This window comes from Stenotrophomonas sp. 115C5 (assembly GCF_056861055.1).
The window spans coordinates 268,579-323,607 of sequence record NZ_JBSPUQ010000003.1 but is presented as its reverse complement, the minus strand read 5'-3'; the positions used below and the strand labels follow the sequence as shown (position 1 = coordinate 323,607).

Annotated in this window: 59 protein-coding genes (2 of these 59 cut by a window edge); 11 read left to right on the top strand and 48 right to left on the bottom strand. The window is 66.4% G+C overall.

What is annotated here, in order from left to right:
* From AC13FN_RS06805 to hisS, 15 genes are all read right to left on the bottom strand, one after another.
* Positions 1–642, bottom strand: the 5' portion of a protein-coding gene (locus AC13FN_RS06805) for a glycosylasparaginase (RefSeq protein ID WP_329759230.1). 357 nt of this gene lie to the left of the window's left edge; only the first 642 of its 999 coding nucleotides appear in the window; it begins with the start codon at positions 640–642; the stop codon falls past the left edge of the window.
* A gap of 51 nt (positions 643–693) precedes the next feature.
* Positions 694–1,716 carry a glucokinase gene (locus tag AC13FN_RS06800; RefSeq protein WP_482984764.1) on the bottom strand — a complete coding sequence of 341 codons (1,023 nt, stop codon included), beginning with the start codon at positions 1,714–1,716 and terminating at the stop codon, positions 694–696.
* Positions 1,717–1,800: 84 nt separating this feature from the next.
* Positions 1,801–2,085, bottom strand: a complete 285-nt coding sequence (locus tag AC13FN_RS06795; RefSeq protein ID WP_054171611.1) for a hypothetical protein — start codon at positions 2,083–2,085, stop codon at positions 1,801–1,803.
* Positions 2,086–2,119: 34 nt separating this feature from the next.
* Positions 2,120–3,709: a calcineurin-like phosphoesterase C-terminal domain-containing protein gene (locus AC13FN_RS06790; protein ID WP_460132295.1), complete on the bottom strand. Its 1,590-nt coding sequence runs from the start codon at positions 3,707–3,709 to the stop codon at positions 2,120–2,122.
* 98 nt (positions 3,710–3,807) lie between these two features.
* Positions 3,808–4,428: a bifunctional phosphoribosyl-AMP cyclohydrolase/phosphoribosyl-ATP diphosphatase HisIE gene (gene hisIE, locus AC13FN_RS06785; protein ID WP_049436248.1), complete on the bottom strand. Its 621-nt coding sequence runs from the start codon at positions 4,426–4,428 to the stop codon at positions 3,808–3,810.
* Positions 4,418–5,194, bottom strand: a complete 777-nt coding sequence (hisF, locus tag AC13FN_RS06780; RefSeq protein WP_197646382.1) for an imidazole glycerol phosphate synthase subunit HisF — start codon at positions 5,192–5,194, stop codon at positions 4,418–4,420. The genes hisIE and hisF overlap by 11 nt, the downstream gene beginning before the upstream one ends.
* Entirely contained in the window at positions 5,188–5,922 is a 735-nt protein-coding gene (gene hisA / locus AC13FN_RS06775; protein ID WP_054171607.1) for a 1-(5-phosphoribosyl)-5-[(5-phosphoribosylamino)methylideneamino]imidazole-4-carboxamide isomerase, read from the bottom strand. Before hisA ends, hisF begins: the two co-directional genes overlap by 7 nt.
* Positions 5,919–6,521, bottom strand: a complete 603-nt coding sequence (gene hisH / locus AC13FN_RS06770) for an imidazole glycerol phosphate synthase subunit HisH (RefSeq protein ID WP_049436250.1) — start codon at positions 6,519–6,521, stop codon at positions 5,919–5,921. The genes hisA and hisH overlap by 4 nt, the downstream gene beginning before the upstream one ends.
* A complete protein-coding gene (hisB, locus tag AC13FN_RS06765; RefSeq protein WP_159360073.1) occupies positions 6,518–7,591 on the bottom strand; it encodes a bifunctional histidinol-phosphatase/imidazoleglycerol-phosphate dehydratase HisB in 1,074 nt (357 codons plus the stop codon). Before hisB ends, hisH begins: the two co-directional genes overlap by 4 nt.
* The gene (hisC, locus tag AC13FN_RS06760; RefSeq protein WP_482984765.1) at positions 7,588–8,682 is read right to left on the bottom strand and encodes a histidinol-phosphate transaminase; all 1,095 of its coding nucleotides are present in this window, start codon (positions 8,680–8,682) and stop codon (positions 7,588–7,590) included. Before hisC ends, hisB begins: the two co-directional genes overlap by 4 nt.
* Positions 8,679–9,974 (bottom strand): histidinol dehydrogenase, encoded by a 1,296-nt coding sequence (hisD, locus tag AC13FN_RS06755; RefSeq protein WP_478416007.1) that lies wholly within the window; start codon positions 9,972–9,974, stop codon positions 8,679–8,681. The genes hisC and hisD overlap by 4 nt, the downstream gene beginning before the upstream one ends.
* Positions 9,971–10,882, bottom strand: coding sequence for an ATP phosphoribosyltransferase (gene hisG, locus AC13FN_RS06750; RefSeq protein WP_053442918.1), 912 nt, complete (start codon positions 10,880–10,882; stop codon positions 9,971–9,973). Before hisG ends, hisD begins: the two co-directional genes overlap by 4 nt.
* A 34-nt stretch (positions 10,883–10,916) precedes the next feature.
* Positions 10,917–11,225 (bottom strand): YerC/YecD family TrpR-related protein, encoded by a 309-nt coding sequence (locus tag AC13FN_RS06745; protein ID WP_162838414.1) that lies wholly within the window; start codon positions 11,223–11,225, stop codon positions 10,917–10,919.
* Between the two features lie 296 nt (positions 11,226–11,521).
* Positions 11,522–11,815, bottom strand: coding sequence for a hypothetical protein (locus AC13FN_RS06740; protein WP_049436257.1), 294 nt, complete (start codon positions 11,813–11,815; stop codon positions 11,522–11,524).
* Positions 11,815–13,212, bottom strand: a complete 1,398-nt coding sequence (gene hisS / locus AC13FN_RS06735; protein WP_049436258.1) for a histidine--tRNA ligase — start codon at positions 13,210–13,212, stop codon at positions 11,815–11,817. The genes AC13FN_RS06740 and hisS overlap by 1 nt, the downstream gene beginning before the upstream one ends.
* 127 nt (positions 13,213–13,339) lie before the next feature.
* Here hisS and AC13FN_RS06730 point away from each other — a divergent pair, with 127 nt between their 5' ends.
* A complete protein-coding gene (locus AC13FN_RS06730; RefSeq protein WP_482984766.1) occupies positions 13,340–14,086 on the top strand; it encodes a Crp/Fnr family transcriptional regulator in 747 nt (248 codons plus the stop codon).
* Between the two features lie 134 nt (positions 14,087–14,220).
* Here the strand turns inward: AC13FN_RS06730 and thrC are convergent, their stop codons facing one another.
* The 3 genes from thrC to thrA are packed head-to-tail and all read right to left on the bottom strand — an operon-like array spanning position 14,221 to position 18,955.
* Complete coding sequence (thrC, locus tag AC13FN_RS06725; RefSeq protein WP_482984767.1) at positions 14,221–15,510, bottom strand: threonine synthase; 1,290 nt, start codon at positions 15,508–15,510, stop codon at positions 14,221–14,223.
* A gap of 29 nt (positions 15,511–15,539) precedes the next feature.
* On the bottom strand, positions 15,540–16,454 hold the full coding sequence (locus AC13FN_RS06720) for a homoserine kinase (protein ID WP_217015718.1): 915 nt from the start codon (positions 16,452–16,454) through the stop codon (positions 15,540–15,542).
* Positions 16,451–18,955 carry a bifunctional aspartate kinase/homoserine dehydrogenase I gene (gene thrA, locus AC13FN_RS06715; RefSeq protein WP_482984768.1) on the bottom strand — a complete coding sequence of 835 codons (2,505 nt, stop codon included), beginning with the start codon at positions 18,953–18,955 and terminating at the stop codon, positions 16,451–16,453. Before thrA ends, AC13FN_RS06720 begins: the two co-directional genes overlap by 4 nt.
* 27 nt (positions 18,956–18,982) lie before the next feature.
* Here thrA and AC13FN_RS06710 point away from each other — a divergent pair, with 27 nt between their 5' ends.
* Positions 18,983–19,303 (top strand): hypothetical protein, encoded by a 321-nt coding sequence (locus tag AC13FN_RS06710; RefSeq protein WP_162531803.1) that lies wholly within the window; start codon positions 18,983–18,985, stop codon positions 19,301–19,303.
* Positions 19,304–19,312: 9 nt separating this feature from the next.
* Here the strand turns inward: AC13FN_RS06710 and AC13FN_RS06705 are convergent, their stop codons facing one another.
* Together AC13FN_RS06705 and AC13FN_RS06700 are read right to left on the bottom strand one after the other, a co-directional pair.
* On the bottom strand, positions 19,313–20,263 hold the full coding sequence (locus AC13FN_RS06705; RefSeq protein WP_478413606.1) for a DMT family transporter: 951 nt from the start codon (positions 20,261–20,263) through the stop codon (positions 19,313–19,315).
* A gap of 166 nt (positions 20,264–20,429) precedes the next feature.
* Positions 20,430–21,125, bottom strand: coding sequence for a helix-turn-helix transcriptional regulator (locus AC13FN_RS06700; RefSeq protein WP_049436267.1), 696 nt, complete (start codon positions 21,123–21,125; stop codon positions 20,430–20,432).
* Between the two features lie 81 nt (positions 21,126–21,206).
* Between AC13FN_RS06700 and AC13FN_RS06695 the strand changes: the two genes are divergently transcribed.
* A complete protein-coding gene (locus tag AC13FN_RS06695) occupies positions 21,207–21,986 on the top strand; it encodes a DUF6491 family protein (RefSeq protein WP_482984769.1) in 780 nt (259 codons plus the stop codon).
* Here the strand turns inward: AC13FN_RS06695 and AC13FN_RS06690 are convergent.
* From AC13FN_RS06690 to AC13FN_RS06680, 3 genes are all read right to left on the bottom strand, one after another.
* Positions 21,983–23,035, bottom strand: a complete 1,053-nt coding sequence (locus tag AC13FN_RS06690) for a linear amide C-N hydrolase (protein ID WP_197646282.1) — start codon at positions 23,033–23,035, stop codon at positions 21,983–21,985. The two genes, AC13FN_RS06695 and AC13FN_RS06690, sit on opposite strands and share 4 nt — an antisense overlap.
* Positions 23,036–23,102: 67 nt before the next feature.
* Positions 23,103–23,516 carry a DUF6691 family protein gene (locus tag AC13FN_RS06685; protein WP_312392310.1) on the bottom strand — a complete coding sequence of 138 codons (414 nt, stop codon included), beginning with the start codon at positions 23,514–23,516 and terminating at the stop codon, positions 23,103–23,105.
* Positions 23,513–23,950 (bottom strand): YeeE/YedE family protein, encoded by a 438-nt coding sequence (locus AC13FN_RS06680; RefSeq protein ID WP_482984770.1) that lies wholly within the window; start codon positions 23,948–23,950, stop codon positions 23,513–23,515. Before AC13FN_RS06680 ends, AC13FN_RS06685 begins: the two co-directional genes overlap by 4 nt.
* Before the next feature lie 86 nt (positions 23,951–24,036).
* On the opposite strand from AC13FN_RS06680, the gene AC13FN_RS06675 reads away from it, so the two are divergent.
* Complete coding sequence (locus AC13FN_RS06675) at positions 24,037–24,357, top strand: ArsR/SmtB family transcription factor (RefSeq protein WP_482984771.1); 321 nt, start codon at positions 24,037–24,039, stop codon at positions 24,355–24,357.
* A gap of 3 nt (positions 24,358–24,360) precedes the next feature.
* Here AC13FN_RS06675 and AC13FN_RS06670 read toward each other — a convergent pair whose 3' ends face one another.
* From AC13FN_RS06670 to AC13FN_RS06650, 5 genes are all read right to left on the bottom strand, one after another.
* Complete coding sequence (locus AC13FN_RS06670) at positions 24,361–24,789, bottom strand: BLUF domain-containing protein (protein WP_010482608.1); 429 nt, start codon at positions 24,787–24,789, stop codon at positions 24,361–24,363.
* A gap of 83 nt (positions 24,790–24,872) precedes the next feature.
* Positions 24,873–26,006, bottom strand: coding sequence for a hybrid sensor histidine kinase/response regulator (locus AC13FN_RS06665; RefSeq protein ID WP_482984772.1), 1,134 nt, complete (start codon positions 26,004–26,006; stop codon positions 24,873–24,875).
* Positions 26,003–26,578: a chemotaxis protein CheB gene (locus AC13FN_RS06660; protein WP_049436272.1), complete on the bottom strand. Its 576-nt coding sequence runs from the start codon at positions 26,576–26,578 to the stop codon at positions 26,003–26,005. The genes AC13FN_RS06665 and AC13FN_RS06660 overlap by 4 nt, the downstream gene beginning before the upstream one ends.
* On the bottom strand, positions 26,578–27,402 hold the full coding sequence (locus tag AC13FN_RS06655; protein ID WP_032127427.1) for a CheR family methyltransferase: 825 nt from the start codon (positions 27,400–27,402) through the stop codon (positions 26,578–26,580). Before AC13FN_RS06655 ends, AC13FN_RS06660 begins: the two co-directional genes overlap by 1 nt.
* The gene (locus AC13FN_RS06650) at positions 27,399–30,500 is read right to left on the bottom strand and encodes a response regulator (protein ID WP_054171580.1); all 3,102 of its coding nucleotides are present in this window, start codon (positions 30,498–30,500) and stop codon (positions 27,399–27,401) included. Before AC13FN_RS06650 ends, AC13FN_RS06655 begins: the two co-directional genes overlap by 4 nt.
* A 151-nt stretch (positions 30,501–30,651) precedes the next feature.
* Between AC13FN_RS06650 and AC13FN_RS06645 the strand changes: the two genes are divergently transcribed.
* Both AC13FN_RS06645 and AC13FN_RS06640 read left to right on the top strand, forming a co-directional pair.
* Complete coding sequence (locus AC13FN_RS06645) at positions 30,652–31,815, top strand: two-component system sensor histidine kinase NtrB (protein ID WP_478410920.1); 1,164 nt, start codon at positions 30,652–30,654, stop codon at positions 31,813–31,815.
* Positions 31,805–32,164 carry a response regulator gene (locus AC13FN_RS06640; protein ID WP_010482617.1) on the top strand — a complete coding sequence of 120 codons (360 nt, stop codon included), beginning with the start codon at positions 31,805–31,807 and terminating at the stop codon, positions 32,162–32,164. The genes AC13FN_RS06645 and AC13FN_RS06640 overlap by 11 nt, the downstream gene beginning before the upstream one ends.
* Positions 32,165–32,195: 31 nt before the next feature.
* Here the strand turns inward: AC13FN_RS06640 and AC13FN_RS06635 are convergent, their stop codons facing one another.
* On the bottom strand, positions 32,196–32,762 hold the full coding sequence (locus tag AC13FN_RS06635; protein ID WP_482984773.1) for a TetR/AcrR family transcriptional regulator: 567 nt from the start codon (positions 32,760–32,762) through the stop codon (positions 32,196–32,198).
* Positions 32,763–32,933: 171 nt separating this feature from the next.
* Here AC13FN_RS06635 and AC13FN_RS06630 point away from each other — a divergent pair, with 171 nt between their 5' ends.
* Positions 32,934–33,764 carry a universal stress protein gene (locus AC13FN_RS06630; protein ID WP_197578785.1) on the top strand — a complete coding sequence of 277 codons (831 nt, stop codon included), beginning with the start codon at positions 32,934–32,936 and terminating at the stop codon, positions 33,762–33,764.
* Here AC13FN_RS06630 and AC13FN_RS06625 read toward each other — a convergent pair.
* Positions 33,712–34,605 carry a helix-turn-helix domain-containing protein gene (locus AC13FN_RS06625; RefSeq protein ID WP_049436275.1) on the bottom strand — a complete coding sequence of 298 codons (894 nt, stop codon included), beginning with the start codon at positions 34,603–34,605 and terminating at the stop codon, positions 33,712–33,714. The two genes, AC13FN_RS06630 and AC13FN_RS06625, sit on opposite strands and share 53 nt — an antisense overlap.
* A 144-nt stretch (positions 34,606–34,749) precedes the next feature.
* On the opposite strand from AC13FN_RS06625, the gene AC13FN_RS06620 reads away from it, so the two are divergent.
* Positions 34,750–35,307, top strand: a complete 558-nt coding sequence (locus tag AC13FN_RS06620; protein ID WP_049436276.1) for a GNAT family N-acetyltransferase — start codon at positions 34,750–34,752, stop codon at positions 35,305–35,307.
* A 7-nt stretch (positions 35,308–35,314) separates the two neighbouring features.
* On the opposite strand, the gene AC13FN_RS06615 is transcribed toward AC13FN_RS06620, so the two are convergent.
* A complete protein-coding gene (locus AC13FN_RS06615) occupies positions 35,315–35,785 on the bottom strand; it encodes a GNAT family N-acetyltransferase (protein WP_478411034.1) in 471 nt (156 codons plus the stop codon).
* 147 nt (positions 35,786–35,932) lie between these two features.
* Between AC13FN_RS06615 and AC13FN_RS06610 the strand changes: the two genes are divergently transcribed.
* Positions 35,933–36,823 carry a dihydrodipicolinate synthase family protein gene (locus AC13FN_RS06610; RefSeq protein ID WP_482984774.1) on the top strand — a complete coding sequence of 297 codons (891 nt, stop codon included), beginning with the start codon at positions 35,933–35,935 and terminating at the stop codon, positions 36,821–36,823.
* 128 nt (positions 36,824–36,951) lie between these two features.
* Here AC13FN_RS06610 and AC13FN_RS06605 read toward each other — a convergent pair whose 3' ends face one another.
* Positions 36,952–37,416: a hypothetical protein gene (locus tag AC13FN_RS06605; protein ID WP_152906243.1), complete on the bottom strand. Its 465-nt coding sequence runs from the start codon at positions 37,414–37,416 to the stop codon at positions 36,952–36,954.
* A 1,970-nt stretch (positions 37,417–39,386) separates the two neighbouring features.
* The gene (locus AC13FN_RS06600; RefSeq protein ID WP_482984775.1) at positions 39,387–39,896 is read right to left on the bottom strand and encodes a hypothetical protein; all 510 of its coding nucleotides are present in this window, start codon (positions 39,894–39,896) and stop codon (positions 39,387–39,389) included.
* Between the two features lie 244 nt (positions 39,897–40,140).
* Between AC13FN_RS06600 and AC13FN_RS06595 the strand changes: the two genes are divergently transcribed.
* Positions 40,141–40,806 (top strand): SOS response-associated peptidase, encoded by a 666-nt coding sequence (locus AC13FN_RS06595; RefSeq protein ID WP_482984776.1) that lies wholly within the window; start codon positions 40,141–40,143, stop codon positions 40,804–40,806.
* Positions 40,807–40,845: 39 nt separating this feature from the next.
* Here the strand turns inward: AC13FN_RS06595 and AC13FN_RS06590 are convergent, their stop codons facing one another.
* From AC13FN_RS06590 to AC13FN_RS06555, 8 genes are read right to left on the bottom strand one after another with little or no spacing between them, the layout of a single operon-like run.
* The gene (locus AC13FN_RS06590; protein WP_482984777.1) at positions 40,846–41,592 is read right to left on the bottom strand and encodes a LamG-like jellyroll fold domain-containing protein; all 747 of its coding nucleotides are present in this window, start codon (positions 41,590–41,592) and stop codon (positions 40,846–40,848) included.
* Positions 41,589–43,751, bottom strand: a complete 2,163-nt coding sequence (locus AC13FN_RS06585; RefSeq protein WP_482984778.1) for a hypothetical protein — start codon at positions 43,749–43,751, stop codon at positions 41,589–41,591. The genes AC13FN_RS06590 and AC13FN_RS06585 overlap by 4 nt, the downstream gene beginning before the upstream one ends.
* Positions 43,752–43,760: 9 nt before the next feature.
* Positions 43,761–44,795 carry a hypothetical protein gene (locus AC13FN_RS06580; protein ID WP_482984779.1) on the bottom strand — a complete coding sequence of 345 codons (1,035 nt, stop codon included), beginning with the start codon at positions 44,793–44,795 and terminating at the stop codon, positions 43,761–43,763.
* Positions 44,792–45,067, bottom strand: a complete 276-nt coding sequence (gene lysC, locus AC13FN_RS06575) for an Rz1-like lysis system protein LysC (RefSeq protein ID WP_482984780.1) — start codon at positions 45,065–45,067, stop codon at positions 44,792–44,794. The genes AC13FN_RS06580 and lysC overlap by 4 nt, the downstream gene beginning before the upstream one ends.
* A complete protein-coding gene (locus AC13FN_RS06570; RefSeq protein WP_482984781.1) occupies positions 45,043–45,477 on the bottom strand; it encodes a hypothetical protein in 435 nt (144 codons plus the stop codon). Before AC13FN_RS06570 ends, lysC begins: the two co-directional genes overlap by 25 nt.
* A complete protein-coding gene (locus AC13FN_RS06565) occupies positions 45,464–45,706 on the bottom strand; it encodes a hypothetical protein (protein WP_458242423.1) in 243 nt (80 codons plus the stop codon). The genes AC13FN_RS06570 and AC13FN_RS06565 overlap by 14 nt, the downstream gene beginning before the upstream one ends.
* Positions 45,703–46,020 (bottom strand): hypothetical protein, encoded by a 318-nt coding sequence (locus AC13FN_RS06560; protein WP_100446478.1) that lies wholly within the window; start codon positions 46,018–46,020, stop codon positions 45,703–45,705. Before AC13FN_RS06560 ends, AC13FN_RS06565 begins: the two co-directional genes overlap by 4 nt.
* The gene (locus AC13FN_RS06555; RefSeq protein WP_482984782.1) at positions 46,017–46,508 is read right to left on the bottom strand and encodes a glycoside hydrolase family 24 protein; all 492 of its coding nucleotides are present in this window, start codon (positions 46,506–46,508) and stop codon (positions 46,017–46,019) included. Before AC13FN_RS06555 ends, AC13FN_RS06560 begins: the two co-directional genes overlap by 4 nt.
* A 119-nt stretch (positions 46,509–46,627) precedes the next feature.
* Here AC13FN_RS06555 and AC13FN_RS06550 point away from each other — a divergent pair, with 119 nt between their 5' ends.
* A complete protein-coding gene (locus AC13FN_RS06550; RefSeq protein ID WP_482984783.1) occupies positions 46,628–47,086 on the top strand; it encodes a hypothetical protein in 459 nt (152 codons plus the stop codon).
* 642 nt (positions 47,087–47,728) lie between these two features.
* Here the strand turns inward: AC13FN_RS06550 and AC13FN_RS06545 are convergent.
* The 7 genes in view from AC13FN_RS06545 to AC13FN_RS06515 are tightly spaced (at most 37 nt apart) and all read right to left on the bottom strand, a layout consistent with a single transcriptional unit that may run on beyond the window.
* The gene (locus AC13FN_RS06545; protein WP_482995103.1) at positions 47,729–49,846 is read right to left on the bottom strand and encodes a hypothetical protein; all 2,118 of its coding nucleotides are present in this window, start codon (positions 49,844–49,846) and stop codon (positions 47,729–47,731) included.
* Between the two features lie 11 nt (positions 49,847–49,857).
* Complete coding sequence (locus tag AC13FN_RS06540) at positions 49,858–51,021, bottom strand: hypothetical protein (protein WP_482984785.1); 1,164 nt, start codon at positions 51,019–51,021, stop codon at positions 49,858–49,860.
* Between the two features lies 1 nt (position 51,022).
* Positions 51,023–51,679, bottom strand: a complete 657-nt coding sequence (locus AC13FN_RS06535; RefSeq protein ID WP_482984786.1) for a hypothetical protein — start codon at positions 51,677–51,679, stop codon at positions 51,023–51,025.
* The gene (locus AC13FN_RS06530; protein ID WP_482984787.1) at positions 51,676–52,113 is read right to left on the bottom strand and encodes a hypothetical protein; all 438 of its coding nucleotides are present in this window, start codon (positions 52,111–52,113) and stop codon (positions 51,676–51,678) included. Before AC13FN_RS06530 ends, AC13FN_RS06535 begins: the two co-directional genes overlap by 4 nt.
* Complete coding sequence (locus AC13FN_RS06525) at positions 52,110–52,724, bottom strand: hypothetical protein (RefSeq protein WP_482984788.1); 615 nt, start codon at positions 52,722–52,724, stop codon at positions 52,110–52,112. Before AC13FN_RS06525 ends, AC13FN_RS06530 begins: the two co-directional genes overlap by 4 nt.
* Entirely contained in the window at positions 52,724–53,233 is a 510-nt protein-coding gene (locus AC13FN_RS06520; RefSeq protein WP_482995102.1) for a hypothetical protein, read from the bottom strand. Before AC13FN_RS06520 ends, AC13FN_RS06525 begins: the two co-directional genes overlap by 1 nt.
* A 37-nt stretch (positions 53,234–53,270) precedes the next feature.
* Positions 53,271–55,029 carry the 3' portion of a hypothetical protein gene (locus AC13FN_RS06515; RefSeq protein ID WP_482984790.1) on the bottom strand. Its footprint extends 722 nt past the window's final position, so the window shows 1,759 of its 2,481 coding nt (coding positions 723–2,481); its start codon lies beyond the right edge, outside the window — the gene reads right to left on this strand; it ends in the stop codon at positions 53,271–53,273.

The window sequence follows — 55,029 nt, the reverse complement described above, 5'->3', positions numbered from 1 at the left end:
GCCGTGCAGCTTCCAGGCCATACCGCTGGTGGTGCAGGCACCTGCCAGATGGCCCTTGGCATCCAGCGCCAGCATGCCGATGGTGTCGTGGTTGTCGCTATTGCCGGGAATACCACGGCGCTCGGCATTGATCTGTGGCTGGTACTTCTCGGTCTTCAGCCAATCGCGCCAGGCCGCTTCGGCCTGCGGCGTCAGCAGGTGCTTGCGCTCGAAACCCTGCTGCACCGCGAACTGCTGCGCGCCCTCGCCCACCAGCAAAACATGCGGGCTGTTTTCCATCACTTTGCGGGCTACCGACACCGGATGCAGGATGTCGACCAGCGCAGCCACCGCACCACAACGGCCATCGCCATCCATGATGCTCGCGTCCAAGCTCAGCACGCCGTCGCGATCCGGGTTGCCGCAGTGGCCAACGGTCGGGTTGCACAGCTCGCTCTCGGCCCAGCGTGCGCCCGCTTCCACCGCATCCAGTGCGCTGCCGCCCTGCGCCAGCACCTTCCATGCGGCCTGGTTGGCCGGCACGCCGAAGTCCCAGGTCGAAACCACCTTGGCCCCACCCTGCGTGCGCGCCTGCACGCCCGGCAAAGCCGCCATGCCTGCGGCCAGTGCGCCGGCCTGCAGGAACTGCCTGCGATCCACCATCTTCCCCTCCCAGTCTGCAATGCACGGCCGGCCCGATGCCGGCCGTGCCGATCAGTCGTGCGTGGGCTGTCGTGCGGCGTGCCAGACCGCTGCACCGAGTACCCCCAGCTGGCCATGCTCCACGCGCCATACCGGCACCTGGCGCAGCACCTCGGTCAGCACGCCCTTGTTGAGGAAGCGCTCACGGAAACGGCCATCGGCCAGGAAATCCTGCACGTGCGCGGAAATGCCGCCGGCCAGGTACACCGAACGTGCGCCGACGGCGATCGCCGCGTCGCCGGCCAAGCTGCCCAGCCAGGCGCAGAACACCTGCAGCGTCTCCACCGCCAGCGCATCCTCGCCGCCGCGGGCGGCGCCGATCAGCGCCTCGGTGCTGGTCCACACCGGGGTGACGCCGCGCAGCTCGCACAGGCACGGGTACAGGTTCATCAGGCCACTGCCGGACAGCACGCGCTCGTTGTCCACGTGCGCCCAGCGCTGCAGCAGCTTGCCCAGCACCTGAAGTTCCAGCGCGTTGCCGGCGCCGAGCGCGGCATGGCCGATCTCGCTGGCCAGCACCGGGCGCTCGCCATCGGCGAAACGCAGCGCGGCGCCCAGGCCGGTGCCCGCGCCCAGCACCAGCGCCGGGAACGCCTGTGCCGGATCAGCGTCGCCGTTCAGTGGCACCAGGGTTTCCGGCTGCAGGTACGGGATGGCCAGCGCCACCGCTTCGAAATCATTGATCAGCTGCAGCTCATGCAGCCCGGACTGCGCGCGGGTGGCCGACAGCGAGACCGTCCACGGCAGGTTGGAATTGATCAGTACATCGCCATCGAGCAGGCCGGCGATGGCCACCACCGCGGTCTGCACCGGCTGGCCAAGGCCTGCGGTGAAATCGGCCAGGATCGCGGCTAGGCTGGGGTGCTCGGCGCAGGCATAGGTGCGATGGCTGCCCAGCAGCGGCGCCTGGCCGGGTTGGGTTTCAGCCAGCGCAAGGCGGGCGAAGGTGCCGCCGACATCGGCGACCACCAGACAGCGCGGAGGACCGCCGCGGGCGGAGTCGGAGGAAACCGGGGACGCTGCTGCGATGGTCACGCTGGCCTGCTTGGATCGATTGAATCGCCCCGATTCTCAGGCATCGGGGCGGCTTTGCCTAGCACGCCGATGATTCAGGTTGGCCTACATGCCTTCCTGTTCGGCCACCTGCACACCATCCACCAGCACGCGCAGCCGCTGCGGGCGGAAGCCGGCAAACAGCAGCGGCCGGGTGCGCTCGACCAGCACTTCATGGCCGGCGATGTGGCGCAGCCACGACTGTACCAGCGAGAACGAGAAGTGGGTGCCCGGATGCAGCGGGTGCTGCACCCAAACCGTCTCGGAGGCGCTCTGCAGCTGCATCGCGCCGGTGAACCAATGGCGGCTGAGGGTCACCGGCGTGGTGCCGGCCATGAAGCGGATATCCATGCGGGGTCCTTTCGCTGGGGCCGTGATGCGGAGGTCAGGGCTGGGCAGTCTGCAGGCTGTAGCTGGTGCTGGCGGTGAACACCGCACCGTCGGGCTGGGTGGAGCGCACCTCGACCTTGTGGCTGCCCACGGCCAGATCGGTCGGCAGCGCGCCACGCCACAGGTGCGGCGATGCGGTGGCCTCCGGCGAGCGGTCGTAGCCACGCAGGCTGTCAGCCAGATCGTCGGCCACGTTCTCCACCATCAGGCGCGGATCGGGCTGGCTGACCTGCTTCATCGGCTGCCAGGCGCCGCCATCGACGCGGTACTCGACCACGCTGGCATCCTCACCCATGTAGACGTTGGCATAGATGCCCCACGCCGGGTAGGCCCCCTGGCGCAGCACCTTCGGTGCGTGCAGGCCGATCTGCTCGCTGGCCGGTTTGCCGGCCACGCGGTACTGCAGTTTGTAGCTGCCATTGCCGGCCACGTCGAGCAATGCATAGCCCTTCGGCGTGCCATCGCTCATGGTGCTGTCCGGCACGCCGGCGGCATTCTTTACGCCCGACCAGAACGCGCCGCAGTTGGCACCCACGTTGTATTCGTGCAGCGGCTTGTCGCCGTTCCAGCCCTCGGCCTTGCCGTGGTAGACGTGCTGCTGGGTGTGGCTGTGGCCGCTCAGCACCAGCACGTTGCGGAAATCCTTCAACAGGTCGAACAGGCGCTGGCGGTCAGCATGGCGGAAGGTCTCGCGACCCGGTGCGGCGTCGAAAAGCGGGATGTGCATGCCCAGCACCAGCAGGCGGTCCTTGTGCAGGCCCTTCAGGTAGCTGGCGAGGAAGGCGAACTGGTCTTCGCGCAGGCCGCCGATGTACTTCGGCTTGGCCTTGGGGTCGTACACCACGTCGTCCAGGAACACGAAACTGGCGCCACCCTCCTCCACCGCGTAGGTATCCGGGCCGTAGATGTTGCGCCAGCTGTCCAGCGAGTGCTCATCGCTGGCGGCATCGAAGTCGAGGTCGTGGTTGCCCGGCACATGGAACCACGGCACGCCAAGTTCGGTGGTGACCTTGTTGATCGCCGGATACAGGGTCAGGTCATCGTTGACGATGTCACCCAGGGTGGTGCCCATGCGCGCCTTGGTCTGACCGACCAGCGGCGCCACGATCGACTGCTGGTAGTAGCCGATGTCCTTCAGGCTGGCGGTCTGCGAATCGGTGAACACCAGCATCTGGAAACCACGGCGGCTGTCATGGCGATCCGACTGCAGGGCGAAATCCCAGTTGCGGGTGGCGTCGCTGGTGGCGGCGATGCCGCCGTACTTCAGCGCCGGCGAACCGTTCGGACGGTAGTGGCGCCAGAACGAGGGCAGGCCATCGGCCGCCTTCGGGAAGGAATACGCATCGGGCTTGATCACGAACACGGTCTGGCCATCACGCACCGGCAGGCTGTAGCTGCCGTCGGCGGCGGTCTTGACGAGGGTCTCGCCGTTGGAGACCTGCACCCCGGCCAGGCCCGGATCGGTCGCACCGCGACCCGGCCGGCCGTCGCGTTCCAGATAGACCTTGCCGGTGACCACAGTGTCCGCGGCCCAGGCCGGCGAGGTCAGCAACAGGCAGCACAGCCAGGCGGCAGGCAGTTTCATGGGCGGTCCGGGAAAGAAGAAGACCCTCTATTGTAGAGCCGAGCCAAGCTCAGCTGCATTGCAAAGGTGGGTGCGGACCGCTGGTCCGCACGCCTTCCTCAACGATGGCGCTTTTCCAGCACCGCCCGCGCATCCTCCAGCGACAAACCACGCGCGCGCAGCAGCACCAGCAGGTGGTACAGCAGGTCCGATGCCTCGCCCAGCAGCGCTTCATCGTCCTGCGCCACCGCCGCCAGGGCGGTCTCCACGCCCTCCTCGCCCACCTTCTGCGCGATGCGGCGGATGCCGCCCTCGAACAGGCTGGTGGTGTAGCTGCCCGGTGGCCGCTGCGCCTCGCGCATCGCCACCAGCTGGCCCAGCCCGCCCAGGAAGTCCTTCGGCGCCTGGTCGAAACAGCTCTCGGCGCCGGTATGGCAGGTCGGCCCGGCGGGACGTGCCATCACCAGCAACGTATCGGCATCGCAGTCGACGCTGATCGACTGCACCACCAGCACGTTGCCGGACTGCTCACCCTTGGTCCACAACCGTTGCTTGCTGCGGCTGAAGAAAGTCATGTGGCCGATGGCCAACGTGGCCGCCAGCGACTCTGCGCTGACATAGCCCAGCATCAGCACCTGCAGGGTATCGGCATCCTGCACCACCGCCGGCAACAGGCCGTCGCCCTTGCCCCAGTCCAGCGCCTGCAACGCGTCCAAGGACGGCCTGATTTCAATAGACATCCCGCACCTCGATCTGCTGTCCACGCAGGTAGCGCTTCAATTCTGGAATGGCGATGGCGCCGCTGTGGAACACGCTGGCAGCCAGCGCGCCGTCTACGTCCGCCTGGTCGAAGGCTTCGGCGAAGTGCTCCATCGCACCGGCACCGCCAGAGGCGATCAACGGTACCTGGCACAGTGTCCGCGCCTGCTGCAGTTGCACGACATCGTAGCCACGGCGCACGCCGTCGCTGTCCATGCAGTTCAGCACGATCTCACCGGCGCCCCGCCGTTGCGCCTCGACAATCCAGTCCAGGGTGCGCAGTGGCACCGCCTGGGTCTTGTCCGGGTCTCCGCTGAAACGGCGCACCCGCCACTGGCCATCCGCTTCGCGCACCGAATCGACACCGACCACCACGCATTGCACGCCGAACTCGTCGGCCAGTTCTGTGATCAGTTCGGGACGGCCCAGCGCAGGCGAGTTGATCGACACCTTGTCGGCGCCGGCGAACAACACGCGACGCGCAGTTTCCACGCTGTCGATGCCACCGGCCACGCAGAACGGAATGTCGATCAGCCGCGCGATGCGCTCGATCCAGGCCACGTCCACTGAACGCGCCTCGGGACTGGCGCCGATGTCATAGAACACCAGCTCGTCCGCCCCCTGGTCACGGTAGCGCTGTGCCAACTCAGCGATGTCGCCCATGTCGACGTGGTCGCGGAAGCGCACACCCTTGACCACGCGGCCATCGCGCACGTCCAGGCAGGGAATGATACGGCGGCTCAACATGCCAGCGCCTCCGCCAGGTCCATGCGCTGCTCCAGCAGTGCCTTGCCGAGGATGGCACCACCGCAGCCGGCGGCACGGGCCTCGGCCACATCGGCCACGTCGCGGATGCCACCGGAGGCCTGCACCGCCACACCCGGCAGCAAGCCCGACAGGTGCTGGTAGAGGCCGATGTTGGGCCCGGCCAGCATGCCGTCGCGGGCGATGTCGGTGCACAGCAGGTGGCGCATGCCGGCGCGCGCGTAGCGCTGCGCCAGCTCATCCAGGGTCACCCCGGCGTTCTCGGTCCAGCCGTGCACCGGCAGCTGCCACTGGCCCTGCGCATCCTGACGAGCGTCCAGCGCAATGGTGATGCGCTCGGTACCGAACTCTTCCAGCCAGCCGACCACTTCATCGGGATGACGCACGGCCAGCGAACCTACCACCACGCGGGCGGCGCCGGCATCGAGGATGCGCGCTACATCGGCGCGGCCGCGCACGCCACCACCGGTCTGCACCTGCAGCGGCGTCTGCGCGCGGATCGACGACAGCAGCGGTGCCAGCGTGTAGCCACCGGCGCGTGCAGCGTCCAGGTCGACCAGATGCATCCACTGCGCACCTCGCGCGGCGAAGGCCTGCGCGCGTGGCAATGGATCGTCGCCATAGGTGGTTTCCTGCGCGTAGTCGCCCTGGCGCAGCCGCACCACGCGGCCATCGCGGATATCCAGCGCGGGGTAGACGATGAAACTCATGCAGCGGTGCCCTCGAGGAAATTGCGCAGCATCAGCGAGCCGGTCTCGCCGGAGCGCTCGGGGTGGAACTGTGCGCCGTAGTAACGCCCCTGCTCCACCACGGCAGTGAACAGGCCGCCGTGGTCGCAAGCGGCGACGGTGTGGGTATTGAGCGGCGCCGCATAGCTGTGCACGAAGTAGGCGCTGGCGCGCTCCGGTACACCGCGCAGCAGCAGCGATTCGCGCAGCGGCAGCAGCCGGTTCCAGCCCATGTGCGGCACGCGGATGCCGCAGGCCGGCACCAGCTTGCGCACCACGCCGGGAATCAGCCCCAGTGTCTCCACGCCCGCTTCCTCGGAGCGCTCGAACAGCAGCTGCATTCCGAGGCAGATGCCCATCAGCGGTACCTCCAGTCGCTGCAGCGGCTCGACCAGGCCTTGCGCGTGCAGGCGCTGCATGCCTGGACCAGCCGCACCGACGCCGGGCAGGATCACCCGCTGCGCGCCGGCCAGCCCATCGGCATCGCGCACCAGCCGAACGCTTGCGCCGAGGCGTTCAAGCGCATAGCGCACCGAACCAAGATTGGCACCACCCGCGTCGATCAGCGCGACGTCGCTCACAACGCCCCCTTGGTGGAAGGCAGCGCGGTGCCCTGCCGGGCCAACGCTGGACGCAGCGCACGCGCCAGCGCCTTGAAGCAGGCCTCGACCTTGTGGTGATCGTTGTCACCGCGCACCTGCAGGTTGAGGTTCAGGCCGCTGGCATCGCACAGCGAACGGAAGAAGTGCGGCACCAGCTCGGTCGGCATGTCGCCCACCCGCTCGCGCTTAAACTCACCCTCGAACACGAAGTACGGCCGGCCGCTGAAATCCAGTGCCGCGCTGGCCAGGGTCTCGTCCATCGGCAGGGTGAAACCGTAGCGACCAATGCCGCGCTTGTCGCCCAGCGCCTCGCGCAGGGCCTGGCCCAATGCGAGCCCGGTGTCTTCGATGGTGTGGTGCTCGTCGATGTGCAGGTCACCCTCGGCCTGGATGTCCAGCGCGAAGCCACCGTGCTTGCCGATCTGTTCCAGCATGTGGTCGAAGAACGGCAGGCCGGTGGAGATGCGTGCATCGCCCGCACGATCCAGGTCCAGCTCAACGCGGATCTTCGTTTCCTTGGTATTGCGCTGGACTACTGCGGTGCGTGGCGCGTCGGCCAGCGCGTGGGCGATGCCCGGCCAGTCCCACTCGCCACCGAACTGCTCGGTGCGCAGCTGGAAACCGCGGATGTTGAGGTTGTCGGCAAACTGCAGATCGGTGATGCGGTCACCCACCATGCCGGAGCGTGCCCAGTCGATGCTGCGATCCTGCAGGTAGGCGGTCATCAGGCCGATGCCCGGCTTGCGGGTCGGCGCGTTGTCCTGCGGCCAGCTGCAATCGATCAGCACGTCACGGAAGGTAATGCCCTGGCTCTCGAAGATCTGCAGCATCAGCTCGTTGGGGCCATCGAAGCTGGCACGTGGGTAGCTGTCGCTGCCCAGGCCATCCTGGTTGGTGACGATCACGAACTGGTAGCCGGCATCCCGCAGCTTCAGCAGCGCCGGGATCACCTGCGGCACGAAGCGCAGCTTCTCGTAGGCGTCGATCTGGAAATCGGACGGCTCCTCGATGAGGGTGCCGTCGCGGTCGATGAACAGGATCGGGGTCATGCTGCGGCCCTCCGCGCCGACAGGGCCGCAAGCACGCGGTCGTTCTCTTCGGGGCTGCCGATGCTGATGCGCAGGGCATCGCCCAGTTGCGGCGCGGCGCGCTGATCGCGCACCACCACGCCAGCAGCCAGCAGCGTATCGAACGCGGCCTGGGCATCGGCGAAGCGCACCAGCAGATAGTTGCCGGACGAGGCATGCACGCGGCGCACGCCGGGCAGGCCAGGCAGCGACGCGAACAGGCGTTCGCGCTCGGCGATGACCGTGGCCACGCGCTCAGCAGTGCGTGCCAGCGCGGCCGGCTGCAGTGCCTGCACGGCCAGGTCCGCGCATGGGGTCGGCACGGGGTACGGTGCTTGGCAGCGGCGCAGCACGGCAATCAGCTCCGGTGCGGCGATAAGGGTGCCGATTCGGGCCGCGGCCAGCGCGTGCGTCTTCGACAGCGTACGCAGCACGGCGACGTTGGCATGCGCGGTCAGCAGCGTGGTTGCCGACGGGCGTTGTGCGTACTCAACATAGGCCTCGTCGACCACTACCAGCGCCTGCCCGCGCAGAGCAGTGGCCACCCGCTCGATCTCGTCCAGGCCGATATCGCTGCCGGCCGGGTTGGACGGTGCGCACAGGAAGACCAGCTTGGCGTTGCGCGACTTGGCCGTATCGATCACCGCATCCAGATCCGCACGCAAACCGTCTTCGGTATCCACCAGCGGCACTTCAAGCAGTGCGGCGCCCTGCAGGCGTGCACAGACCGCGTACATGCCGAACACCGGCGGTGTGACCAGCACGCCATCGCGGCCCGGCACGCACAGCGCGCGCACCAGCAGATCAATGGCTTCGTCGCTGCCGCGACCGATCAGCAGCTGCTGTGGCGTCACGCCGTACAGCGCCGCCAGTCCCTCGCGCAATGCCAACGGCTGCGGTTCGGGATAGCGCCGGCTGCTGCCTGCGGCATCAGCGGGATTGGCCCAGGCCGACTCATTGGCGTTCAACCAGACCTCGCCCTGCACCGCCGCACTGCGCGCCGAGCTGTAGCCGGCGAAGGCCTGCAGATCCGGGCGCACCAGTGCCAGCACGTCATCAATGGCGGCGCTCATGCGGCGGCCTCCATGCGCAGGGCAACCGCACGTTCGTGCGCGTCCAGGCCTTCAGCGCTGGCGATGATGCGTGCGCAGCCGCCGATTGCCGCCAGGCCGGCGGCGCTGGCGCTCTGCACGCTGATCAGGTTCTGGAAGCTGGCCACGCTGACACCACTGTAAGCACGCGCGGCACCGGACGTGGGTAGCACGTGGTTGGTGCCGCTGCAGTAGTCGCCCAGTGCTTCGGGGGTGTAATCCCCCAGGAACACCGAGCCGGCCGCCTGCACCTTGTCCAGCCACGCGCGCGGGTCGCGCAGGGCCAGGATCAGGTGTTCGGGCGCATAGCGGTTGCTGATCGCGAAGGCTTCGTCCAGCGAATCGACCTGGATCAGGCGCGAGGCCGACAACGCCTGGCGTGCGATCTGCTGGCGCGGCAGCAGGGCCACCTGGCGCTCCACTTCGGCCTCGACCGCCGCCAGCATCGCGGCATCGTCGGTCAGCAGCAGCACCTGCGAATCCGGGCCGTGCTCGGCCTGAGACAGCAGGTCGGCGGCCACGAAGGCTGGATTGGCGCCGGCATCGGCAATCACCAGCACCTCCGAAGGACCCGCCGGCATGTCGATGGCGGCGGCGCCGTCCTGTGCCACCTGCTGTTTGGCTTCGGTCACGAAGCTGTTGCCGGGCCCGAACAGCTTGTCGCAGGCCGGAATGCTGGCCGTGCCGTAAGCCATGGCCGCGACGGCCTGCGCGCCGCCCAGCTTGAATACACGCTGCACGCCGGTCAGGCGCGCGGCCACCAGCACCGCCGGATCCGCGCTGCCATCGGCGCGCGGCGGCGTGCACAAGACCACCTGCGGGCAACCAGCCAACCGTGCCGGCACACCCAGCATCAGCGCGGTGGACGGCAGCGGCGCACTGCCGGCCGGTACGTACAGGCCGACCCGGCCGATCGGCCGCAGCATGCGTTCGCAGACCACGCCCGGTGCGGTCTCCACGGCATAGCCCTTGCCCATGCCAGCCTCATGGAAGCGCGTGATGCGCTCGGCAGCTTCGACCATCGCCTGGCGCAGTTCGGCCGGCACCGCCGCTTCGGCGGCCGCGAACTCGGCTTCGGACACTTCAAAGGAGACCAGCTCGACACCATCGAAACGTGCGGTGATCGCACGCAGCGCGTCGTCGCCCTGCCCGCGCACTTGGGCGATCAGCGTAGCCACCGCGTCACGGGTCTGTTGCGCCACGGTCTGCACCGGGCGGGTCAATGCCGCGCTGCGCGCGGCCTCATCAAGTTGCGACCAGATCAGACGGTTCATGCCAGCGACCGCTCCACGCTCAGTACCATCAGGCCTTGCGCACCCGCGCGCTCAAGTTCCTCCATGCGCTGCCAGCTCAACGGGCCGGGGCACATGGTCTGCAAGCGCAGCGCGCCGCCATCGGCCGGCAGCCGCACCAGCGGCTCGGCATCGGCCAGCAACTGCGACAGCGCATCGACGCGATCCTCGCTGGCGCGGAACATCAGCAGCTTGCGGTCCTGGCGCTGCACCACGCCGTCGAGACGGCGCAGCAGCATCGCGCGCAGCGACGCGCGAGCGTCATCCGGCACGCGCACCGCGCCAGCCAGCACCGCCTCGCTGTCGAGCAGGTTGTGCACCGGGGTCAACTGGTTGGCGCGCAGCGTGGCGCCGCTGGAGACCAGGTCGCAGATCAAGTCGGCGGTACCCAGGCGCGGCGCGATTTCCACCGACCCGGACAGCTCGACCACCTGCGCATCCACGCCCTGCTCATCCAGCCACTGCTTGAGGATGGCCGGGTAACTGGTGGCGATGCGGGTGCCGGCCAGCTGCGCCGGGCCCTGCCACTGCCATTCCTCGGGCACCGCCAGCATCAGCCGGCACTGGCCGAAGCCCAGCCCGCGCAGCGCCTGATAAGCATCCGGCAGGCCGATCTGGCGACGCGCCGCGGCCTGCTCATCCAGTTCATTGCGGCCAACGATGCCGAGGTCGCAGACGCCGTCGGCGATCAGGCCGGGAATATCGTCGTCGCGCACCAGCAACAGATCCACCGGCAGCGATTCGCCGTAGCAGAACAGCTTGTCGCGGCTCTCGCGCCAGCTCAGGCCACAGGCGCTGAGCAGGTTGCGGGCGGGCTCGGCCAGCCGGCCACTCTTCTGGATGGCGATACGCAACCGGTCTCGTGCCGGCGCTGCCTGGGTTGCACTCATGGGGGAGGTCTCGAAGTTCGGAACGGGGCGCGGATCAGCGCGAAGCAAGGCGGTCGATGGCAGCGGCATAGCCTCGATGGCCATGCTCGAGCGTGCGTGCCACTCGCCCGGTGGTGGTCACGCTGACGCCGGTGCGCTCGTGGATCTCGCGATACGGCACGCCCTGCTGCAGCAGCGGCACCACCTTCCAGCGGTCGGCCATGGCTTCCAGCTCGGCCGGCGTGCACAGGTCGCGCAGGAACGCTTCCACCTGCTCCGGCTCGCGCAGGGCAGCAAAGGCCTGGGCCAGGGCTTGCAGGTCGGCCTTCGGGTCTTTGGCGGCAATGTCGGGGCGGGCTTTCACGGGGTCGTTTCCATGCATCAATGTAATAGCGCGTTAGTACATTAACGCATTCTTTCGCACTGCGTCAAATCGAGGGTTGAGGGGGCGGCAGGGCTGCTGCCCTGCACCCGCCAAGAGCGAGAGCAAAAGCAAATGCTGATGTCCTGAGCGTTGGCCGCGATCTGTCAGAACAGCGTGGATCGGATCGGAACCGGCTTTTGTAGAGTCGAGCCATGCTCGACTGCGCTTCGTCCGGAAACGCAGAACGCCCACCAAAGGGCGGGCGTTCTGCTTTCAAATCAACAATCTGGCCCAACTCAAGGCAGGCAACGCAGCTCGGCCTGCAGCGCACCGCGCCGCAGGCATTCGCCGAACAGGCTGCCCTTCCGGCTTGGCAGGGACTGGATGTTCTCCAACGCCCCTGCGCCCGCCGGGCACTTCCGCAAAGCCAGGGCCTGCAGGTCATCCTCCAGCTGCGCGCGGTCGATCACGTGGCAGCGATCAACCTGCAGCCGGTAGTGCGCTGGACCGATCCGCGCACTGTGCAGCGCCGGGTCGCTCTGACAGCCCGCCAACAGGAGCACGCTCAGCGCCCCTGCGGCGGCCCGCATCACGCCATCGCCCTGGACTGCTCCAGCTCCACCTGCAGGGTGCTGGCCAGCTCGTCACGGGAAACTTCGAACTGCTGCTCGCGCAGCAGGTCCTTCACCGCCACCACGCCGCGCGCCAGTTCGTCCTCACCGGCCAGCACCACGAAGCGGATGCCCGCCTTGGCCGCGTACTGGAACTGCTTGCCGATCTTCTTCGGCTCCATCTGCACTTCGGTGTTGATGCCACCGGCGCGCAGGCGGCGCGCGATGTCCAGCGACTGCGGCATGCCCTGCTCGTCCATCAGTGCTACCAGCGCCTGCACGCTGCTGCCTTCGATGCCCTCGATCAGGCCAGCTTCGCGCAGCTGCCAGAACAGGCGCGACAGGCCAATGGAGATGCCCACGCCCGGCAGCTTCGACTTGCTGTAGTGGCTGGCCAGGTCTTCGTAGCGGCCGCCCGAGCAGATCGAGCCGATCTGCGGGTGATCGGTCAGCGTGGTCTCGTAGACGGTGCCGGTGTAGTAGTCCAGGCCGCGCGCAATAGAGAAGTTCAGGCAGTACGCGGTTTCCGGCACGCCCAGCGCCTGCACCAGCTGCAGTACTTCGCGCAGTTCGGCAACACCGGTACGCAGGATCTCCGAAGAACCGGCGTCGGCTTCAAGCGTGGCCAGCTGCGCCAGCGCATCGGCATGACCCTGCGAACGCACGGCCACGAATGCCAGGATCTTCTCGACCTGCTCGGCCGGAATCTCGAAGCCCTCGCCCACCAGCGTCTCGCGCACGTAATCGGCACCGCGCTTGTCCAGCTTGTCCACTTCGCGCAGTACCGCCAGCTGGCGCTCGCCTTCGGCCACGCCCAGGCTTTCGAAGAAACCGCGCATCAGCTTGCGGTTGTTCAGCTGGATGCTGAAATCACCAATGCGCAGCTCCGAGAACACCGCGTGGATGACCGCCAGCACTTCGGCGTCGTAACGTACGCTCAGGCTGTCCTTGCCGATCACGTCGATGTCGCACTGGTAGAACTCGCGGAAACGACCGCGCTGGGCACGCTCGCCGCGGTACACGCGCTGCATTTGGTAGCGGCGGAACGGGAAGGTCAGTTCGTGTTCGTGCTCGGCCACGTAGCGTGCCAGCGGCACGGTCAGGTCGAAGCGCAGCGCCATTTCCGGCAGCGAACGGTCACCCGATTCGGCGGCATTGGCCAACGCACCGGTGGACTGCACGAAGTACACCTGGCGCTCAGTCTCGCCGCCGGACTTGGTCAGCAGCACGTCGGACAGCTCGAACACCGGCGTCTCCACCGGCAGGAACCCGAAGCGCTCGTAGTTGCGGCGGATGACGTCCAGCATGCGCTGGAACGCAATCTGCTCGCGCGGCAGCAGCTCAAGGGTGCCGGGCGGGGTACGGGGCTTGATCACGGGCGGAACTCCTGCTGGAACGGGACGTGGGAGGGGGCGACATTCTAGCGCCCCCGCCTCGGGCAGGGTCGAACGGCCGCTTGAAGTATCATAAGGCCCTCCCCCGCCCGCGATACGCCCACGCAACATGTCCCGGCCTTCCGGCGCTCCGCCCGCCACCAACGATCCCGCCTCGCCGTCCTGCGCCACGCTGGACTGCCTGCACTGCTCGGTTCGCCACCTTGCGGTGTGCTCGGCGCTGTCGCCCGATGAAGTGCAGGCGCTGGAGCAGGTCACCGTCTCGCAGCAGGTCAGCATGGGCAGCACGCTGGCCCGCACCGGTGAAGAGCGCGACCATGTCTATACATTGACCGGCGGCGCACTGCGCCTGGTACGCACCCTGGCCGACGGCCGGCGCCAGATCAACGGCTTCGTGCTGCCCGGCGACTACCTGGGCCTGAGCGGCAGCGACTACCATCGCTACGACATCGAGGCCATCGCCGACAGCCGCGTCTGCCGCGTCGCGCTGCCGCAGATGAAGGCACTGCGCAGCCGCTTTCCGCACCTGGAGCGCAAGCTGCTGCAGCGTGCCTGCCAGGAACTGGATGCCGCACAGGATGCTGCGCTGGCACTGGCACGCCTGCAGCCAGCCGAGAAGCTGGCCGATTTCCTGCTGCGCCTGGCCGCGCGCGAGGCCAAGCTGGGCGGCGACGGCCTGCGCGTGTCGCTGCCGATGGGCCGTGGCGATATCGCCGACCACCTGGGCCTGACCATGGAAACGGTCAGCCGTACCTTCACCAAGCTGCGCCAGCAGGGGCTGATCGCCCTGCCCCACCTGAACGTGGTGGAGATCCTTGACGAGGACGGGCTGCGCACGCTGGCGGGTGAAGGTTGATCTGAGGGTTTCGCAGTTCATGGGGTTGCCGGCCAGCGGCCGGCACTACCCGTGTTGCGCGAAGGGCATTGTAGAGTCGAGCCATGCTCGACTCATCGCGCCGTGCGCGAACAGCAGCCGAGCATGGCTCGGCTCTACATGAGAGCCAACATCTCACGCAACGCCGCGTAATCGGCCGCCAATGGCTCGGCGTGCGCCGGTCGCTGCAGCAGCGCGCCCAACGCCGGCGGCACGGCCACTGATTCGCCAATCAACGGCTCCACCACTGCCTCGAACTTGGCCGGATGTGCGGTAGCCACCACCGCCCAGTCGCCCTTGGCTCCGCGCGCGCGCAGGTCCTGCAGCACCTTCACCGCCGTCGCCGTGTGCGGACAGAACAATTCACCACTGCTGGCGTGCGCCGCCGCAATCGTCGCACGGATGGTCACGTCGTCCACCGCGAACGCGCGGAAGGCCGCGCGCAGCTCTGCGTCATCTCCTTGGTAAAGCCAGCGCAGGCGCTCGAAGTTGCTGGGCGCCCCTACGTCCATTGCGTTTGCAACGGTGGCCACGCTGGCCTGCGGCTGGTAGTCGCCACCATTGAAGTACGCCGGCAGTACCGCATTGGCATTGGTGGCCAGCACGATCTGCCCGATCGGCACGCCCAGCGTGCGCGCCAGCACGGCCGCCATCGCGTTGCCAAGATTGCCGGTCGGCACCACCAGGTTGAGCCGGCGACGGGTGTCAGCGTGATGGGACAGTGCCGCATGCGCGTAATAACTCATCTGCGGCAGCAGGCGGCCGAGGCTGATGCTGTTGGCCGAACTCAACGGCACCTGCGCCTGCAGTTCGCGGTCAGCCAGCGCCTGCTTGACCATCGCCTGGCAGTCGTCGAAGGCACCGGCCACGCGCAGCGCCTGGATGTTGTCGCCGAAGCAGCCGAGCTGATGCGCCTGCCGTGGTGACACGCGGCCATCCGGATACAGCACCACCACGCGCACGCCGGGCTGGCGATGGAACGCCGCCGCCACCGCGGCACCGGTATCGCCGGAGGTGGCGACGACGATCGTCAGGTCGCGATCCTGGCCAGCCTGCAGCCGCGACAGCGTACCGGCCAGGAAGCGCGCACCGATATCCTTGAACGCCGCCGTCGGCCCATGGAACAGCTCCAGCACATGGTCACCGCCGCCCAGTGGACGCAGCGGTACCGGAAAGTCGAACGCCTCGCGGCAGATCGATGGCAGCGCTGCCTCCAGAGCATCGCCTGCAAAGAACGGTGCCAGCAGATCGGCGGCGGTATCGGCCAGCGTTGCGCCGGCCTGCAGCTCACGTGGCGCCGGCAGCACCTGCGGAACATACAGCCCACCATCGGGCGCCAATCCTGCAGCGATCGCCGCGCTGAGGCCAACGGCCGGGGACTGGCCGCGGGTCGAGACAAATTGCATGGGTTGGGTATCCAGTAAAGGGGAAGGATTCAGCACAAGCGGGCTCCCGGTGCATCCAGCGGCGACACCCAGGCATCGCTGTCGAAACCGGCGGCGGCGAATGCCGCCTGCACCGGTGCGGCAGCGGCGCGGGCCTGGTCGGCGTCCTCGAACCAGGCGAAGACGCTGGGGCCCGCGCCCGAAATGCCCGCGCCCAGCGCATGCACAGACAGCGCCGCATCGCGTGCGGCCTCGAAGCCCGCAATCAGGCCGGCGCGGCGCGGCTCCACCAGCACATCACGCAGGCCAGCACGGACCAGCGCGGCGTCGCTGCGATGGCAGCCGCTGAGTACCAGCGCGAGGTTCGCACTCTGTGCCACGAATTCACCCAGCGCATAGCTGCCCTGCAGCGCCTGGCGTGCGCGGCGTGTTTCCAGCACCGCGTGCGGATGCACCAGCAGGCTGTGCCAGGTAGCCGGTACCGGAATCGGCAGCAGGCGGTCGGCCGTGCACAGCGCAAGCCCGCCCAGCAGCAATGGCCCCACGTTGTCACCGTGACGGCCACCACTGGCCACCGCCTCGCCATCCAGCGCAAACGGATACAGCGCCTCGCGCGTCAGCGGCGCATCCAGTAGTGCATTGGCGGCAACCAGCGCAGCGACGCACGACGCTGCCGAGCCGCCCATGCCGGAACCGAATGGAATGCCCTTGTCGATCTCCACCGCGAATCCGAAGTCCAGAGCCAGCCCTGCGCGAAGCGACATCAGCGCAGCACCTGCGGTGTTTCCAGCCGCATCCAGTGGCAGCTCGACCGCACTGCCACGTATCGCATCGATGCGCACCACCGGCTCATCGATGCGGCGCACGCTCACGGTATCGCCAACTCCGGCAATGGCATGACCAAGAATGTCGAAGCCCACCGCCACGTTGGCCACCGAGGCAGGCGCGAACGCACGTGCGATCACAGGCGCGCTCCTTCGCCGGCGGCCACCCGCAGCAGGTCGGCGAACACGCCCGCGGCGGTCACTTCCGGTCCGGCGCCGGGCCCCTGCACCACCAGCGGGTTGTCGCAGTATCGACGGGTGCGGAACTGCACCACGTTGTCGGTCAGCCGCAGGTTGGCGAAGGCGTGATCGGCGGGCAGTTCCTGCAGGCCCACCGAGGCGCCGTCGGCACCCAACTGCGCCACGTAGCGCAGGACCGAGCCACGCGCCCGCGCGTCCTGCAGGCGCTGAAGCAGGCTGGCATCGGACTCGCCCAGCCGCGCCATGAAGTCATCCACGCTGCCGTCGCGCAGCAGCGCCGGCACCAGGCTTTCCACCTGTACCTGTTCCAGGCTGAGCGCGTGGCCGGCTTCGCGGGCAAGGATCACCAGCTTGCGCGCCACGTCCACACCGGACAGATCATCACGCGGGTCCGGTTCGGTGTAGCCCATCGACCGCGCCTGCGCCACCAACTGCGAGAAGGGCTGACTGCCGTCGAAACGATTGAACAGCCAGGCCAGCGTGCCGGAGAAAATGCCTTCAATCGCCAGCACCTCGTCACCGGTATCGACCAGATCGCGCAGCGTGGTGATCACCGGTAGGCCCGCGCCTACCGTGGCTTCGTAGCGGAAGCGCGCACCACTGGCCGCCGCGGCGGCGCGGATGCGCTGGTAACGCGGCAGCGGGCCGGCGCCAGCCTGTTTGTTCGGGGTGACCACATGGATGCCGGCCGCCAGCCAGCCCTCGTAACGCTCAGCCACCTCGGCGCTGCCGCTGCAGTCGATCACCACCGCATGCGGCAGGTGCGCGGCCAGCAGGTGTTCGGTGAAGCGATCCAGATCACTGGATTCGCCCGCGTCCCGCAGCGCTTCGCGCCAGTCTGCATGCAGGCCATCCACTTCAAGCCGCATGCGCGAACGCGAGGCCAGCGCGCGCAGGCGCAGATCCACATTGGCCTTGGCCAGCAGCTGCGGGCGGGCGGCCAGCAGCTGGTCCAGCAGTGCGGCACCGACATTGCCCGGCCCGATCACACCCACCGCGAAGGTCTGAGGCGACAGCCAGAAACCGGCATGCGCCGCGCGCAGCGCACGGGTCGCATCGGCGCTGTCCACCGCCACCGAGATGTTGCGTTCGGACGAACCCTGTGCGATCGCCAGGATGTTCACCTGCGCACGCCCCAGTGCCTCGAACAGGCGTGCGGCCACACCCGGCTGGCCGGCCATGCCGTCACCCACCGCCGCCAGTACGCTGACGCCCTCACTGACCTGCACGCGCTGCACCTGCCCGACCGACAGTTCATGCGCGAACGCGTGCAGCAGCGCCTCGCGGCCACGCGCCGCTTCGGCAGCACGCACCACGCAGCAGATCGAATGCTCCGACGAACCCTGCGAGATCATCACCACCGACACCTGTGCCTGGCGCAGGGCCGCGAACACGCGCTCGGCGGTACCGGGCACGCCGATCAGACCCGTGCCTTCCAGGTTCAGCAGGGACAGCCCGGGGCTCAGGGTCAGGCCCTTCACCGGTCCACGCGGCGAGCGTTCGGCACTGATACGCGTACCCGGATGCGCGGGCTGGAACGTATTGCGGATGAAGATCGGCAGCCCGAGACGGATCGCCGGCGACATGGTCTGCGGGTGCACCACCTTGGCACCGAAGTAGGCCAGTTCGCAGGCTTCGTCGTAGCTCAGCGATTCCAGCTGCACGGCTTCAGGCACCAGCCGCGGGTCGGCCGACAGCACGCCATCGACGTCGGTCCAGATGTGCAGTTCATCGGCATTGAACAGCGCAGCAAAGATCGCACCGGAGTAGTCGCTGCCGTTGCGGCCGAGCGTGGTGATGCGGTCATCGCGATCACGTGCGACGAATCCGGTGGCAACCAGGCGCGACTGTGGATGCTGCAGGCGCCACTTGGCAAGGCGATCAGCACTGGCCTCCCAGTCGACATCCACGCCCAGTTCGCCATGCCCGACGACCAGTACCTCGCGCGCATCGAGCACCGCACAGTCTTCTCCCACTGCACGCAGGTGGGTACCAAGCAGCTGCGCGGAGAACACTTCGCCCAGCCCCTGCACGCGGTCCAGAACCTCGCGCGGCAGCTCGCCGATCACCGCCAGCGCGGCCAGCACTTCGGCCAGCTGCTCGAAGCGGGCGTCGATCCATTCGACCGTCTCGCCCACCTGCTCGCCCAACAGCGCCACGGCAGCGCCGCGATGTCGCGCGCGCAGCGCATGCCAGGCTTCACGCCAGCCTTCATCACCTTTGGCCGCCAGCTCTGCCAGCTCGATCAGCGCGTCGGTAACGCCCTTCATCGCCGAGACGACAGTGACCTGCAGCGATTCGGGACGGGCCAGCAGCAGGCCGGCAACATGGCGGTAACGTTCGGCATCGGCCACCGAGGTGCCACCGAACTTGTGCACGACAATGGACGGTGCAGCCAGGTCGGCCGGGGCAACGGGATGAGCGGGGGCGTAGGAAGACATGCAGACCTCGGTAGGAGGCCCCGTCGCATGCAGGTGTCGAGTTTCCCCGCCACCTGTATGGTGCGGGGCCGTGGTTTTCGGGAGTTACACGAAGACGACGGGCCGCACCAGGGCAGTGGTGACGGTGGTGGTGGTAATGGTGGTGGTGGCGACCGGCGCAGTCGAACGGCCCGCAGTAGCGGGGGCGATCAGGCTGGCGTGGGCGGCATCAAGAACCATGGCGTACAGAAAACACTGCGCGCCGGGCGGCTGTCAAGTGCTGCGATGCAAAAATCCGCTGCGGCGATCATCGGCCAACGTGCCGACATTTGGTTGCATCTGAGACCAAGGCGGCATCAGCAGGCTTGACGAGCGCATTCAGCCGGCATGTTCGGCGATCGCCCGCGGTGTGCGGTGGGCATGCGCACACAGCATCACGCCGGCTACCAGGAACACGATTGCCAGCGCCTCCAGCAACGTCGGCCAGCGCTGCTGCCAGGCGAAGGCATACAGCAACGCAAACAGCGTCTCGAACACGATCATCTGGCCGGTCAGCGTCAGTGGCAGCAGGCGGCTGGCACGGTTCCAGAACGCATTGCCGAGGATCGAGGCCACCACTGCCACACCGGCGCTGATCGCCCAGAAACCACTCCACTGTGCCGCTGTGTGCCCGCCGGTGTGACCGATGAAGGCCATCGGCACCAGCAGCAGGGCCAGGCCGCCGGTGGTCACCCCGGTCAGCAGCGACCAGTCGTGGCTGGACAGATCCGGTCGGCGCGCCAGCCAGCGGCTGTTGCCGATCGAGTACAACGCCCATGAGAACAGTGCGCCGAATGCACACAGCAGGCCGATCACGCGTTGCCGCCACGGGGTTGCCAGGTGCTCGGACATCAGTGCTTCCCAGCCAACCAGTGCCACGCCCAACACGCACAGCCCAAGTGCCGGCAACAGCTGCTTCAGTGGCACCGCGCCCTGCTCGCGCACGCCGACCAAGGTGACCACCACCGGGATCAGGCCAACGATCAGCGACGCGGCGGCACCGCCTGCCCACTGCACCGCCGTCGCCAGCAGCAGGAAGTACACCAGGTTCCCGGCCAGGCTCAGCCACAGCAGGCCGATCCATTCGGCGCGGCCCAGCCGCGGTGCCAGCCGCTTCCATCGCGGCAGCAGCAGGGCTACGGCGATCAGGCCGTAGACCAGATAGCGACCGGCCGACAGTTGCAGGGCGTTGAACGACTGCAGCACGGCGGGCGCGAGGAAAACCACGCCCCACAGCGCGCCGGCGGCAACGCCATTGGCGATGCCCAGGGCCATCGGGTTGTTGCGCATTCGGGTTCTTCGGGGGAGAGAACGGGCCGCGCAGTGTAAGCGCTGACCGGTGGGCGCTCTTGACCCAGGCTACTGCCTTGTCACCTCTGTAGAGCCGAGCCCATGCTCGGCTGCGATTCGCCCTTGTGCAGATAAGGGCAGCCGAGCGTGGGCTCGGCTCTACAACTCAGCCGGCGCTCCTGCGCCACGCGGCCGGGGTCTGGCCACACTCGCGGCGCAGCGCGCGGGTCAGTGCGCTCTGCTCGGAATAGCCTGCGGCCAGCGCGATATCGCTGATCGGCGCCGTGCTGGTGCGCAACCGATGCTTGGCCCAGCGCAACCGGCACGCACTGAGCCAGGCTTGCGGGCTGAGCCCAAACTCCTGCTGGAACAGCGCGTGCAACCGGCTCTCGCTGACCCCGACGAACGCAGCCATGCGCGCCACCGGCCACGCCTGCCCGGGATCGGCCTGCACCGCCGCACACAGGCCCTGCATGCGCGCGCCACTGCCAGCAGGTGCAAATACCTGCAGCAACTGCGGCAGCAGCGGCGGCATCGGCTGCCCTGCCTGCACCTCGGCCAGGCGCCGACGCAATGCCAGCGGCAGATGCAGCCAGCGCTGCCGGCACAGATGCTCCTGCGTGCCGTCATCGAGCACGCCCGGAGGACAGTCAACGATCACGAACCCATTGGGACCGTCAGCCATCTGGTCATGCGCTTCGCCGGCAGCAACGAAAGCTCCCTGCAGTAGGTCCAGCCGACCGCCGCGCCCCTCCATCTCGAAGTGCAGCTCACCCTGCAGCGGCAGCACCCACTGCGCGTAGTCATGGCGGTCCAGGCCAGTGGCCTGCCCGTAGTGCCGCAGATGGAAGATGGCGCCCATCCGTGCAGTGTGCGCGTGTAACAACGGCCGTGCAAACCGCTGCTATAGTCGATCCGTCATCCAACGCAGGGAGTGCAGGACATGACCCATCAGCAGGTGTCCCTGGTGCTGGCCACCAGCCTCGGCCTGATACTCGCAGCTTCGGCCTCCGCACAGGAGCGTACACCACCGGCTCCGCACTGCATGGACGCTGTCGGCGTACAGGAAGTGGAGCAGGCATCACCGCGCTCGATCGCACTACGCGCCGCCTCCGGCCAGGCCTATCGGATCGACTTCAACGAAGATTGTCCCGGCGTCCGCGGTGCCACCTCGTTGAAGCTGGAAGCCCCCGCCGGCTGGGCCTGCGGCCGCCCCAGCGAACGCGTCGTGGTCGACGGCCGCCGATGCGCCATCAGCGCGGTCACCCCGCTGCAGGATCGTGACTACGCCAGCGTCGCCCGCGACAGCGACCGCCTGCGCACGGCCACCCTGCCCGCCGTGACCATCCGCGAACGCAAGGAGGTACGCCGCAGCTTCGGCGGCTCGCCGTCCTACTGCTTTGCCACGCGCAACGTGCGCGCCTGGTCCTCCGACCCGCAGGGCATGCTGGTGGAGACCAATCCGCACCGTAATGGTGGCCATCGCTACTACCGGGTCGAACTCGGCAGCCATTGCCGCCAGCTCGATCGTGCGCCGCAGCTGAGCTTCCACTCGGGCCTGCAGAATGGCCTGATCTGCGGCAATCCTGGCGATCGGATCATGGCTGCCGAGTTCGAGACAGACGATCTGCGCGGTGAGAGCATCGCCCCGCTGCCGCAGTACACCCGCGGCAGCTGCGCGATCCAGGCGGTCTACCCGGCCTCCAGCCAGGCGTCGAACTAACCGTCGACGCCGAGGAAGGTGAACGGTGCGCTGGGCACGAAGTGGCCCAGTGCATCGCCAGCGAAGGTATTGCGCTGGTCCGGGCCGAGATCGAGCTTGAGTACCTTGCCACCGAAATCGACCTTGTTCAGGTCGACCCAGAACGTGTTCGGGGTCAGCGCCGACTCGAAGAAGTACAGCCGTCGCTTGTGGTCAGCCACGGTGCGCCAGCGTGTGGATGAGATGTTCGGCTCGCCCGGCGTGGTGATGCCGTACGGCACCGAGGTGTTGCGGATCACGCTGAACACACTGGCCAGCGCCACCACCGGATCCTCGGCCTTGGGAATGGCGTTGATGTAGAACGAGGCGCGCGCGAAACGGTCAGCGGAGCGGTTGGTACCCGGCAGCATCACCGTGCCGCCGATCTGCTGCCAGTAACTGTTGAGGGCCAGCTGCTGCTCGAAGATCGGCGAGTTGGTCATCACCTGATAGCGCCGGTCATGGTGGATCACCTGGCGACCGCCGATGTACTCGACGATCGCGCTGTCGCCGCTGGCATCGGACAGCGACAGGTGCAGCGTCGCCTGTCGATCTTCGCCGGGCACCTTGTCGGTGACGATCGAGTACGGCTCGCGTTTCAACGCGGTGACCGCCTCTTCCACGGTGGCGAAGTTGTCCAGCACATACTGCGCCCACAGCGAGATGGCCAGACCCGGCTTGTTGCCTCGCTGCTGCGGATACTCCGACTCGACCAGCCACAGCAGGTTGGCCACCAGGCCCTTTTCGTTCATGCCATCGGTGGTCGATACATCGTAGCCGGTGGCCACCACCGAACCGTAGCGCGCGGTCCACGCCAGCGACTTCGGGCCAGCCTGGCCGCTGCGTGCGATACCGCGTGGCAGCACGTAGAGATTGGTCGCTACATCCACCTTCCAGTCCATCGAGCGCGCGGTGATCACATCGCCGTTGTCGCCCAGGTACACCGCACGCGTGCAGGCCAGCGCTGGTGCTGCTGCGGCGGCCAGTGCGACCGCAAGCAGTGCCTTTTCCTTCCACTTCATCCGTGCCATGTCGTTGCGCTCCTTTCCCCGTGATCCATGGATATGACCCCATGCAGGGTGACACAGCGGTGAAGCCTCAGCGGACCGCGCGATCGTGCAGCCAGAAACCTGCAAGCATCGCCGGCACGAACCACAGCGCCTCGCGCGATCCCACCGCCAGCCCGGCGATGGCAGGGCCCGGGCAATAGCCTGCCCAGCCCCAGCCGATGCCGAACAACGCCGCGCCCAGCACCAGGCGCAGATCGACACCGCGCGCAGCGGGCAATTGGAAGCGCGTTGCGCAGGACGGACGCGTGCGCCGCAGCACCCAGCGCTGGCCAACCGCGCTGACCAGAAGTGCAGAGGCCAGCACCCAGGCCAAGGTGGGATCGAAATCGCCGGCGATGTCGAGGAAACCGAGGATGCGGCGCGGATCGGTCATGCCGGCCAACGCCAGGCCTGCGCCGAAAAGCGCGCCTGCCGCACCGGCGGCCACCATCGCGCGGCTCATGCCAAGCCTCCGCCGTGACGGATCAGGAACGTGGTCAGCATCGCGCAGGCCATGAACACCAGCACCGCCAGCAGCGACCGCTTTGAGCCGCGGGCCAGGCCGCAGACCCCGTGACCACTGGTGCAGCCATTGCCCAACCGCGTACCGAAGCCGACCAGCAGGCCGGCACCGACCAGCTGCCACGCCGGCAAGGCATCACGCAGCAGGGCGCGGGGCGCTTGCCCTGGCGCGGCCTGCCACCACAGCACCAACCCTGCAGCAGCCAGCAAGCCAAGCAGGAACGCCCAGCGCCAACCTCGCTCACCTGGCGAGGCAAGCACACTGCCAGCAGCGATGCCACTGATGCCGGCCACCCGGCCCGTGGTTGCCAGCAGCACCACCGCCGCCGCACCGATCACCGCGCCCCCCGCCACCGCGGCCCACGGCAGGGTCATGACCTGCCTCCGCCCATTCCGTACATTCGCTTGCCTTTTGATTTAGCTTTTTCTAAATTAGCTTTTTCTAAATCAACAGGTCAACCATGGCCCGCCCCCCGCGCGACAGCGCCGCCATGGCCGAGCACGCCTCGCAGGCTGCAGCCCTGCTCAAGAGCCTGGCCCATCCTGCGCGGCTGCGCGTGCTATGCCGCCTGGTCGAAGGTGAGGCGCCGGTGCCGGAACTGCAGGCACTGACCGGACTCAGCGCATCAGCGCTGTCACAGCATCTGGCGGTGCTGCGCGAACTGGACATCGTCGCGACCCGGCGCGAAGCGCAGGCGATCCACTACCGCGTGATTGAAGGGCCCGCACTGGGCGTGCTGCAGGCGCTGCATGCCGCCTACTGCGGCGGCACCTCGCGTTGACGCTCAGCCGGCGTGCAGGACTGGCTGCACGACGTTGTCGAGCAGATCCACCGGCGTCGGCGCGGAACGATCACCCTGGAGAGCACGGGTAAAACCCGACCAGTCGCTGGATGACAGCTGGCGCAGCAGCGCCTCTTCCACCGGCAACGCGCGCATCGACCAGTACGGAAACTGGCGCTGGCCGAGGCGGCCGCGCGCCAGCTCGATGATGTCGACATGGCTGCCGGCCTGCAGGATGCGCTCATAGACCGAATCGATACCGTCCGGCGGCCCCTCGATGTACTGCAGGAATCGCCCGCCGTCATGCAGCAGCACACCGGTCACGCCCGCCATCTTGTTGAAGCGGGCTGCATCGTCGACCAGCGCCCGCAACCGTTCAGCGGAAAGATCCGGCAGCGCCTGGCTGACATAGGCGATGGCACGCAGTGGCATGGTGCTTCCTTGACAGGATGTACACCCACGGTAGCAGTTGCGGACGAGTCCGTCTCAACACCCGCGGGCGTTTCCTGAAGAATTCAGGTTGCTGCTGCAGGCAGCCCCTCGACGCGCCTCGGCAGCAGGGCTTCGAAGACCACCTGCCCGGCCTCGTTGCGCGCGGCGATACGCCCCCCATGCGCGTGCACGAACTGATCGACGATGTACAGACCCAGCCCCAGGCCCTTGCTCTGGTGGAAGCTGGCCTTGAACGGCTCGAACAACCGCGGCAGCAGCGCGTCGTCGATCCGGCCGGCGTTGCTCACACGCAACAGCACGCTGCGGGGGTCGCGCCCGTCCACCTCCACCCTCGCCTCGCTGCCGTGGGTCAGCGCATTACCGACCAGATTGGCGGCAACCTGGCCGAGACGGTCCAGATCGCCCTGCAGCCGCGTATCACCGTGCATGTCCAGATGGATCCGGCCTGCCCCATGCGCACTGCCCGCCTCAGCCACCACCGCGCGGGTCACGTCGGCCAGGTCGCAGGCACTGGCCTGCAGGCGCAGGCCGCCGCTGCGGATCCGCGAGAAGTCCAGCAACTGCTCGACCATGCGTGCCATGCGCAGGGTGCTGGCCTCCAGGTACTGCAGCGTCTGCTGCGCGCCAGTGTTGTCTTCGGGAAGATCCAGCGCCAGCTTGTCGGCACACAGCAGGATGGCCGACAGCGGCGTACGCAGGTCGTGGGTCAGCACCGCTGCCATCGTCTCGTTGAGCTTGAGCGCACGCTCCAGCGCCTCGTTGCGCGCCTTCAGCAGCTGCCGCTGCTGGTACAGCTCGATGAAGACATTGACCTTGCTCAGGATTACCTGCGGCGCCACCGGCTTGTGCAGGAAATCGACCGCGCCGCTCTCGTAGCCCTTGAACACGCGCAGGGGATCATCCGGGGAGGCGGTCAGGAAGATGATCGGCACGTCGCGGCTGCGATGCGAACCGCGCATCAGTTCGGCCAGGGTGAAGCCATCGATCTCCGGCATGTGCACGTCAAGCAGGGCCAATGCCACCTCGTGCTCGAGCAGCAGCTCCAGCGCCTGCGCACCCGAGCCGGCCAGCAGCAGGTTGACCCCTTCTCGCTGCAGCAGGGCCTGCATGGCTACCAGGTTCTGCGGCACGTCATCGACGATCAGCAGGTTGACCGGGGTCTGCGGCTGCGCAGGGTCCGGTGGCAACAGGTTCATGCAAACAACTCCTTCAGGCGGCGACACATCAGTTCAAGGGGCAGCACGGCATCGGCGCCGGCATGCTGCAGGGCGGAAGCCGGCATCATCGACGCCTCGGCCTCCTCGGGACATTGCAGCCAGGCACGGCCACCGGCGGCGCGCACCGCAGCCACGCCTTCACTGCCATCGCTGCTGGCACCGGTCAGCAGCAGGGCCAATACCTGCCCGCCGAACACTGCAGCAGCGGAGTCGAACAGTGGATCGATGGCCGGACGGGAAAACAGCACCGGCGCATCCACCGACAACGCCACCGACCCCTCGTCCTCCACCAGCAGGTGGTAATCCGGAGGCGCGAACGTGACCGTACCCGGCCGCAACGGCTGCTTGTCTTCGGCTTCGCGCACCGGCAACGCGCAGTACGGCGCCAGCACCTCGGCGATGCGGCTGGTACGGTCACGCGGCAGGTGCAGCACGGCCAGTACCGGTACCGGCAGCGTGCCCGGCAGTGCACCAAGCACCGCCTGCAGGGCGGCCACGCCTCCGGCGGACGCGCCGATCACCAGCACGGCTGGACGCGCCTGCAGCGTCATCAGGCCACCTTCCGGTACAGGCGATGCTCACGCGAACAGACTTCGAAGGCGTCATGGTGGCACCCGAACTGCAGCGACTCCTTGCTGCCCAGGCCAAGGAAGCCTCGATGCACCAGCGCCTCACGGAACAGGCCCACCGCGCGGTCCTGCAGATCGCGGTTGAAATAGATCAGCACATTGCGGCACGACACCAGATGCACTTCGGAGAACACGGTATCGGTGGCCAGGCTGTGGTCGGCGAACACCACGTTGCGGCGCAGCTGGCGGTCGAACACCGCACCGTCGTACGCCGTGGCGTAATAGTCGGACAGCGACGCCGTGCCGCCGGCCGCCAGATAGTTGCGGCTGAACTGGGCCATCCGGTCAATGCCATAGGCACCCGCCTCGGCAGTGGCCAGCGCGGCCGGATTGATGTCGGTGGCATAGACGATGCTGCGATCAAGCAAGCCTTCCTCGTGCAGCAGGATCGCCAGCGACCACACTTCCTCGCCGGTGCTGCAACCAGCCACCCACAGCTTCACCGACGGATAGGTGCGCAGTACCGGCACCACCTGCTCGCGCAGCTCACGGAAGTACGCGGGGTCACGGAACATCTCCGAGACCTGCACGGTGAAGAACTGCATGGCCTGGGCGAACAGTTCCGGCTCGTGCAGCAGCCGGTACTGCAGGTCGACCAGCCGTTCGCACTCATAGCGCTGCATCGCCTGACGCATGCGCCGGCGCAGCGATGACACCGCATAACTGCGGAAATCGTAGTGGTAACGCTGGTACAGCGCCTCCAGCAGGACCTTCAGTTCCAGGTCGAACAGGGCCTGTTCGTTCATTGCCGCGAGCACCAGACCCGGCACAGCGAGACCAGCTTGTCGACGTCGATGGGCTTGGCGATGTAGTCGTTGGCACCGGCCTGCAGGCAGCGCTCACGATCATCGGGCATCGCCTTGGCGGTCAGCGCGATGATCGGCAGGTCCTGCAGGTGACGCTGCGCGCGGATCTCGCGCATCGCGGCCAGGCCATCCTTCTCCGGCATCATGATGTCCATCAGCACCAGGTCGACGTCGCGCTCGGCCAGGCGATCCACCGCTTCCTGGCCGTTGCGCGCGATCTCCAGCGTCACGCCCAGCGGCTCGAGCACGCTGGACAGCGCGAAGATGTTGCGCACGTCATCCTCGGCCAGCAGCACGGTGCGTCCATCGAGCACGGTGTCGCGACGGCGCGCCTCGCGCAGCAGGCGCTGCTGGTCGGTCGGCAGGCTGGCCTCGACGCTGTGCAGGAACAGGGTCACTTCATCCAGCAGGCGCTCAGGCGAACGGGCGCCCTTGATGATGATGCTCTTTGAATAGCGGCGCAGGCGCTGCTCTTCCTCGCGGCCGAGCGCGCGACCGGTATAGACGATCACCGGCGGGAAGCCGACGTCATCGTTGCCGGCCATGTGCTCGAGCAGGTCGTAGCCGCTGCCGTCGGGCAGCGACAGGTCCATCACCATGCAGTCGAACGTGACCGTGCTGAGCTGCTCCAGCGCACCGGCCAGAGTGCCCACCGCGACAATCTGCAGCTGATCACGGCCCAGCAGCAGTTCCAGGTTGTGGCGCAGCTCACTGTCGTCCTCGACGATCAGCAGACGCCGCACGTCGCGCTGGCTGGTCTGCTCCAGCTGCTCGATGGCCGACACCAGACGCTCGCGCGTGGTCGGCTTGATCGCGAAACCAATCGCGCCCAGCTCGCGCGCCACCTGGCTGCGGTCCATCGCCGAGACCACGTGCACCGGGATATGCCGGGTATCGGGGTTACGCTTCAGCCGCTCCAGCACGCTCAGGCCGGACACGTCCGGCAAGCCGATATCGAGCAGGATGCCGTTCGGGCGCAGTTCGCTGGCCAGGGTCAGCGCCTCTTCGGCGGTTCCGGCCACCACGCAGTCAAAGTCCAGTTCATGGGCCAGGGCCACCAGCGCTTCGGCGAACGTGGCGTCGTCCTCAACGGCCAGGATCAAGCGGCCAGCGCGTTGGCGACGACCGCGGTCATCGGCCACGCTGGGCACCGTCGTGGTCGGCGCCACCGCAGCCGTTGCAGGTACCGGCATCGCCGGCACAGCGGCCATGGCCGGCGCCGCCACGGGCGCCACGGAGTTGTCAGTGGCGTTCGATGCGGGCGCACCCTGCAACGGCAGTTCCAGGATGAAGCAGCTGCCGCGGCCCGGTTCACTGTCGACCTGGATGCTGCCGCCCATGCGCTCGGCCAGATCGCGCGAGATCGACAGCCCCAGGCCGGTGCCACCGTAGCGGCGGCGGGTGCTGCCATCGGCCTGGCGGAATGCCTCGAAGATGACCTGCAGCTGCTCTCGGGCAATGCCGATACCGCTGTCGCAGACCTCGAACCGGATGCGGCCCTGGCCGCCCGCACGCACGTGCAGGCTGACCTTTCCATGCTCGGTGAACTTCACCGCATTGGCCAGCAGGTTCTTCAGGATCTGCTGCAGGCGCTGGCTGTCGACCACCAGCTGGCTCGGCGCCAGCGCATCGGCCTCGATCTGCAGCGCCAGGCCCTTCTGCCGCGCCATCGGCTCGAAGGTCTCGCGCAGGCGCTGCAGCACGCTGTCCGTCACCACCACTTCATCGGCCAGCTCGACGTGGCCGGCCTCGATGCGCGACAGGTCCAGGATGTCGTTGATCAACGCCAGCAGGTCGTTGTTGGACGAAAGGATCGCGCGCGCATACTTCACCTGTTCTTCGGTGAGCGTGCCGTCCTTGTTGTCGGCCAGCAGCTTGGCCAGGATCAGCGAGCTGTTCAGCGGCGTGCGCAGCTCGTGCGACATATTGGCCAGGAATTCGGACTTGTAGCGCGAGGTAGCGGCCAGCTCGTTGCTGTTGCGCACCAGCTGGCTCTGCGCGACCAGCAGCGCCTGCTTCTGCGCCTCCAGCTCGTGGGTTCGCTCTTCCAGCTGGACGTTGCTCTGTTCCAGCTCGGCCTGCTGTTCTTCCAGATGGCTCTGCGACTGCAGCAGGCTGCGGCTCTGCTCTTCCAGTTCCTCATTGGCCACGCGCAGCTCTTCCTGCTGGGCCTGCAGTTCCTCGCCCTGGCGCTGCGACTCTTCCAGCAGAACAACCAGCTGCGCACGCAGCAGGGAGGCCCGCAGCGCCATGCCGATGGTCTCTGAACATCGCTCCAGCAGCTCGACATCGAGTCGATCCTGTTCGCCGGCGCGGGTGCGTCCCAGCTCAATGATGCCCACGACCGCACCATCGCTGCTGATCGGCGCCAGGATGCGCTCGCGCACCGGCAAGCGCCCCAGGCTGGTCTGAAGTTCAAGCACCGCATCGTCGCCCCCGTGCAGGTGGCGGATGCGTTCATCCCGCGCCACCTGCCCGGCCACGCCCTCCTGCAATGCCAGCGACGCCGGCATGCCGGACGGCAATGCCAGGCCACCGGTCAGCTGCAGTCGCCCGCCTTCCAGGCGGTAGACGGCGGCGACATCCGCCTGCAGCTGGGCCCCCAGGCTGGTTGCCGCGGCCTCGGCGATCTGCTCCGGACCCAGGTCACCGCGCAGGCTCATCGCCACCGCGTTCTCGGCTTCCTGCAGCCACAGCGCCCGCATCGCTTCGCGCCGCGCCTGGATGGCGCGGGAGACGATCAACGCGATCATCAGGAACGCACAGCCACCAATGCTTCGGTTGACGAACGAGAACGCCGAGTTGGAGCTGGCCGGAGCGACGTTGTAGCCAATGATCAACAGGACGCAGGCGACGACGGCCACGATGAACGGCGCGCGCGCACTGCGCTGGAACAGCGTGACGCCAACAGCGAGGAAGTACGCCAGCCAAACGGCATAGCCCAGCGGAACCACCAGTTCCAACGCGATGGTCGCTGCCAGCAGTACGGCGGAGGTCATCCAGATCCAGCGGTCACGCGTAGTCGCACCAGGACGCATGCAGGTCGGTTCCAGAACACAGAGGGTGGGTGATGGTACTCTGTGTCGCATTCAGCCGCACAGGACCATTGGCACGTGCCGCGCCTGCACGCACCCTTCACACTGCACTGCCTAGCTTCACGTCCCTCCCAGGGGTAATGCTCATTTCCACGTGGACGCAGCTGCTTCTACGACGTCCGTGCTGACGGACCCTTCCCGCCAACTGCGACTGCTGATCGACAGTGTGCGCGACCATGCGCTGTACCTGCTTGATCCTGATGGCATCGTCTGCAGCTGGAACCCGGGTGCCGAGCGCATCAAGGGCTATTCAGCCGATGACGTGGTGGGCACGCACTTTGGCCGTTTCTATCTGGCTGCCGATCGCGAAGCCGGCGAACCGCAGCGCCTGCTCCGCCTCGCGGCGCAACATGGCCATGTCGCCAGTGAAGGTTGGCGGGTTCGCCGCGATGGCTCGTCGTTCCGTGCCAGCGTGGTCATCGAGCCGGTCGTCGAGGCCGGCGAGCTGCTCGGCTTCGTCAAGATCACACGCGACATCACCGAGCAGTGGCAGGCACAGCGGCTGCTGCGCGATGCCCAGCGTGCGCTGCGCAATACCCAGCAGTTCGAGACGGTCGGCCGGCTCAGCCGTGGTCTCTCGCACGAGTTCAACAACCTGCTGACCACCATCGGCAACGCGCTGGACCTGCTGTCGCTGCGCGTGAACGGTGACGATGCACGCGCCGCCGAGCTGCTTGATGCGGCGCAGACTGCGACCGATCGTGGTGCGCTGCTGACCCGTCAGCTGTTGGCCTTCAGCACCGGCCAGACCCTGATCCGCGAACCACTGGATATCAATGCGCTGATACGGCAATGGCTGCCGGACCTGCAACGCGCCTGCCCGCCCACGGTGGTGCTGGATGCCCAACTGGCGCCGGGCCTGCCTGCCATCAACACCGATGCGCTGCAGCTGCAGACGGCGCTGGCCAATCTGGTCGCCAATGCCGCGGATGCTACCCTTGAAGGCGGCCGCATCCTGATCGGCACCGCGCTGGAGCATCGCCTCGACCCGGATGCGGACTCCACGCTGCAACGTGGCTATGTCACCCTCAGCGTCTGCGATGAAGGCCACGGGATGGCGGCCGACATCGCCGAACGGGCGACCGAGCCGTTCTTCACCACCAAGGACATCGGCAAAGGCAGCGGCCTGGGCCTGAGCCAGGTGTTCGGATTCACTACCCAGAGCGGCGGCTTCGTCGACGTGTCCACCACGCCCGGTGTCGGCACCACGGTCAGCCTGCTGCTCCCCGCAATGGAGGACCCTGCCGATGACCGATGACCCGATCCGCGTATTGATGGTGGAAGACCAGACCGATCTGCGTGAAATGATCGGCCTGGCCCTGCGCGACCTCGGCATCGACGTGGCCACGACCGCCGACGCGCATGAGGCCGCCGCCCTGCTGAAGGGCGAAGCGCGTTTCGACGTGGTGTTCAGCGACGTCAGCATGCCCAACGGCATGTCCGGCATCGAGCTGAGCGAGCATGTGGCGCGCGAGCAACCGCAGGCTCGGATGATCCTGTCGTCCGGTTATGCGCGCTCGCAGCTGCCGCCGCTGCCGGAACAGGTGGAGTTCCTGCCCAAGCCGTATCGGCTGCGCCAGCTGGTGCAGCTGCTGAAGCAGGCGTAAGCCACGGCGCCCCGGCCGCAAGCCCCTGCGGTCAATCCTTCATCGCCCCCCGCTGGAACGACGCGAGCAGCGTGGAGGCCGCCGCGGCCGGCGCCAGCCGACCACGTGCGAGTGACCAGGTGATGCCGTAGAAACAGGTCCAATAGAAGTCCGCGAGCCACACTGCGGTGAAACCGACGTTGAACTCTCCGGCCGCCTGACCACGCAGGAAAAAGGCCTCGAAGCGCTCGCCGATCGGCGCCCAGCGCTCCGGCAGCAGATGCAGGTCGCCCTGGCGCTGCTGCTCTTCCATCATCCGTGCGAACAGCAGTGTCACCAGTTCCCAGTCCGCCAGCAGCGTGGCGGTGACCCGCTTCAGCACGTGGCGTGCATCACCGCCCTCGTCGAACCAGACCGCCGCCGCTTCCAGACGCTCAAAGCCTGCGGCGAACAGTGCTTCGTCTATCGCTTCACGTGTCGGTGCAAACCGATACAGCGTGGCCCGGCTGATGCCTGCCCCCTGCGCCAGTTCGCTGAGCGTGCAGCGGGGATGGCTGACCAGGGTGGCTGCCAGGGCGTGGTGGAGGTCGCGGCGGGTGCGTGCTGCGGCAGGTCGCATGAAAACGCTGAGGTATGGGTTCGCCCTCACGCTAGCATGAATCATCAATTAATAATCTGAATCACAGATGATTCATCCGAATCACCAATGCGCTAAAACGGGTGTGCGTCCGGTGCACCCGGGTCGGTGCGCGACAGGGAACGCGTCACAGGCATCGAAGGAGACAACGCCATGCTGCATCCACTACGCGATATCGCTGTACTGTTCGACGCCAGCGACACCGGGAACCGCGTTCTCAACATCGCCGCCCATCTGGCGCAGGCGCAGCAGGCGCATCTGGTCGCAGTCTCCACCGCCCAGCATCCCACCGACATCGCCAACGGCTTCGCGCGCGGCGCCGGCATCGCCGCCGCGCTCGACCATGAGGCGCGCGCGGATGCCGCCTGCACCGCACAGTTGATGCAGAACCTGCGTGCCGTGTCCGAGCCGCTGCAGATCAGCACCGAACTGCGCATCGTCTCGGACTATCTGGGCGGCGCCGACCTGGCCCTGCAGTCGCTGTACTGCGACCTGATCATCGCCGGCTATCCGCGCACGCCCGGCGCCCCTTCTGGCTGGCACCCGCTGGGCACGCTGCGCCAGACCGGCGTGCCGATGCTGCTGGTGCCGCCGCATTGGCAAGGCGATCAGGTAGGCCATCGCATTGTGGTGGCCTGGAATGCCAGCAAGCAGGCACGTCGCGCGGTGGCCGATGCGCTGCCCCTGCTCGCACGTGCACAAGCGGTGCACCTGCTGATGGTCGACACGCCCAAGGCCGAGGCCACACCCGGCGCAGAGATGGCCCAGCATCTATCGCGGCATGGCGTTGAAGTGGAGATCCAGACGATCAGCTCGAGCCAGGGCGGCGTTGCCGCAGCCATCCGCCAGCACGTACTCGATGCCGACGCAGACCTGCTGGTGCTGGGCCCTTACAGCCGCAGCCGGGTGGTCGAGCGCGTGCTCGGCGGAGTCACCGAGGATCTGCTCGCCGAAGTACCGGCGCCGCTGTTCGTATCACATTAGTGCCACCCTGCCCCGCCCGGCGGTAGCCAGTCAGCGATTGACCGGTATGCCGCCGGAAGTAGCGACACAGGTAGGACGCATCCTCGAAACACAGGCGCTCGGCGATGCGACCGATCGGCAATTCGCTGTAGGTGAGCAGTGCCTTGATCTCCAGCACCACCTGACGGTCGATCAACGCCTTCGGCGTCTCGTCGAAGCACTCGCGGGTCAGCTGCGAAAGATAGAACGGGGTGATGCACAGCGCCTCGGCGTAGGACTGCACGTCACGTTGGCGCGTGCTGCGCTGCCCGACCAGCTCCCAGAAGCTCCAGGCCAGGCGCTCGCGTCGGCTGACCTGCGCGGGCGCCCGCTTCTGCTTCGGCAGCAACGTGGCCATCTTCAGGAAGAAACTCTGCAGCAGATTGCGCAGCATCACGTGGCGATGCCGTCCACCGTTGTGCTGCGCGTCCATCATCAGCTGCAACCATCCCTGCAGCAACGGCACATCCAACGGTGATGGCCGGCAGTGCGGCTGTTCGTGCAGGAACTGGAACAGCGCATTGGGCAACACATAGGCCACCTCCGATGCCAGCGCTTTGGGCATCAGGCAGACCATCGCCAGGAAGCCGCGCGAGCGATGCCGCAGCAGCGCCAGCGTGTCCTCTGCCAGCACCAGCACATCATGACGCTGCACCGCTACTTCACGAAAATTCAGTGCAAAGCGCGCGCGCCCCGAGACGCATACCAGTACCGCCAGATAGGCGTGACCGAACGACAACGGGACGCCCTGCCCTTCGGCCAGCGTACTGACCTCAAGTCGCATGGATTCGTCCTGGTCCAGAAGCTGCGGTACGCGGTCCATGGGCCGATCCGGCTGTATTCCGGGACACAGCATAGCGAGCCTTCGTGCCCTGTTGTGAAAAGTGCCGAAATCATCAAGGTCCAGCCCTGTGCCCGCGATGCTCCGGGGCCTAGTCTGAACGTCCTTTCTTCTTCTGGAATTGCCATGCAGCTGTACACCGAACGCTTGATTCTTCGCCCCTGGCGAGACACCGACGCCGCCGATCTGTACGAGTACGCCCGCGACCCGCGCGTGGGTCCGATCGCCGGTTGGCCGGTGCACACCAGTGTCGAGGAAAGTACCGAAATCATCCGCACCGTCTTCAACCAACCGGAGGTCTACGCTCTGCAGAACCGCGAAGACGGCCGCGCCATCGGCTGTGTCGGCATCCTGATCGGCGCTGACAGCAACTTCGAGATCAGCGACCGCGAAGGCGAGATCGCCTACTGGATCGGCGTACCGTACTGGGGCCGCGGGCTGGTCCCCGAAGCGGTGCGCGAAGTGATGCGGCATGCATTCCTGCAGCTGGAGCTGGAAGCGCTGTGGTGCGGTTACTTCGCTGATAACCTGCAATCGCTCACCGCGCAGAGCAAATGCGGTTTCCAGCATCACCATACCGAAGTGAACAAGTTCAACAGCTTCCTTGGCGACTACCGTACCGAGCACATCAGCCGCATCACCCGGGAGCAATGGTGTGCCCTGCAGGCCGCCACACCGGCTTGAACAGGATTCAGCCCGACGTGCGCTGCATGAACAGAAGTTCCGGCGTTGAGGACGCTTCAACCTGCTGGAAACCGAGATCGCGGTACAGGGCCACGGCGGCCGTGTTGTCACGATAGACGCGCAGAGTGAGGCGTTGGATACCGCTTTCGCGCAGCGCCTGTGCACTCAAGGACTGAACGAGCAGCCGGCCAAGGCCGCGCCCGCGTGCCAGTGGGGAAACAATGATGCGGCCCAGGTGCGCGGTGCCGGTGCCGGTGCCGGTCATCCAGTACTGGCCGAATCCAACACAAACACCCTGCTCGTCCAGCAGCACCCAGCCCGGGCGCACCTCGAGCTCAAGCACCTGCGCGAACCACTCCGGTGGTAGTGGAAACGGCACACCCGGGCCCGCCCAGCGCTGGGTGGCCCCGGAGGATTCGGGCCAGCTGGCGACGGTGGCGTAGTTCGAAGGCTGGACGGGGCGAAGGCTGGGTTCCATGACATTCATGGTGCGCCATTTGCACCGGGCAAACACGCTGCACGACGGCACTTGAGTTTTGTCATAGGACAATAAACAATTCCACGCGTCCAGCCGCCACGCCCCAGGCGCGGCGGCACCCAGCCCATTCCAGTTCCGGGAGATCCCATGTTCAATGGCCTCAGCGCGTTTCCCCTGACTCCGCTCTCTGAAGCCGGCATCGACTTTCGGGCATTTGCGCAACTGATCGAGCGCCTGGCTGATTCCGGTGTTGATTCAATGGGCGTCCTGGGCTCTACGGGTAGCTACGCCTATCTTGAAAAGCCCGAGCGCAAGCGGGTGCTGCGCGAAGCACTCGCGCATGCCGGGGGCGTACCGGTGATCGCCGGAATCGGTGCACTGCGCACCCGCGATGTGCTGGCACTGGCGCTGGATGCGGAGGATGCAGGTGCTGCAGGCCTGCTGCTCGCCCCCGTGTCTTACCAACCCCTGAAGGATCATGAGGTGCAAGCGCTGTTCGAAACCGTATGCGCAGCGGTGCGCACGCCGATCTGCGTCTACGACAATCCGGGCACCACGCATTTCCGCTTCACCGATGCGTTGCATGGCCGCATCGCCGCATTGCCCAACATCGCTTCGATCAAGATCCCGCGCCTCGCAGATGATCCGGCTGAGGCGGCCGCGCGCGTTGCTGCATTCCGCGCGTGCGTTCCCGCGCATGTGACGCTGGGCGTCAGTGGTGACGCGTCGGCCGTACGTGGACTGCTGGCGGGGTGCGACGGCTGGTATTCGATAACTGCCGGACTGTTCCCCGAGGTTGCGCTGCAGATCGTGCGGGCCGTGGCTAACAGCGATGCCGAAGGTGCCATGGCCCTCTCTGCACGACTGGCGCCGCTGTGGTCGTTGTATGACCGGTTTGGCGGGATTCGCGTCATGGCCTGCGCGGCGGCGCTGCTGGGGTTGTGCGGCGAGGACTGCCTGCCACTGCCGTTGCAGGGGCTGCGGGGCGGCGAGCGCGAGGAGGTGGCGGCGGTGCTGGGTGGGCTGGGGTTGTTGTAGAAGCCGGATAAGTGCGTGGCATGCGGTGGCGGGAACCTCGGTCCGATTCCAACCGCCGACCGGCATCCTCCGGAAGAACAGATAACCCGCCTCACGGCGGGTTGGCAGCTGATCCAAACGCGTGCGTTCTACCTTTTGGAGGCCACTTCTTGAACTACCTCTCGCACCCGCTTTTCATACGCAGTGATGAGCTGCTTCCTCTGGTCTGGCGTTGAGGGTTTCCCGGCATTTCCCGGGCGCGCAGCATATTCCTTCTGGAAATCGCACATGGCTGCGAACACCGCATTGCTCATCTCATCATTCGCAATGGTTGGCGCGGCGGGGCTTCCATCAGGGTTGATGCCGATGTCGAATTTCATCTCGCCCGTATAGCCGCCGAAGCTGTTCTTTGCATTCACAGTTCCGCAAGCGACCGTACCGTCATAGAGTGCGAATACTTGGCGGACCGTGATCCTTGCCGAATCAGGATCCTTCAATGCCTTGCGAACACCCGCCTCAACTGCGGCTCTGATTGCCTCAGTCTTCTCTTTCTCAAGCTCCTCCTCGCTGGGAGAACAGCCAGCGAGACTGCCCATCAACAAGATCATCAGCATCCGATTCCGCATATCCGTTCCTCCATGCGACGAGAACGGATGTTCGCTCAATGTACGCTGTTTTCAGCAGATGCAGCGCGCTTGCGAGAAGCGCCCTGATCTCATCTCATGGCCAACATGTGCGGCATCAGGCAGCCGCGATCGCGGCCTCTTGCAGTGCGTCGAGTCTCTGTGCGGCGGGGATGCGCCGAACCGGCGCCACCAGACGGAACCTGTTCCAACGCCCTGAGTCCGGTAGCCCAGCCCGATTCGAACGGGCGCCCCTCCCCTTAGGGCGGGGATTTCTCTGCGCGTTCAATCAATGGCTTATGAAGTGAATAGGACCGGCTTGGGGCCATTCCGCCCAAGCACTGGGCTGCATCTACTACTGCTCCGCCCTCACCCACGGCCCTATCGGCTCCCTTGCCTTGGGCGAGATCACTGCCGGCAGCAGACCGACCTCACGACTACACTGTTGTAGCCTTCTCATGATTGCGTCACAGTTCCGCACTTCCAATGGAGCTGCCGCATGCACGGAATGACTCAACCTCTCGGGATGGCAACAGCCGGGATCACACTTCTGCTGCTGGCTGCCTGCACATCCGTTGGCGGCATGCGAAGTACTGGACCTGCAGCAGCTTTCTCGTCCAGTCAGGAGCCCTTGGCTGCCGCTACTTGTGTCCGCGATGCCTGGGGAGAGGTGAGCATCGGAGGATCGCGGTGGCAGTACGTGATTGAGCCCCGTACAGATGGCTACTCCGTATCGACCTCCAATGGCGGGGTCCCGGCGGAGTTTGTTGAGATCACCCCCCAGACTGGAGGCGGGAGCGAGATCAAGTTCTACAGCAAGTTCCTGAAGCGTCGGCAGGCTCGCTACATCGAGGCCGTCACCCTATGTGGTGTCCGCTCGGAGTAGCCCCAGCTCTTGAATGTCGCGAAGGTCGAAGCCTTTTCGATTCACCGCAACACCCAGATGTCGCCCAACTGTCCCCCCCCCCCCCGCCAGAGGGAACGGGAGCGGTGCAGAAGGATTGGTTGTTGTGCCTAGGAAGCAAGGCCGGAAGGATACGACCGGCGGTTGCAGATCCTGCGAACGCAGCAACGATCTGCCTGAATCGTTCGGACTGGGCGCCGACGCGTCGCTGCTCACGCGCTCCCGGCGGATTCGTCGAAGCCACTTCGGCCTTGAATTGGGTTAAGGCTCACTCACCGGCATATGTGCCAATTACTATCGTGAAGTAGCACAGCTTGGTTCTTGGAAAACCTCAACGCCAAGCAGGCGCTCGTTCGCGCGGGGACCTTGCCTTTTTGGTCGGTCATGCGGACCAGCTTCTGGTAGGAGGTAGTGACCTGGGCGAAGCAGCACACGGCAGCCACCTGGCCGCAGTGCCATTCCGGCTACGTGATGGAGGCCTACCGCGTCAGCCGCGCGGTGAACGCGCCCCGGAACAGCCGCAAAGATCTTTTGCTGCAGATCACCTGGGATTCGCGACACCAAGATGCGAATTGTTCTCTGAAAGGCTCGCGAAAGCCCGGGACCATACCTTTGCCCCTTCGCAGTACAACACAAGCAGCAGAACGCTGTTCGCGCATCAGTCTTTGCATGGGGGCAACGTGGCGAGCTTGAGTTGGTTCGACGGCATAGTCCTCGGCTTCTTGCTCGGCGTCGCTGCAAGCACAATTGCCGCATTCCTCGCCCTCCGCGACAAAAGTCGGGATGAATGACCACAGTGCAAGCTGCGGGCCGCCTGAAATGGGTGGAGGCCCACACCACCCGCGCAGCGAACTTCCGCGCAGAGCCCGCATTCCGCACCTGTGGGAGCAACTGCCGCTTCAAGACACCCTGCAAGCTCGCCAAATGTCGCAAGCCATTGATTTATGGTGACCCCGGCCCGATTCGAACGGGCGACCTTCCCCTTAGGAGGGGGTTTCTACTGCGCGTTCAATCAATAACTTGCGAGTTTGATGGGACCGCCCTGGGACCATTTTGATCAAACACCGCGCCGCAGACTCTGCAGCCCTGCCCTCACCCGCGCCTTCTGAGGATCCTTCGCCCTGGGCTTGGTCACCGCCGGCGGCTTGCGCGGCTCGAGCGCTTCTTTCACCCTCCCCAGCTCCGTCGTGCCGGCCTCAGCCAGGCGCCGCGCCTGTTGCAGCTGCTCAGGTGTCGGCGGCAGGCCGGGCATCGGCGGCGGCAGCTCGGTCGGCGTGCTGTCCACCAGCCTGGCGACCGCTTGCCGCAATCTCAGCTCCGGGTAGAGCCTGGCCGCGCACCAGCGCTCGGCGTAGCGCTTCGCCTGTCGGACGTTGGCGGCACGCACTTCCTTGGTGTGCCACATCTTCTGGCCTTCCATCCACAGCCGGACCCCAGGCCCGCCGTCGGGCGTGACGCTGGCCGTCTCGCGGCCGTTGTACCAGAGCGCCCAGCGCTCCCCGGTCTGAACCCAGCCAGAGGGGATCGGGGCGGTGCGGAAACCTTGGTAGCCGTGCGAGGGAAGCATGGCCGGAAGGATACGACCGGCCGTCGCAGATCCTGCGAACGTGGCGGCGACGTGCCTGAATCGTTCGGGGATGGTGCCGGCGCGGCGCTGCTCACGCGCCCCCGGGATGAGCTGCCTGCGGCCCCGGATCCGGCGAAGTCAGGATGCCCGCCCTGCCCCGCCGACACCATCGGGCAACCTCGCCCTGTCGGGTCGGGGTGTCCCTACACGCCCCGGGCACGGCCGGCCGGGCTACCCTCCGGCCATGTGCGGCCGATTCGTTCAGCTCCCCGTTGTCGACTTCGGCCAGCCGGGGCTCGCTGACCTTGCCCACGGCCTGGCCGAGATCCAGCCCAGCTACAACCTGGCGCCGACGCAGCGCGCCTCGGTGATCCTGGACCGCGGCGAAGGCCGGCAGGTCACCCGGATGGCGTGGGGCCTTCTGCCGTTCTGGGCGAAGGACAAGAAGCTGCAGGGCTCGACCATCAACGCCCGGATCGAGACGGTGGCCACCAAGCCGGCATTCCGGTCGGCCTTCAAGAAGCGCCGCTGCGTCATCCCTATGGCTGGCTACTACGAGTGGTCGGTGAGCCCGATCGACGAGAAGAAGGATCCCTGGTTCATCCACGCCACCGGGCCGCTGCTGGCCGCTGGCCTGTGGGAGGACACCAGCCCGCTGCTCCCCGAAGGCAACCTAGGCACCTTCACCATCATCACCGGCGACAGCAGCGGCGTTTCGGCCGACATCCACGACCGCATGCCGGTGTGGCTGCAGGCCAGCCAGATCGATGAATGGATGGCCTCCAGCCCCGACGACGCCATGGCCATGCTGCTGGCCAGCGAGCCGCCGGCGATGGAGGCCTACCGGGTGAGCCGCGCAGTGAACACGCCGCGGAACAACCGCGAGGATCTGCTGGCGCAGATGGGATGAGGCAGGGTCGACTCTGGATCGACCCTGCCGTAACAGGCATCAACCGTAAGTTTCGTTGAAGTAGTCGCGCCACTGGGCCAGAAGGCCGGCTTGGGACGCCTCCAAGACTGGAACGCTCAGGACTACGATATCGCTGATGTCCCCAATGAAACGGTTATTGCTATTACCACCGATGCTGAGCTCAGGATTGGCTGGCACTGGTCCGGTAGGGACTGCTGTCCGTTGTGCATACCCGTCAACCTGAGCGCGGAAGGTCGTTCCATCGAAGCTCGCGATAATCAGTTGCGGAGTGGAGTCCGGCGGAGACGGGCCCGTCAATGTCAAGCCACTGTTTTTGTGCCATGCCTGCCAAGAGCCGTCAGCCCCGCACTGCAGCGCAGTCATTGCGCCGCCAGTCCCTGCGGGTTGAACAATCGGCGCAGCTACTGTGCTGATCGTCCCTCTTCGGCAGTACGCCAGAATTGAGAACTGTCCAGCGAAGTACGAGGCCGTGCCCAGGAGAGAGCGGCTCGTAGCCGCGCTGTCATACAGCGCAACGGAGAACCCACCGTACGCGCTCCTGTCGGCAAGTGTCGGGCCAGTCGCGGCGCCTGCGGGGGCGAGCTGTACCCCAGTACCAACCGGCCGCAGCGAGGAAATAGCGTTGTTCACATCGATAGTCGCGTGCTCAGCGTCCATCTGGTACCAGGCGCGCGTGCTCGGTAGCGCTGCCAGATGGGTTTTCATCGGGCCATCGTACGGAAGATCCGAATCAGTGGCCGCACCGCGCGTCAGAATGGTACTCATACGATTGCCTCCTCAAAAATCGGCAGGTAGAAACGGATCTCGTTCGGAACGCCGTAGCCCATGGCCGCAAACGGCGACCGCTCGCCGCTTGGCGCATAGACTTGGCCGCGGTATGGCGACCACTTGGCATCTGCTGGTGCCTGGGCCACAAGGCCGTACCGCAGGACTTTGTTGTTCCCCGACGGCACTGCACTGAGCGTCACGGTAATCTGATTTCGCCCAGTGATAGCGACCTGCGACACCGTTGCACTGCCGGTGCTGTCAGAGAAGCTGAATCCGAAGTTCGCGATGGCCTCCACCCAGTCCGTGTCGAACAAGATAGGGCCGCCGGGATTATGCAGATCGACCACGATCGTAGATCCGTTCCGGCTGATGCTCCGAACGTCGAGGGGCTGCCAAGTACCGGTTCTTTCGATGCTGCGAAGGGCTAGCGCCGTGAGCTCTCCCTGCATCATCCTTCCCAACGTGCTGTAGTGGGTCACGTCGCCATCGAGGTTAACGAATGGCAGCGAGTACGTCGGAGCCACCAGCACGGTGTTGCTGTTGGGCCTACCTCGCGCAACATCTCGGTGAGCCAACGTCACGCCACGAGTCACCGCTTGGCTGTAGCAGATCTGCCAGATCAACCATGGCATCTCCTTCTGATGATTGGATCGGACTTCGCTACGGGCATCGTCTATCAACGAATTCAGCTGAGACGCATAGATCTCGCGACCATCAGGCCCCGCTTCACCCTGCACCCACACTACGTGAGGCTGATAGTCCCGTGCATACGAGCGGCATACCGCAATAGCCTGGGTGATCGAGGCCATAAGGTTGGTCCAGTTGCTTGTACCGCGTACAAACGAACCGAGCGGCATGGATCCCTGCCAATCTGTCCTGCTGAACGTCGCAGGTGAGGACTCGCCATGTGCACGCGCAACAGCTTCGAGTGCATAGGCAGTCGTCACACCTGGAAAAGGCCTCAGGGAATCATCTGCCAAGGGCTTGAGCTCATTGAGCGTCGCAGGATCCACTACCGCGTCTCCATACTGCTGCTTACCCACAGAGAAGGTGAGCGCGTGATGGATGAACTTTGGATCCTTCAGCACGGCTACCGCAACACCACCTCCACCTGCATTGCTTTGGCCAAAGTGATGTACACCGACAACTGGCTGATGGGACGTTGAGACTGCCACGGGCTCAATACCATTTCGCGGCTGCTGAACCTCCCCGCACCAGCCGCCGTTTACCGTCATAGCCCTGGTGATGTCTGAAGACGCCCGAACGTCAAACGGCGAGGCGACTCCACGGACGACAGGAGTAGGGCCATTGCCAATATGGTCGGCGATGAAATCCAGCAACGCGTCGCTCGGACGGAAATCGGCATGGCCCTTGTCATTGATCAAGAAGAGACGATTGCCGACTTCGTCCCCGATGCTGAAGAGGCCACCTCCCGGGCTGCGATGCCGCATGGTGTTGGAGAACATTCCGAGATTCTTGAGCCAGTGGCGGAAATCTCGGTCAACTCCGTGCACTACCTTCCCGGAGCGATTCAGAGTTGAGTGTCGATAGAGAATGCCGGTTGACCTGCGTCGACCAGGTAGCGCGTCCGTCTTGTTCACCAGAGCCGCGTTCACATCAGCTGTGTTCGCCTTCGCCGCGAGCATATCGCTGCGCAGAAACTCCCAGGCGGTACCATTCCATCGGTACTGACCCGCGCCCGTTCCATTCAGAACGAACGCACCTTGGCCAACATAGGTGCCCGATACAGCCTGAAGATCAGGAAGAGTATTGGCGTAGATGGCCTGCGTCTGCTGCCCATCCACCAAACCGTCGATCTGCGATTGCAGCTCCTGCTGCACTGCTCCAGTGGCTGCTGCAAGCTGGTCCGCTTGGATGGCACTGTCTGCCTTGAGACCCTGATTCGCTGTCGCAAAGGCCGTCACTGGCTGGTACGCCGCCGAATCGAGAGCTTCGGTCAGGTTCTCAAGTGCCCCTACCTTGAAGTCCAACGCATCTGGATCTGAGGACCCATCCACGCCAACCTTTCGCTGCACAGCTTCGATGGCGTCGTTGGCGTCGCCATGCTGATCTGAATGCGTGCGCGCCTGCGCTTGACTGTCGTTCGGCCGCGGGTTATCGAACTGGTCGATTTCGACAGGAAATTTCGTAGTCATCGGGCTACCTCAGGAGATGCGGACGCAGAGGACGGAACCGTTGCGGTACATCGCACCGACAGCCACACCAGCGGCAGCGGCGGCGGCGTCGTCAACGGCGTTGGTAAGGCTGACCAGTGACGCGGCGGCCACGAAGTCGGTGGCGGCGTGCGTGGCGGCAGTGCCAAGGCCGAGGGCGTCGGCGATGTCGGTCGCGGTCACGTCGCCCTGCAGGCCCACCACGGAACGGGTGGCGTCCACGTCTGCGGCGTCCAGCGAGACGGTGCCGGTCTGACCGTTCACGGATTGCACCAGGTCCGGCGGCGTCCGGAGCAGCGTCCAGTCGGCCATGGTGCCGGCGCTGCCGCCGTTCTGGATGTAGGTGCGGCTCTGGTCCGTGCGCACGGCAACATCGCCCTCCTGCGCATCCAGCGCCAGCTGCGCGGCCTGGCTGTTCACCACAAAGGTGGACGTGATCGCCAGCGCCGGCAGGTACTGCGTGGGGATCTTGCTGGCTGCGTCCAGCGGCGCTAGGCCGTTGGCGGCGCCCTTCTGTGCGGTGATGCGCGCATCGGCCCGTGCATCAGCACGCGCGGCGGTGAAGTACAGGTTGCTGCCACCCTCGGGAAGGTCGTCGGTGCTTGCCGCCGCGGTGGCGATGACACGGCCGTACACGTCGCGGGTGATCTTCACCAGCGCCTGGCCGTCTTCGGTGTTGCCGACTTCTTCCAGCCGAACAACGGTATCGCCGTCCCGGCCGTTGCCGTTGACGATGGTAATGCCGCCGCCGGGGCGGAAGGTGCGCATGCGCCAGTCGGCGGGACCGACCAGTACCGGGTACCCAATCCCCGACAGCTGGGCCAAGGCCACGATGTTGCGCGGCACGCCGGACAAGCTATCCCAAGGCGTGCTGCTGTTGCCGGTGCCGCCGCCGAGTTGGGCCGGATCGATCAGTGTCTTGCCATCCGCCGCGTACAGGTTGACGCCCACGATCGCGCCCTTGGTGGCATCTGCGTTGATGTTCACCACACGGCCGAGATTGTCCTGGAGCTTGACCTTGCTCACGGCTGGGTCTTCCCCTCGCCCAAGCTGCGGATCTCGCCCATGCGGCTGTCGCAGTCCTGCAGGGTGACCAGGTTGGCGTTGTAGGCGGCCACCACCGCCTCAACCGTGCGGGACGTGGCGCGCTTTGCCGCGCACGGCTTGGTCAGACGGGCGTCGACCGGTACCTGCTTCTCGACAGGGACCAGCACCTTTTCGGGAATGGCCGGTCGCTGCGGCGCGCTGGCACAGCCGGCCAGCACCAGCAGGATCAAAGCAGCGGGATGGAATCGCACAGGGTCTGCTCCAGTTGTGCCCGGCACGCGGGCTGGGTCTTGGCGGCCTGCAGGGCCTTCTCGGCGGCAGTGGCGCGGCGCTGGCCGTCCGCCGCTACCGCTTCAGCACGGCGGGCCGCGGCATCGGAGGCCTTGCGCGCTGCCTCGGCAGCATCGATCGATGCCTGGGTCTGTCGGTTCACCTCCTGCAGCAGTTCGCCTGCGGCGTTGGCCGCACGCAGGTTCTCGGCTGCCTCCGCGCGTGCGCCGTCGAGCTGGCGCTGCACTGATTCGATCTGCTCCCGGTCAGCAGCAGCCTGCCGATCAGCCCCTCGCTGGCACCCGGCCACGAAGATGCCACCGGCCAGCGCGCACCAGAGGCCAATGCGGATCAGACCCACGTAAGGGCGAAGCGGATCAGGGATCAGCATGGCGGCTGCCCCTCGGCTTCTGCTTGAAGCTGGTGGCCACCGGGACCAGGAAGGCGCCGCCGACGGCCAGGCCGCCCAGCACGATCAGACCCCACTCGGGAAACAGGTTCTGTGCGCGCTCCGGCATCAGCGCGTAGGCGCCAAGGGCAGCAGCCGCAGCCGCCGCAACAGTGGCCAGCCAAGTGCTGGCCCTACCGGCAACCCCTCGCCAGTTGAATCGGTCCTTCACTTCAGCCCCCTGAGCTGCTTCAGCTCCTTGATGTCGGCCTTGTTCTGCTCGACCTGCACGGCCTGCTTGGCCAGTTCGAGCTTCAGCGCCGGCACGTCGGCCAGCTGCGTGTTGAAGGTCTGCAGCTGCTGCTGCACGGTGGCCATCTGCTGGTTCGTGACCTGCTGCTGGGTCAGCACCGCCTGCATAGAGCTGATCAGCCAGTACCCGCCAGCAACAATGAATCCGGCGAAAGCGGTAACGAACCACTTTTCCACCGGGCCGAGGGAAACGCGGGTGCGGCCGTCCTGGCTCGGCTGGGCTTCCATGCTCATACGCCCCCACCCAGAGTGCCGCCGGCCTTCTTGTAGATCTGCCGCAGCTTCTCCAGGCTCTGTTCGTGCTGGCCGTAGTTGGCGCCCGGCAGGCTGGCCCACTCTTTGGCACACAGCGCCACGGCACGGTCGAACTGGCCAGCCTTCACCGCATCGAGCGCGCGGCGGCCGCGGATCAGCTCGATGCAGCCCTTGTCCTGGCTCAGCGGGCCGAAATCGGGCAGCTTCAGCCGCGCCTTCAAGGTGGCCCAGGTCCGTTTCAGGAACTGGTACCGGCCAGCAGCAGTTGAGCTGAGCGTGGAGTTCAGCCGTACCAGCCGTTCGGGGTGCTTGCTGAGGTCGGAGAACAGGCCGCCGCCCACCAGGACGTCGTAGCCGTGCTGCTGGGTCGGCTGCCGGCCGTTGTCGGTCCCCTCGGACCAGGCCAGCATGTCCAGGAACGCCACGACGTTCTGCCCGCCCGCCTCCTGTGCTGTGATTCGTGCCACTGTCGGCCCCCTTGGAAGTGATGGGCCTACGGTGCCTTCAGGGGGTGGCGGTTCAATGGGCGCTGGACGCGAGGCCCTGGGCGCGGGCTAGAATCCGGGCTCCAACCAAGGAGATGGTGATGGCGCTACCTCTGCATTCATTTGAACGGATACCGACCACCGAGGCCTCGGCGGGTGACCTGGTCTACATCTTCAACGGCTGGTGGCTAAGGCTCGAGAACGAGGAAGGCGAGGACAAGCGAGGGCTCATTTTGTCCGGCCCGGAGGCTGGAAAGATTGGGAAGTGGCCTGTTGCCAATGGCATTCGTATCGCACACGGAAACGGATGGCAGGTCCTCGCGAAGATCGATCTTGCAGCTACAGGGAAGCTTCCGGCTGTCTCGATTGGCGAAGAGGGTGTTACGTTCCACGGCCATGAATGGCACATTCCTCAGATGCAATCTTCCTTTACGACCCTCGGACAAGAAACGCTGTCGCGGCGGGAACCATGGGAGTACATCAGCACTTTCAGCATCTGGCTGACGGACGATGATGGAAAACCCTTCGGGACGGAGCCTGTCTTCACTGTGGGTGAGTGACGCAACGGCCCGGGCAACCGGGCCTTTCCTTTTGTACGGGGCCCGCCGGGGCTGGTGGTACCATCCGCGTGCCCGGGATGGCCGGGTCAGGGAGGACCTATGAGAATTTCCATGCTCGTGCTAATTGCCTGGGCAAGCGTTTCACTTCCTATGAGCGCTAGTGCGGACCAATTGGAAGATCGCTTCCAAGCGTTCGCCCGAATCACCTATGCGTGCAAGGCGCAGTATTTGATTGACTCGGGCCTTGCTTCCAGCCTCATCCGAGCCAATGTCGGATCTCTCTCATCACATTGTGAATGCGTAGCTTTGACTGCTACGGCAAGCCTCGCCGATGCTGAGATTCAGGTTGTTCTAAATGGCACAGATCCTCAAAAGTCTCTCGAAATACTGAGAAACAACACTGCGGCTTGCGTCCGGATGGGCAAATAGGCGTGCCAGAGAGGCGGCCCGCCGTTTGGCGGCCTGGCATCGCTGCACCGACAGGGAATGACTATGAGCGAAGACCGATTCAAGGGAACTGGTGAGTTCCACCCGGAAAAGGCTTGGAGCGAGATCCAGCGCAAGGACTGGGAGCGCAAGCATGAAGCTAGCGGCCGTGGTGGCGGCCGCGTTGCCATCTACCTTGTAGCGGGGATGATTCTTCTACTCGGCGGCCTGGCCGTTCTCTTCTTCCGCGTTCCTCAGCTGCTCAGCAATCTGCTGTAGGTCCGGATCGTTAGTGTTGGCTGCAATGTTTCGCAGCGACGCCAGGCTGCCAGCAACTGACCCGATCGGAGCAGTGGTAGCCCTGGCCAGCCACTTCACGAATCGCGGATTCACCATCGCCCGGGCGACAATGTTCGCCCCCGCGCCACTTCCAAGCAGGCTCGCAGTGGACACGCCACTCACGTCCATCAGGGACGCGACCAGCGCAGCGCCGTAGGTATATGCAGCAGCACGGTTTGCGCTGCCACTGGGGTTGGCGAAAACCTGCGATCCGCTCTTGATGTTGTCGGCCACCCGCGCGATCTGGTCCATATCCTTGGCGAACCCCGGGCCGTAGTGGCCGAACAGTTCCCGCCGCGCCTCGTCGGACAGCTTGCTCCAGTTCGTCATGAACGTGCCTGGGCTGAACTGCTCGGCAGGCAACCCGGCCTGGCCAGGCGTCGGACGGCCCATGCGGTTCAGCACTGCGGCCGTCAGGGACTTCTTCCCATCCTCCGGCAGGGCTTCCATCACCCGCTTCAGCGTGGTGCCGCCCTCACCAGCACCGGCCATCACGGCGTTGTAGACCTTCTCCGGGCCGCCAGCCTTGTTCACCACGCGCTCCAGCTGCTTCAACTGTTCCTGCGTTGACTTGAAGTAGGCGTTCGCGCGCGCCAGCGCCTCGGGTGCCTTGCCACCCTGAGCCTGCACAGCGGCCTCGATGTCATCCCCCATGGCCCGGTACACGCCGCGCAGCTGCGAGGTGGCGCGGTCAGGGGTCAGAGTGAAGTCGAACAGGCCATTCCCCAAGTTCGACCGCAGATCCTTGAAGGTCTGGTAGGGCAGCGCGGTGCCCCCCTCACCAAGGTCCGATGCGATATTGCGAGCCAGCTGCGTGACTTCGTCCGGGATCATCGATGCCGCAGAGGCCGGTGCACCGGGATCGACCGCGGTCAGCCGGGCCAACTCGGCGTTGGTCCGGTCCAGGCGCACTGGGGTATCCGACGGCACCAGCTGGTCCACGGCGTCATACAGCGCCCGGCGGCGTGCGGTGACGTCACCCTTGAAGGCCGCGACGCCCTTTTCGATGGCGGTGCCGGCGTTTTGCCGGGTGGGATCTGCCGCCAGTGCGCGCGATCGCTCCCCGAGGTTCCTGGCGATATCGTCGCCCTGCCCCTCGGCGAAACGGCGCATCACCCCCGAGCTGGTCGGCGCGCCCGCCAGCAGGTTTTCCACACCCTGCAGATTGGTGTTGCCCGATGCCTGGCCGACGGAGGGTGTCGTCCCCAGCGCTTCGAAGTCGGCGATGGTGTTCCGCATAGCCTCGCCGGAACGACCGCGCACTGCACCTCGCACAGCTGCAGCGCCGCCCTGCATGAGAGCCGCCGGGCCGATGCCGCCGGCGAGCGCGGCCGCCAACTGGCCAACAGGACCTGCGCCGCTCTCTCGGGCCAGCCCGGCCGCACCAGAACTGCCGATCGTGCTGATCGCCTGCAGCACCGGCTGCGCCGTGAGGAATTCTCCAGCGCGCTCGGCAAGGCCAGGTACTGCCGTGGGCGCCGGTGCAGCTGAGGTCAGCGTCGGTGCCACCCCACGCCCTGCATTGAGGGCTGCACCGCCGCCAAGCGTCAGTGCGGTACCGGTCAGCGCTTCGCCGACATCGCCCAGCACGCGGTCGCCAGCAGTCTGTGCCTGCGGCAAGCCCAGCACATCGGCCAAGCGCGCAGCGTTGTCGCGGAAGCCGGCCACGGGCCGGCCGGTGATCTTCGTTTCCAGCGCGCCCAGGGCATCGCCACCGAGGGCGCCCAGCAGGCTGCCGCCTCCCTGCAGCACCGAGCGCAGGCTGAACGCCGCATCCCTCAGTGGACCAGCGCGCCACCCATCGGCCTGTCGCCCGTCCGCCGTGCTGTCGACGGAAGATGTGACCTCGGAAAAGTCCGGCGGCAGCGCCTGCACCGCTGGCAAGTCGGTGACGGGTGTTTGCCCTCCGCCGAACTGTCGCTGCAGGACCGCGTTGATCTGGTCATCAGGCATGCCATCGGGAAACTCGGCGATGCTGCCGTCGGGCAGCTCCACTTCGATCGGCATTACTCGATCCTCCCCGTTGCCGGGTTGAAGCGGCGGCGCGCAGGGGCGGCCGGTGCCGCTACAGCACCACCGCCGAATGCCTCCACCGCGCTGGGCATTGCGCCGGGGCTGGTGGCGCGGCCGTAGTTGCCGTTGATCAGCGCAGCCTTGCGCTGCTGCAGCTCGACCGCCTGCTGGTTGAAACCTGCCAGGCGCTTCAGCGCCGCCGCCGCGGTGGCCGGATCGTTGGCGCTCATGAGCTCATTGGCTGCGCGCTGTGCATCGCCCTCGGTCTGCACGCCCTTGTTGAGGCGCAGGGACTCGTTGACGATCTTGGTCAGGTCGGCCTGCCATTCGTTGTAGTTCACGTCGCCGGGGGTAGCGATACCAGCAAACGTGCGGCCGCGCGCCAGCAACGAACTGGTTGGACTGACCCGCAGCGATCCATCTGCGAGGCGCTGAGCGTTCTTGCTGATGATGTCGGCCAGCACCTGCGTGCCTCCCAGGGCATCTTCCACGCCCAACAGCTCCTTCAGAGCCGACACAGGCAGTGGTGAGCTGCCGCCGGCGTTCTTTCCGCCTGGGTTCCATTGGCCAGCACGCTGCAGCGCGAACTGGGCGCCGTCGATGCCCATGGCCTGCCGGGTGCGCGCCGCAGATGCGAACGAACTGGCGGCGCTGGCATCTGAGGCGCGTGCACGGGCCGCATCAGCCAGCATGCCGGCGCGCCCCTGCTCGGTGGTGCTGACGCCGCCGCCGCCGGGCAGCAGTCGGTTGTTGATGAGGTTCTGGCCTTGGATAGCGGCCAGCTCGACGGGGCCGTTCGCCACGCCCATCAGGTAGGCGTTGCCGCCGCCGAAGTCACCGGCAAGCGATCGCGCCACCACGCCTTGGCGGAAGTCCTGTTCCTGCAAGTCGCCGCGGTATCCGCTGAGCTGCGTCGGGTTGAAGCCCGCTCGGAATGCATTGGAGAGCACGCTGGCCTGCTCGGGCGCATAGCCGGCATCGGCCAGACTGGCCTGGAACTGATCGCGCGCCATCGCCTCGTCGCGCTTGATCTGTGCACCGGCCAACAGGGTGGCCAACTGTGCGGCACGCGTCTGGCCAGCCTGATACGCCCGCTCCTGCACCGCGCCGCCGCCTGCAAATGCCTGGCCCAGAGAGGCCCATCCGTTCGTCGCCATCTCAGCGTCCCCACAGGTTCGAATTCTGGTACCAGGTGCCGGCCTGGTTGCCGAAGTTGGCTGTAGCGCCTGCATTGGTCTTGGGCTCAGCACCACCACGCGCTGCCATGCCGCTACCGATGCCCTGGGCGATCTGGCCAGCGGCGGTCAGCCACGGGTCGGGCCGAATAGCCTGCAGCCGGAGCTGCGCGAGGAAGTCATCGCTGGCCGCCTCGCGCCCGATCAGGCCCAGCTGCGACGCGAGATTCCCGCTCTGCAGCGCCTCGCGCCTGCGCTGTTGCTGTGGCGCGTCGATTCGGGCCATCAGGCCGGCGGCACGCTGGCCGTAATCGCTGATCCCCAGCGCGGCATCATTGGCCGACGCCCGGTAAGCGTCACTGACTGCGCCACCCTGATTCAGGCCCCGGCTTGCCGCCATCTGCGCGGCCTGCGACTGGTCCATCAGGCTGCGGGTGACATTGGCCCGCTCGGCGCTGCCGTCGTCGGTTGCGCGCTTGGTCAGCAGCTGGTTCACCGCATAATCGGCCCGCTCTTGATTGGCCGCCTGCTGGTAGATCCGGTTCGCCGCCTGGTTGTCAGCCTTCTTGGCGGCCTGGTGCTGCGTGTACTGCTGCGTTGCGGCGCCGATCACCGCGATGGCCGTTGCGACCCACGTCATGGCTGTGCCTCCAATTCCAGTGGCTCGTCGTCGGGCATGATCACCAGCGCCTCGATCCGCTCCAGATCCGTTTCGTCCGTGAGGTGGACGGTTACCAGTTCGCTCGGCGCGTGCGCGTAGATGGCGCGCTTCATGCCCGGCGGCGAGTCGATGACGTGGAAGCCCTCCAGCTCGACCATGCCGTCGGCGGTGCGCAGGGTGACGTGGCCGGAGACAATCAGGGCATGCCGGAAGCGATGCCGCTTCCCCACCACCAGGGCGCCGGCCGGCATCGACATACGGCGCAGGTACTGGCCGGGGAGGAAAGTGTGCTGCACCGGCATATCCGCCTGCGGCAGCTGCGCGCACAGGTCCTGTAGCTGCACGATGTCAGCCAGCGAAGGCTGGCTCACCAGCCGCGCCATGGTGCTGATCACATCAGGCATCGCGCTCATCGGGCACCGCCGTAGCCGAAGCCGGGCTGGTACAGCGTGTTGTAGACGTCGCGGAAGCCCCGGCGATCTGCAGCTGCCTCGCGGCTGCGGGTGTACACGTCAGCCAAGCCACCGAAGATCTCGCCCAGCGCATCAGCCCGCAGCCGGCCCTGCGCGGCCTGCAGGTTGCCCTGCAGCGCCTGCGCCGACTGCGTGGCGCCGCTGGTCAGGCTCATGCCGCCGGCGACCTGCGACAGCAGGTTCTGGCGTGAGGTCTCGTCCGATGCCTTCAGGTCGGCCAGCGCCCCCTGCGCCAGGCGCTCGGCATCCAGCACGCCGCGCTGATAGTCCTCGCCCAGGCGACGGTTGGCGTCTACGGCCGCAGATCCGCCGGCGAGGCCACTGCGGGCCATCGCGAACTTCAGGCTTCGGTCTGCCTGCTCCTTCTGCCGCCCCAGCTCACCGCCGTAGAAATCCCGAGTGGCGCCCAGGAAGTCGTCGTAACCGGCCTGGCGCGAGGGTGCGCTGTAGAGCCGGTTCACCTGGTCGGTGGCGCGATTGATGTTCGAGGTTCGCCATGCCTCGGTCTGTGCCGCGGCATTGGCCGCCTTGCTTCCGCTACTGCCGCCCATCAGGCACCTCGCATGCGTGAAAAGTGAGCGATGTCCTCGCCGTTGGCGCCCTGCCCGCTCCAGACACCTTCGTCCTGCATCCCCAGCGATCGTTCAAACCACTCGATGGCCGCCAAGCGGTCAGCCAGAGCGTTCACCTGCAGGCGGCGTGCGCCGGCCTCAAACAGCTGGTCGATCAGCCAGCGGCTGGCCTTCGTCATAGCTCGCCACTGCTCGGCCCAGCCCTGCTCCGTGCCAACCATCCACGATTGCCAGATGCCCGGGCCGACCGGCTCGAATCCACCAGCGGCAGCCGGCGTACCGTCGGCGCGCAGAACGGTGAGGGCATACGGGGAAGAAGTGGCCCAGGCGTTCACCAGGGCGTGTGCAGCGGTGTCGGGGCTGTAGGCGGTGCCGCCCAAGACGGCCCGGAACTGGCGCTGCTCTTCGTGCCGAAGAATGTCGGCCAACACCACCAGGTGGAGTGGCCGACAGGGCACAACATTGCGCGGGAGACGGGGGGAAATCATGCCGAAATGCTGACTTCCTACCCCCCTTGATCAATGGTCACGCCATCGGGCGGAAGTCCTGCACGTACAGGCCGAAGGCATTCCACTGCCATGCCTCGGTGCCGTCGTAGACCAGCCGCACCGCGAACGTGGGCGCCGCCATCGACATTGGCACCGGCCCACCGGTGAGCGTGTCCGGGTCGACCTGATATGCAGGGGTGAACGCCCCGCCGTTGGTCTGGTCGAAGCCGACCTGGATGCCGACCTTGCCCCGCCCGACCACCTCGAAGCCGTACAGCATCTTCGTGACGCCTGCCGGGCCGAAGTCCAGCCACGGCCATTGGATGACGCCTTGGAACGGGGTGAACACGCCTGGGGCGAGCTCGTCCCCGATCGCACCGTCCACCATGCGGTAAATGCGGTTGGCCGAACGCAGGTAGAGCGCGTCGCCCTGGATCGCCCAGGTGTGCACCTCGAACGGGAAGACGTACCGGGACCACGCGCCCACCTGCCCGATCTGCGTCATCGTGTAGACGAAAACCTCTGTCTGGCCGTCCTTCGCGAACATCAACCAGTACTGGCCTGCGGCCGGGAAGTACAGTCCGCGCGGCACCACCGAAGGCTGCGCGAGCCATGCCTGCACCAGCGGGTCGATCGGCATACCCACGTCGCCGGCCTGGAAGTTGGTGCTGCTGGCGGCGATGCCGACGCTGCGCACGCCTTGGCTGGCCAGGAACAGCAGGTCGTTGCCTACGGCCGCGATGGCGCGGTGCTGGGTGCTACCCACCGGCAGCGCGTCGAGCAGCGACATGCTGGCCGGGTCTTCGTCGATCTGCCACAGCTGGAATGCCTCAGCGTTGAAGACGGTCAGGTTGCCGCGGTAGAGGCCCATGGCCGCCACCGGGTTGGCCCCGTAGTTCTGCAGGCCCGTGGGCAGGAACCCGGCATCGTTGGCGCTACTCCAGTCCTTCGGTGCCACGGTCGCGCTGTATGGCACGGTGTCGCCATTGCCGGCGAAGACCTTCGAGGCACCGATCAGCACCACCTTGCTGTTGGGGCAGTTCGGATCCTCTACCCGGCGGCTCACGGCCTGCCAGGTGACGCTTCCGTCTATCACGGTGCCGCCAACGTTGGTTGGCCATGCCGGTTCGCTGCCGCCGCTGACGTACAGCGGAGATGCGGTCCACGTAACACGGGTGATCGCCATCGCCTCCCAGGTCACGCCGCCATCGACCACGCGCTTGCCGAGGATGTTCGGCCACGCCGGTTCTGTGGCGCCGGTGTGCGCCACCACGTCCTGCACCGCGCGGTAGACAAGGCCCGCAGGCAGGCCGTTCACCGCGCCGCTGACGGTCAGGTTGTCAGCGCCGGTCACGTGATCATGGTCACCCACCGACCACAGCGCGATGACGCCGCGGGCGTACGAAGCACCTGCAGGCTTCGGCGACACCGCAGTGGAGATCGCCGCATCGCTGCTGACGATGTTCCCCTGCGTGTAGGAGATCATCACGTCGTCCTTGTCGTACCACCGGACCTCCACCCAGCCGCGCGTCGCGCCAGCCTTGGCCGGTCCCTGCTCGATCAGGCAGTTCGCGGTGAGTGATCCGCCATCTGCGACGACGAAGCGCGCCTGGTTCACGGCGGCGCCATCGCTGATTCGCCCGGGCAGCTCCAGCTTGCCCGCAACGATGTGCGCACCGCCTTCCAGATCCCAGCCGGTGTTGCCGTCGGTGAAGTTGCCGTTGATTGGTGCCGTCGCCGTCGGGCTGGGCAGGTTCACCGGCCTGATCAGATCGCCCTTGGCCGCCTGCTTGGCA

Bases quoted from the DNA above. Each gene is read 5' to 3' on its own strand.
- AC13FN_RS06795 (WP_054171611.1), bottom strand. From the start codon at position 2,085: ATGGATATCCGCTTCATGGCCGGCACCACGCCGGTGACCCTCAGCCGC.
- AC13FN_RS06790 (WP_460132295.1), bottom strand. From the start codon at position 3,709: ATGAAACTGCCTGCCGCCTGGCTGTGCTGCCTGTTGCTGACCTCGCCG.
- hisIE (WP_049436248.1), bottom strand. From the start codon at position 4,428: ATGTCTATTGAAATCAGGCCGTCCTTGGACGCGTTGCAGGCGCTGGAC.
- hisF (WP_197646382.1), bottom strand. From the start codon at position 5,194: ATGTTGAGCCGCCGTATCATTCCCTGCCTGGACGTGCGCGATGGCCGC.
- hisA (WP_054171607.1), bottom strand. From the start codon at position 5,922: ATGAGTTTCATCGTCTACCCCGCGCTGGATATCCGCGATGGCCGCGTG.
- hisB (WP_159360073.1), bottom strand. From the start codon at position 7,591: ATGACCCCGATCCTGTTCATCGACCGCGACGGCACCCTCATCGAGGAG.
- hisC (WP_482984765.1), bottom strand. From the start codon at position 8,682: ATGAGCGCCGCCATTGATGACGTGCTGGCACTGGTGCGCCCGGATCTG.
- hisD (WP_478416007.1), bottom strand. From the start codon at position 9,974: ATGAACCGTCTGATCTGGTCGCAACTTGATGAGGCCGCGCGCAGCGCG.
- hisG (WP_053442918.1), bottom strand. From the start codon at position 10,882: ATGAGTGCAACCCAGGCAGCGCCGGCACGAGACCGGTTGCGTATCGCC.
- AC13FN_RS06740 (WP_049436257.1), bottom strand. From the start codon at position 11,815: ATGCGGGCCGCCGCAGGGGCGCTGAGCGTGCTCCTGTTGGCGGGCTGT.
- AC13FN_RS06730 (WP_482984766.1), top strand. From the start codon at position 13,340: ATGTCCCGGCCTTCCGGCGCTCCGCCCGCCACCAACGATCCCGCCTCG.
- thrC (WP_482984767.1), bottom strand. From the start codon at position 15,510: ATGCAATTTGTCTCGACCCGCGGCCAGTCCCCGGCCGTTGGCCTCAGC.
- thrA (WP_482984768.1), bottom strand. From the start codon at position 18,955: ATGTCTTCCTACGCCCCCGCTCATCCCGTTGCCCCGGCCGACCTGGCT.
- AC13FN_RS06710 (WP_162531803.1), top strand. From the start codon at position 18,983: ATGCAGGTGTCGAGTTTCCCCGCCACCTGTATGGTGCGGGGCCGTGGT.
- AC13FN_RS06705 (WP_478413606.1), bottom strand. From the start codon at position 20,263: ATGCGCAACAACCCGATGGCCCTGGGCATCGCCAATGGCGTTGCCGCC.
- AC13FN_RS06700 (WP_049436267.1), bottom strand. From the start codon at position 21,125: ATGGGCGCCATCTTCCATCTGCGGCACTACGGGCAGGCCACTGGCCTG.
- AC13FN_RS06695 (WP_482984769.1), top strand. From the start codon at position 21,207: ATGACCCATCAGCAGGTGTCCCTGGTGCTGGCCACCAGCCTCGGCCTG.
- AC13FN_RS06690 (WP_197646282.1), bottom strand. From the start codon at position 23,035: ATGGCACGGATGAAGTGGAAGGAAAAGGCACTGCTTGCGGTCGCACTG.
- AC13FN_RS06685 (WP_312392310.1), bottom strand. From the start codon at position 23,516: ATGAGCCGCGCGATGGTGGCCGCCGGTGCGGCAGGCGCGCTTTTCGGC.
- AC13FN_RS06680 (WP_482984770.1), bottom strand. From the start codon at position 23,950: ATGACCCTGCCGTGGGCCGCGGTGGCGGGGGGCGCGGTGATCGGTGCG.
- AC13FN_RS06675 (WP_482984771.1), top strand. From the start codon at position 24,037: ATGGCCCGCCCCCCGCGCGACAGCGCCGCCATGGCCGAGCACGCCTCG.
- AC13FN_RS06670 (WP_010482608.1), bottom strand. From the start codon at position 24,789: ATGCCACTGCGTGCCATCGCCTATGTCAGCCAGGCGCTGCCGGATCTT.
- AC13FN_RS06665 (WP_482984772.1), bottom strand. From the start codon at position 26,006: ATGAACCTGTTGCCACCGGACCCTGCGCAGCCGCAGACCCCGGTCAAC.
- AC13FN_RS06660 (WP_049436272.1), bottom strand. From the start codon at position 26,578: ATGACGCTGCAGGCGCGTCCAGCCGTGCTGGTGATCGGCGCGTCCGCC.
- AC13FN_RS06655 (WP_032127427.1), bottom strand. From the start codon at position 27,402: ATGAACGAACAGGCCCTGTTCGACCTGGAACTGAAGGTCCTGCTGGAG.
- AC13FN_RS06650 (WP_054171580.1), bottom strand. From the start codon at position 30,500: ATGCGTCCTGGTGCGACTACGCGTGACCGCTGGATCTGGATGACCTCC.
- AC13FN_RS06640 (WP_010482617.1), top strand. From the start codon at position 31,805: ATGACCGATGACCCGATCCGCGTATTGATGGTGGAAGACCAGACCGAT.
- AC13FN_RS06635 (WP_482984773.1), bottom strand. From the start codon at position 32,762: ATGCGACCTGCCGCAGCACGCACCCGCCGCGACCTCCACCACGCCCTG.
- AC13FN_RS06630 (WP_197578785.1), top strand. From the start codon at position 32,934: ATGCTGCATCCACTACGCGATATCGCTGTACTGTTCGACGCCAGCGAC.
- AC13FN_RS06625 (WP_049436275.1), bottom strand. From the start codon at position 34,605: ATGGACCGCGTACCGCAGCTTCTGGACCAGGACGAATCCATGCGACTT.
- AC13FN_RS06620 (WP_049436276.1), top strand. From the start codon at position 34,750: ATGCAGCTGTACACCGAACGCTTGATTCTTCGCCCCTGGCGAGACACC.
- AC13FN_RS06615 (WP_478411034.1), bottom strand. From the start codon at position 35,785: ATGGAACCCAGCCTTCGCCCCGTCCAGCCTTCGAACTACGCCACCGTC.
- AC13FN_RS06610 (WP_482984774.1), top strand. From the start codon at position 35,933: ATGTTCAATGGCCTCAGCGCGTTTCCCCTGACTCCGCTCTCTGAAGCC.
- AC13FN_RS06605 (WP_152906243.1), bottom strand. From the start codon at position 37,416: ATGCTGATGATCTTGTTGATGGGCAGTCTCGCTGGCTGTTCTCCCAGC.
- AC13FN_RS06600 (WP_482984775.1), bottom strand. From the start codon at position 39,896: ATGCTTCCCTCGCACGGCTACCAAGGTTTCCGCACCGCCCCGATCCCC.
- AC13FN_RS06595 (WP_482984776.1), top strand. From the start codon at position 40,141: ATGTGCGGCCGATTCGTTCAGCTCCCCGTTGTCGACTTCGGCCAGCCG.
- AC13FN_RS06590 (WP_482984777.1), bottom strand. From the start codon at position 41,592: ATGAGTACCATTCTGACGCGCGGTGCGGCCACTGATTCGGATCTTCCG.
- AC13FN_RS06585 (WP_482984778.1), bottom strand. From the start codon at position 43,751: ATGACTACGAAATTTCCTGTCGAAATCGACCAGTTCGATAACCCGCGG.
- AC13FN_RS06570 (WP_482984781.1), bottom strand. From the start codon at position 45,477: ATGCTGATCCCTGATCCGCTTCGCCCTTACGTGGGTCTGATCCGCATT.
- AC13FN_RS06560 (WP_100446478.1), bottom strand. From the start codon at position 46,020: ATGAGCATGGAAGCCCAGCCGAGCCAGGACGGCCGCACCCGCGTTTCC.
- AC13FN_RS06550 (WP_482984783.1), top strand. From the start codon at position 46,628: ATGGCGCTACCTCTGCATTCATTTGAACGGATACCGACCACCGAGGCC.
- AC13FN_RS06540 (WP_482984785.1), bottom strand. From the start codon at position 51,021: ATGGCGACGAACGGATGGGCCTCTCTGGGCCAGGCATTTGCAGGCGGC.
- AC13FN_RS06535 (WP_482984786.1), bottom strand. From the start codon at position 51,679: ATGACGTGGGTCGCAACGGCCATCGCGGTGATCGGCGCCGCAACGCAG.
- AC13FN_RS06530 (WP_482984787.1), bottom strand. From the start codon at position 52,113: ATGAGCGCGATGCCTGATGTGATCAGCACCATGGCGCGGCTGGTGAGC.
- AC13FN_RS06525 (WP_482984788.1), bottom strand. From the start codon at position 52,724: ATGGGCGGCAGTAGCGGAAGCAAGGCGGCCAATGCCGCGGCACAGACC.
- AC13FN_RS06520 (WP_482995102.1), bottom strand. From the start codon at position 53,233: ATGATTTCCCCCCGTCTCCCGCGCAATGTTGTGCCCTGTCGGCCACTC.